General features: G+C 66.6%; 53 protein-coding genes and 1 pseudogene (2 of these 54 only partly in view). 33 read left to right on the top strand and 21 right to left on the bottom strand.

Annotated features, from left to right (window positions below):
- Both AB4Y42_RS23230 and AB4Y42_RS23225 read right to left on the bottom strand, forming a co-directional pair.
- Positions 1-490 carry the 5' portion of a hypothetical protein gene (locus AB4Y42_RS23230; protein WP_368695455.1) on the bottom strand. The gene continues 125 nt to the left of window position 1, outside the view, so the window shows 490 of its 615 coding nt (coding positions 1-490); it begins with the start codon at positions 488-490; its stop codon lies off the left edge, out of view.
- Positions 491-549: 59 nt separating this feature from the next.
- Positions 550-948, bottom strand: a complete 399-nt coding sequence (locus tag AB4Y42_RS23225) for a hypothetical protein (protein ID WP_368688477.1) — start codon at positions 946-948, stop codon at positions 550-552.
- Between the two features lie 803 nt (positions 949-1,751).
- Between AB4Y42_RS23225 and AB4Y42_RS23220 the strand changes: the two genes are divergently transcribed.
- Positions 1,752-2,156, top strand: a complete 405-nt coding sequence (locus tag AB4Y42_RS23220) for a helix-turn-helix domain-containing protein (RefSeq protein ID WP_028202557.1) — start codon at positions 1,752-1,754, stop codon at positions 2,154-2,156.
- A 43-nt stretch (positions 2,157-2,199) separates the two neighbouring features.
- Here the strand turns inward: AB4Y42_RS23220 and AB4Y42_RS23215 are convergent, their stop codons facing one another.
- Positions 2,200-3,825 (bottom strand): diguanylate cyclase, encoded by a 1,626-nt coding sequence (locus tag AB4Y42_RS23215; protein WP_368695454.1) that lies wholly within the window; start codon positions 3,823-3,825, stop codon positions 2,200-2,202.
- 161 nt (positions 3,826-3,986) lie between these two features.
- Between AB4Y42_RS23215 and AB4Y42_RS23210 the strand changes: the two genes are divergently transcribed.
- Positions 3,987-5,576, top strand: a complete 1,590-nt coding sequence (locus AB4Y42_RS23210; protein ID WP_368695453.1) for an inorganic phosphate transporter — start codon at positions 3,987-3,989, stop codon at positions 5,574-5,576.
- Between the two features lie 84 nt (positions 5,577-5,660).
- On the opposite strand, the gene ppk2 is transcribed toward AB4Y42_RS23210, so the two are convergent.
- The 3 genes and pseudogenes from ppk2 to AB4Y42_RS23195 all read right to left on the bottom strand — a co-directional run.
- Complete coding sequence (gene ppk2, locus AB4Y42_RS23205) at positions 5,661-6,611, bottom strand: polyphosphate kinase 2 (RefSeq protein ID WP_368688480.1); 951 nt, start codon at positions 6,609-6,611, stop codon at positions 5,661-5,663.
- Between the two features lie 89 nt (positions 6,612-6,700).
- Entirely contained in the window at positions 6,701-7,081 is a 381-nt protein-coding gene (locus AB4Y42_RS23200; protein WP_368695452.1) for a VOC family protein, read from the bottom strand.
- Positions 7,082-7,327: 246 nt separating this feature from the next.
- Positions 7,328-7,981, bottom strand: a pseudogene (locus AB4Y42_RS23195) (FadR/GntR family transcriptional regulator); the annotation flags it as partial.
- Between the two features lie 206 nt (positions 7,982-8,187).
- Here AB4Y42_RS23195 and AB4Y42_RS23190 point away from each other — a divergent pair.
- From AB4Y42_RS23190 to AB4Y42_RS23140, 11 genes are all read left to right on the top strand, one after another.
- A complete protein-coding gene (locus AB4Y42_RS23190) occupies positions 8,188-8,979 on the top strand; it encodes a (Fe-S)-binding protein (RefSeq protein ID WP_368688482.1) in 792 nt (263 codons plus the stop codon).
- Positions 8,980-8,990: 11 nt separating this feature from the next.
- Positions 8,991-9,710 carry a lactate utilization protein C gene (locus tag AB4Y42_RS23185; RefSeq protein ID WP_368688720.1) on the top strand — a complete coding sequence of 240 codons (720 nt, stop codon included), beginning with the start codon at positions 8,991-8,993 and terminating at the stop codon, positions 9,708-9,710.
- On the top strand, positions 9,707-11,173 hold the full coding sequence (locus AB4Y42_RS23180) for a LutB/LldF family L-lactate oxidation iron-sulfur protein (protein ID WP_368688483.1): 1,467 nt from the start codon (positions 9,707-9,709) through the stop codon (positions 11,171-11,173). Before AB4Y42_RS23185 ends, AB4Y42_RS23180 begins: the two co-directional genes overlap by 4 nt.
- A gap of 91 nt (positions 11,174-11,264) precedes the next feature.
- Complete coding sequence (locus tag AB4Y42_RS23175) at positions 11,265-12,968, top strand: lactate permease LctP family transporter (RefSeq protein WP_368688484.1); 1,704 nt, start codon at positions 11,265-11,267, stop codon at positions 12,966-12,968.
- A 384-nt stretch (positions 12,969-13,352) separates the two neighbouring features.
- Positions 13,353-16,166 carry a monovalent cation/H+ antiporter subunit A gene (locus tag AB4Y42_RS23170; RefSeq protein ID WP_368695451.1) on the top strand — a complete coding sequence of 938 codons (2,814 nt, stop codon included), beginning with the start codon at positions 13,353-13,355 and terminating at the stop codon, positions 16,164-16,166.
- Positions 16,166-16,519, top strand: a complete 354-nt coding sequence (locus tag AB4Y42_RS23165; RefSeq protein WP_368688486.1) for a Na+/H+ antiporter subunit C — start codon at positions 16,166-16,168, stop codon at positions 16,517-16,519. Before AB4Y42_RS23170 ends, AB4Y42_RS23165 begins: the two co-directional genes overlap by 1 nt.
- Positions 16,516-18,180 (top strand): monovalent cation/H+ antiporter subunit D, encoded by a 1,665-nt coding sequence (locus AB4Y42_RS23160; protein WP_368688487.1) that lies wholly within the window; start codon positions 16,516-16,518, stop codon positions 18,178-18,180. Before AB4Y42_RS23165 ends, AB4Y42_RS23160 begins: the two co-directional genes overlap by 4 nt.
- Position 18,181: 1 nt before the next feature.
- On the top strand, positions 18,182-18,676 hold the full coding sequence (locus tag AB4Y42_RS23155) for a Na+/H+ antiporter subunit E (protein ID WP_368688488.1): 495 nt from the start codon (positions 18,182-18,184) through the stop codon (positions 18,674-18,676).
- Positions 18,670-18,945, top strand: coding sequence for a K+/H+ antiporter subunit F (locus AB4Y42_RS23150; protein ID WP_368688489.1), 276 nt, complete (start codon positions 18,670-18,672; stop codon positions 18,943-18,945). Before AB4Y42_RS23155 ends, AB4Y42_RS23150 begins: the two co-directional genes overlap by 7 nt.
- A gap of 9 nt (positions 18,946-18,954) precedes the next feature.
- The gene (locus tag AB4Y42_RS23145) at positions 18,955-19,353 is read left to right on the top strand and encodes a Na+/H+ antiporter subunit G (RefSeq protein WP_368695450.1); all 399 of its coding nucleotides are present in this window, start codon (positions 18,955-18,957) and stop codon (positions 19,351-19,353) included.
- A 285-nt stretch (positions 19,354-19,638) separates the two neighbouring features.
- On the top strand, positions 19,639-20,430 hold the full coding sequence (locus AB4Y42_RS23140) for a DUF4397 domain-containing protein (protein ID WP_368688491.1): 792 nt from the start codon (positions 19,639-19,641) through the stop codon (positions 20,428-20,430).
- A gap of 51 nt (positions 20,431-20,481) precedes the next feature.
- On the opposite strand, the gene AB4Y42_RS23135 is transcribed toward AB4Y42_RS23140, so the two are convergent.
- Positions 20,482-21,390: a LysR family transcriptional regulator gene (locus tag AB4Y42_RS23135; protein ID WP_368695449.1), complete on the bottom strand. Its 909-nt coding sequence runs from the start codon at positions 21,388-21,390 to the stop codon at positions 20,482-20,484.
- Between the two features lie 146 nt (positions 21,391-21,536).
- Here AB4Y42_RS23135 and AB4Y42_RS23130 point away from each other — a divergent pair, with 146 nt between their 5' ends.
- The 5 genes from AB4Y42_RS23130 to AB4Y42_RS23110 all read left to right on the top strand — a co-directional run bounded on the left by AB4Y42_RS23130 (position 21,537) and on the right by AB4Y42_RS23110 (position 29,635).
- On the top strand, positions 21,537-23,660 hold the full coding sequence (locus tag AB4Y42_RS23130) for a 3-hydroxyacyl-CoA dehydrogenase NAD-binding domain-containing protein (protein ID WP_368695448.1): 2,124 nt from the start codon (positions 21,537-21,539) through the stop codon (positions 23,658-23,660).
- A gap of 25 nt (positions 23,661-23,685) precedes the next feature.
- Positions 23,686-24,882 (top strand): acyl-CoA dehydrogenase family protein, encoded by a 1,197-nt coding sequence (locus AB4Y42_RS23125; RefSeq protein ID WP_368695447.1) that lies wholly within the window; start codon positions 23,686-23,688, stop codon positions 24,880-24,882.
- A 10-nt stretch (positions 24,883-24,892) separates the two neighbouring features.
- Positions 24,893-26,029 carry an acyl-CoA dehydrogenase family protein gene (locus tag AB4Y42_RS23120; protein WP_368695446.1) on the top strand — a complete coding sequence of 379 codons (1,137 nt, stop codon included), beginning with the start codon at positions 24,893-24,895 and terminating at the stop codon, positions 26,027-26,029.
- 52 nt (positions 26,030-26,081) lie between these two features.
- Positions 26,082-27,296 carry a CaiB/BaiF CoA transferase family protein gene (locus AB4Y42_RS23115; protein ID WP_368695445.1) on the top strand — a complete coding sequence of 405 codons (1,215 nt, stop codon included), beginning with the start codon at positions 26,082-26,084 and terminating at the stop codon, positions 27,294-27,296.
- Positions 27,297-27,562: 266 nt separating this feature from the next.
- Entirely contained in the window at positions 27,563-29,635 is a 2,073-nt protein-coding gene (locus AB4Y42_RS23110; RefSeq protein WP_368695444.1) for a VTT domain-containing protein, read from the top strand.
- Positions 29,636-29,651: 16 nt separating this feature from the next.
- Here AB4Y42_RS23110 and AB4Y42_RS23105 read toward each other — a convergent pair whose 3' ends face one another.
- Positions 29,652-29,924, bottom strand: a complete 273-nt coding sequence (locus tag AB4Y42_RS23105) for a hypothetical protein (RefSeq protein WP_069261746.1) — start codon at positions 29,922-29,924, stop codon at positions 29,652-29,654.
- A gap of 300 nt (positions 29,925-30,224) precedes the next feature.
- Between AB4Y42_RS23105 and AB4Y42_RS23100 the strand changes: the two genes are divergently transcribed.
- Positions 30,225-31,310 (top strand): Dyp-type peroxidase, encoded by a 1,086-nt coding sequence (locus tag AB4Y42_RS23100; RefSeq protein ID WP_368695443.1) that lies wholly within the window; start codon positions 30,225-30,227, stop codon positions 31,308-31,310.
- Positions 31,303-32,103 carry a family 1 encapsulin nanocompartment shell protein gene (locus AB4Y42_RS23095; RefSeq protein WP_324161712.1) on the top strand — a complete coding sequence of 267 codons (801 nt, stop codon included), beginning with the start codon at positions 31,303-31,305 and terminating at the stop codon, positions 32,101-32,103. Before AB4Y42_RS23100 ends, AB4Y42_RS23095 begins: the two co-directional genes overlap by 8 nt.
- A 97-nt stretch (positions 32,104-32,200) precedes the next feature.
- Here AB4Y42_RS23095 and AB4Y42_RS23090 read toward each other — a convergent pair whose 3' ends face one another.
- Positions 32,201-34,462: a TonB-dependent receptor gene (locus AB4Y42_RS23090; RefSeq protein ID WP_368695442.1), complete on the bottom strand. Its 2,262-nt coding sequence runs from the start codon at positions 34,460-34,462 to the stop codon at positions 32,201-32,203.
- Positions 34,463-34,697: 235 nt separating this feature from the next.
- Between AB4Y42_RS23090 and AB4Y42_RS23085 the strand changes: the two genes are divergently transcribed.
- On the top strand, positions 34,698-35,018 hold the full coding sequence (locus tag AB4Y42_RS23085; RefSeq protein ID WP_254316758.1) for a pyrimidine/purine nucleoside phosphorylase: 321 nt from the start codon (positions 34,698-34,700) through the stop codon (positions 35,016-35,018).
- Positions 35,019-35,191: 173 nt separating this feature from the next.
- Positions 35,192-36,580 (top strand): chloride channel protein, encoded by a 1,389-nt coding sequence (locus AB4Y42_RS23080; protein WP_368695441.1) that lies wholly within the window; start codon positions 35,192-35,194, stop codon positions 36,578-36,580.
- Between the two features lie 4 nt (positions 36,581-36,584).
- Here the strand turns inward: AB4Y42_RS23080 and AB4Y42_RS23075 are convergent, their stop codons facing one another.
- The 4 genes from AB4Y42_RS23075 to AB4Y42_RS23060 all read right to left on the bottom strand — a co-directional run bounded on the left by AB4Y42_RS23075 (position 36,585) and on the right by AB4Y42_RS23060 (position 41,497).
- The gene (locus AB4Y42_RS23075; RefSeq protein ID WP_368695440.1) at positions 36,585-37,733 is read right to left on the bottom strand and encodes an enoyl-CoA hydratase/isomerase family protein; all 1,149 of its coding nucleotides are present in this window, start codon (positions 37,731-37,733) and stop codon (positions 36,585-36,587) included.
- A 3-nt stretch (positions 37,734-37,736) separates the two neighbouring features.
- Complete coding sequence (locus AB4Y42_RS23070; RefSeq protein ID WP_368688503.1) at positions 37,737-38,522, bottom strand: enoyl-CoA hydratase; 786 nt, start codon at positions 38,520-38,522, stop codon at positions 37,737-37,739.
- 19 nt (positions 38,523-38,541) lie between these two features.
- The gene (locus AB4Y42_RS23065; protein ID WP_368695439.1) at positions 38,542-40,254 is read right to left on the bottom strand and encodes an AMP-binding protein; all 1,713 of its coding nucleotides are present in this window, start codon (positions 40,252-40,254) and stop codon (positions 38,542-38,544) included.
- 109 nt (positions 40,255-40,363) lie between these two features.
- Positions 40,364-41,497, bottom strand: coding sequence for an acyl-CoA dehydrogenase family protein (locus AB4Y42_RS23060; protein WP_368695438.1), 1,134 nt, complete (start codon positions 41,495-41,497; stop codon positions 40,364-40,366).
- Between the two features lie 178 nt (positions 41,498-41,675).
- On the opposite strand from AB4Y42_RS23060, the gene AB4Y42_RS23055 reads away from it, so the two are divergent.
- The 4 genes from AB4Y42_RS23055 to AB4Y42_RS23040 all read left to right on the top strand — a co-directional run bounded on the left by AB4Y42_RS23055 (position 41,676) and on the right by AB4Y42_RS23040 (position 45,412).
- On the top strand, positions 41,676-42,734 hold the full coding sequence (locus tag AB4Y42_RS23055; protein ID WP_368695437.1) for an AraC family transcriptional regulator: 1,059 nt from the start codon (positions 41,676-41,678) through the stop codon (positions 42,732-42,734).
- Positions 42,735-42,817: 83 nt separating this feature from the next.
- A complete protein-coding gene (locus AB4Y42_RS23050; protein WP_368695436.1) occupies positions 42,818-43,093 on the top strand; it encodes a DUF4148 domain-containing protein in 276 nt (91 codons plus the stop codon).
- Between the two features lie 330 nt (positions 43,094-43,423).
- Positions 43,424-44,725 carry an NCS2 family permease gene (locus tag AB4Y42_RS23045; RefSeq protein ID WP_368695435.1) on the top strand — a complete coding sequence of 434 codons (1,302 nt, stop codon included), beginning with the start codon at positions 43,424-43,426 and terminating at the stop codon, positions 44,723-44,725.
- 153 nt (positions 44,726-44,878) lie between these two features.
- On the top strand, positions 44,879-45,412 hold the full coding sequence (locus tag AB4Y42_RS23040) for a cytochrome b (protein WP_368688509.1): 534 nt from the start codon (positions 44,879-44,881) through the stop codon (positions 45,410-45,412).
- Between the two features lie 105 nt (positions 45,413-45,517).
- On the opposite strand, the gene AB4Y42_RS23035 is transcribed toward AB4Y42_RS23040, so the two are convergent.
- Together AB4Y42_RS23035 and AB4Y42_RS23030 are read right to left on the bottom strand one after the other, a co-directional pair.
- Entirely contained in the window at positions 45,518-45,808 is a 291-nt protein-coding gene (locus AB4Y42_RS23035; RefSeq protein WP_042266602.1) for a DUF1488 domain-containing protein, read from the bottom strand.
- A gap of 345 nt (positions 45,809-46,153) precedes the next feature.
- A complete protein-coding gene (locus AB4Y42_RS23030) occupies positions 46,154-46,375 on the bottom strand; it encodes a DUF2964 family protein (RefSeq protein WP_324155259.1) in 222 nt (73 codons plus the stop codon).
- A 240-nt stretch (positions 46,376-46,615) separates the two neighbouring features.
- On the opposite strand from AB4Y42_RS23030, the gene AB4Y42_RS23025 reads away from it, so the two are divergent.
- The 3 genes from AB4Y42_RS23025 to AB4Y42_RS23015 all read left to right on the top strand — a co-directional run bounded on the left by AB4Y42_RS23025 (position 46,616) and on the right by AB4Y42_RS23015 (position 50,134).
- A complete protein-coding gene (locus AB4Y42_RS23025) occupies positions 46,616-48,586 on the top strand; it encodes a sigma-54-dependent Fis family transcriptional regulator (protein WP_368695434.1) in 1,971 nt (656 codons plus the stop codon).
- An 88-nt stretch (positions 48,587-48,674) separates the two neighbouring features.
- The gene (locus AB4Y42_RS23020) at positions 48,675-49,805 is read left to right on the top strand and encodes a VIT1/CCC1 transporter family protein (protein WP_368688511.1); all 1,131 of its coding nucleotides are present in this window, start codon (positions 48,675-48,677) and stop codon (positions 49,803-49,805) included.
- Positions 49,802-50,134 carry a 2Fe-2S iron-sulfur cluster-binding protein gene (locus tag AB4Y42_RS23015; RefSeq protein WP_368688512.1) on the top strand — a complete coding sequence of 111 codons (333 nt, stop codon included), beginning with the start codon at positions 49,802-49,804 and terminating at the stop codon, positions 50,132-50,134. The genes AB4Y42_RS23020 and AB4Y42_RS23015 overlap by 4 nt, the downstream gene beginning before the upstream one ends.
- Positions 50,135-50,223: 89 nt before the next feature.
- Here AB4Y42_RS23015 and AB4Y42_RS23010 read toward each other — a convergent pair whose 3' ends face one another.
- Complete coding sequence (locus AB4Y42_RS23010; protein ID WP_368688513.1) at positions 50,224-50,514, bottom strand: DUF4148 domain-containing protein; 291 nt, start codon at positions 50,512-50,514, stop codon at positions 50,224-50,226.
- Positions 50,515-50,904: 390 nt separating this feature from the next.
- Here AB4Y42_RS23010 and AB4Y42_RS23005 point away from each other — a divergent pair, with 390 nt between their 5' ends.
- Complete coding sequence (locus AB4Y42_RS23005; RefSeq protein WP_368695433.1) at positions 50,905-51,168, top strand: DUF4148 domain-containing protein; 264 nt, start codon at positions 50,905-50,907, stop codon at positions 51,166-51,168.
- Between the two features lie 113 nt (positions 51,169-51,281).
- Here the strand turns inward: AB4Y42_RS23005 and AB4Y42_RS23000 are convergent, their stop codons facing one another.
- From AB4Y42_RS23000 to AB4Y42_RS22985, 4 genes are all read right to left on the bottom strand, one after another.
- A complete protein-coding gene (locus AB4Y42_RS23000; protein ID WP_368688514.1) occupies positions 51,282-51,653 on the bottom strand; it encodes a hypothetical protein in 372 nt (123 codons plus the stop codon).
- 127 nt (positions 51,654-51,780) lie between these two features.
- On the bottom strand, positions 51,781-51,975 hold the full coding sequence (locus AB4Y42_RS22995) for a YqaE/Pmp3 family membrane protein (RefSeq protein WP_133185186.1): 195 nt from the start codon (positions 51,973-51,975) through the stop codon (positions 51,781-51,783).
- Positions 51,976-52,019: 44 nt separating this feature from the next.
- Positions 52,020-52,214, bottom strand: a complete 195-nt coding sequence (locus AB4Y42_RS22990) for a DUF1653 domain-containing protein (RefSeq protein WP_028202597.1) — start codon at positions 52,212-52,214, stop codon at positions 52,020-52,022.
- 114 nt (positions 52,215-52,328) lie between these two features.
- Complete coding sequence (locus tag AB4Y42_RS22985; RefSeq protein WP_368688515.1) at positions 52,329-52,997, bottom strand: TetR/AcrR family transcriptional regulator; 669 nt, start codon at positions 52,995-52,997, stop codon at positions 52,329-52,331.
- Positions 52,998-53,075: 78 nt separating this feature from the next.
- Here AB4Y42_RS22985 and AB4Y42_RS22980 point away from each other — a divergent pair, with 78 nt between their 5' ends.
- Both AB4Y42_RS22980 and AB4Y42_RS22975 read left to right on the top strand, forming a co-directional pair.
- A complete protein-coding gene (locus AB4Y42_RS22980; protein ID WP_368695432.1) occupies positions 53,076-53,699 on the top strand; it encodes a glutathione binding-like protein in 624 nt (207 codons plus the stop codon).
- Positions 53,700-53,790: 91 nt separating this feature from the next.
- Complete coding sequence (locus AB4Y42_RS22975) at positions 53,791-54,003, top strand: hypothetical protein (protein WP_069261722.1); 213 nt, start codon at positions 53,791-53,793, stop codon at positions 54,001-54,003.
- A 16-nt stretch (positions 54,004-54,019) separates the two neighbouring features.
- Here AB4Y42_RS22975 and AB4Y42_RS22970 read toward each other — a convergent pair whose 3' ends face one another.
- Complete coding sequence (locus AB4Y42_RS22970; protein ID WP_368688517.1) at positions 54,020-54,745, bottom strand: GntR family transcriptional regulator; 726 nt, start codon at positions 54,743-54,745, stop codon at positions 54,020-54,022.
- A gap of 183 nt (positions 54,746-54,928) precedes the next feature.
- Between AB4Y42_RS22970 and AB4Y42_RS22965 the strand changes: the two genes are divergently transcribed.
- Positions 54,929-55,111 carry the beginning of a cyanate transporter gene (locus AB4Y42_RS22965; protein ID WP_368695431.1) on the top strand. It continues 1,122 nt past the right edge of the window, so 183 of the gene's 1,305 nt are visible here — the first part of the coding sequence; it begins with the start codon at positions 54,929-54,931; the stop codon falls past the right edge of the window.

The following is a 55,111-nucleotide window of genomic DNA, read 5'->3' as shown; positions in this document are numbered from 1 at the left end:
TGCGGTTCGGTCCGCGCAACGCGACCTTGCGGCTCTTGCGGTCGATCTTCTCCACCGTCGCGATCACCTGCACGCTGCGCGCCGTTGCCGTCATGCCGCCGGAAGCGGGCGTGGTAGCGACCGTATCGACGCGCGAGCGGATGCCCCGCGTGGCCACCTTTTCGGCGCGCAGCAGCAACGCCTCCTTGTAGAGGATGTTCACATGATCGCCGGGCTTGAGCTTGCTCACGTCGCCGACCGCGGGATCGACCGCGACCGTCACCAGGTTGCGTCGGGCGCCGCGCAGCGTGACCGAATTGGTGGCCGCGTCGATGCTCACGACCGTCGCCGTGGTCTGCACCTCGCCGATCTGTAGCGTCGCGTTGGGCGCACTTTCAGGCGCGGCATCGGACGCCGTCTGCGCAAACAGCGGCACCTGCGGCGACACGCCGAGGGCAAGCACGAGTATGGCGCCGAGCAGCGGCGCCGAAGAACGGTAGCGTGTGGACATGAAGCCTCCTTGTGTGGATCGTGAATGGCAAGAGAGCGGCATGGCGCCGCCCGCACGCATCAAGCGCTGGTCATGCAGGCTTCTTCGGCCGCACAGCGCAGGTAATGGGCATAGACACGCTCGCGTTCCTCGTTGGCGAGCTGGCGCTTTTCGGCAAGCCGCAGCATGCGATGCCGGTCCGCGCCGAGCGTTTCGTAGTAGCGCTCGGTATGCAAGCGCTTGAAGCGTGTATAGAAGTCCGGGCCGGGCAGGCCCGAATCGGTCGAGAGCAGCGAGGCATAGTCGGCCTCGCGTGGCTCGCACAACGCGGCCGCGGCCGCCTCGAGCTTTTCGTAACGCACCCGCAACGGCACGTCGCCCGCGAACAGGGCATGAAACGCGCCGTACGGCACGAGCGAGCGCCGGCTCGCAGCGCGGCGCAGCAAACGACCTACCTTTTCATCGAGTTCTTGATTCATCCGCAGCGGCCAGAAAGCGGGCCGCCGCCCATGCCGCGCATCGTTTGACGAAGCGCACGGACGCATTTGGCGGCCCGCGGGATTCAGGGACCCGTTTCGCCACACGATACGCTGCGCGGCGAATCCGGCATTCTGCATTCGTTCATTCGAATCCAATCCGCATTGCAATCGATTCGAAATGTTTGCGAAAACATTCTGCACAAAAAAAGCAAATCACTCCCTGAAATTGCCCCATAGCCGTCATCACCCTGCCGGATCAGGCTAACTTTTACGGCACAGATCGAAAACGCTAACAAACATCTAAAGGTGCGACCGGCGTCATTTAATTCATATTGAATAAGACTGGCTCACTTCAATCCATGCTGAATACTGAATTAGTCATACAAAACAACGCAGAGTGTTGCTTTTCAATGTTGAGCAATTAAGTCAGGTTAACTGGCTGAAATAGGAGCAAACTTCGGATTGCCTGAGCGGTGCGAAATGGCGGCGCGCATTGTTGACCCACGCGAGTCGGTTGTTTTTTCTCATTAGTTCAGGATTATCCACAAGTCAAGCAGACTATTTTTCCGCTAGCTATACACATTCCCTACAAAAACAATTATTAATATCCGCTGCGGAACACCGAGGCGTTTCGCAACAAGCGCCCTTCACCGGGCGTCGATTTCGCCGTCCGTCATGGTTCCCGCGTCACCGCACCGGCGCCGGATCCATGGCAAGCGACAAGACCCGCTTGCAGGAAGGGTTACAGGAGCGGCACATCCGCATTGCCGCGTGTCCGGAATCTTTCGTCGACGAGTGAACACATGCTTACCCGAACCGAGAACCTGCCGAGCGTCGCGAGAAGAATGGCCGCCGGCCAGATGTTGATGGAAGGCGCGACCGTGAATAGCGTCGCCGACTCACTCCACCTTTCCGCCCAGACGGTGAGGCGCTACAAGTCCATCGTCGAAGACGGCGGCCTTGCAGCGCTCCAGCAGATGAGCGTGGGTGGCCGGCCTTCAGTGCTCGATCAGGCCGCACTAGGCTGGATCGCGAGCGCCCTGCACGGCTCCGCGCGAGAGCATGGCTTTGCGAGCGATGCGTGGACCAACAGCCGCGTGCGCGAGCTGATCGGCCGCCAGTTCGGCGTGCACTATTCGCGCGTCTATACCTGGCAGATCGTCTCGAACCTCGGCCTCGGCCACCGGCTGTCGAAGTCCGCGCGCTGAACGGCATGGCGGCCGTCGCGCGCCGCACGCAAGCCGGCGCGCCTCAGCCTCGCGTTGCGGGTGCATCGCGGCCTCGGCTTCCGGCTTCGGAATCCACCAGCGGCTGCGCCCCCTCGCCCGTCCATTGCTGCGACCGGACCTGATTGCGGCCCGCTTCCTTGGCCTCGTAGAGCAGGCGGTCGGCGGCGGCCAGCAGCTTCGCGCCGCTGCCGCCGTCCGGCGGATTGCAGCTCGCACACCCCGCGCTCACCGTCACGCACCCATGGTGCGTACCACTCAGCGTGAGATTGTCCGACTCGATGCGTTTGCGGATCTTCTCCGCCATGCGCGTCGCGGCGTCGAGCGCCGTGCCCGGCAGCACCACCGCGAACTCTTCGCCGCCAAAGCGCGCGGCGAGATCGGTTGCGCGCCGCGATCCTGCAGCGATGCGCCCGGCCACGAACACCAGCACCTCGTCGCCGGCGGCGTGTCCGTAGGTGTCGTTGAAGAGCTTGAAGTGGTCGATGTCGAAAAACAGCACGGAAAGCGGCGTGCGTTCGCGCACCGCGTGATGCCACTCCTCCGCGAGACGGCTGTCGAGCGCGCGGCGGTTCGCGAGACCCGTGAGCGGGTCGGTGACGGCGAGGCGCAAGAGCTTGCCCTCGGCCACCACCTTGTCGCGCAGCGCGAAGGCGAGCATCCAGGACACCGCAACCCATGCGCCGCCGAACACCGTGGTCATCACGAGCGCGATATAGCTGCGCCGCCGCCAGCCGGCGAGCACGTCCCCCACGGCGGGCGCGACGACGACGATGAACGGCGAGTTGCCCACATGCGCAAAGGTGTAGATGCGCTCGACCCCGTCGATTGCCGAGTGCAGCGTATAGGTGCCGGCGTCGCGACGCGAAAAAAATGCGAAATTCGGCAGGTCCGCGTAGCTCGAGCCGGCGCCGCGCGTCGAGGGCGGCTTGCTCGCGAGCAGCGTGCCGTCGCGCATCAGGATGAAGAGGTGGCCGCCCGGGCCCAGGTCGATGCGCTCGAGCAGTTGATCGAGATAGTCGAGGCGCACCCCGAGCAGCGCAACGCCCGCGAACGAGCCGTCGGGCGCGTTGATGCGGCGCGTGAGGCCGATCGTGAGCGCGCCGCCGCGCAGGCGGGAATGGAACGGCTTCGAAAAGAACAGGCCCACATGCGGGTCGCGCTGCTGCGCGACGAAGTAATCGCGGTCGGCGAACGAAATGCCGGCGGGTGAAGTGTCGAAGGCGTTGCTGCGCGAGGCTTTCACATGGCCCGTGGCGTCGATCACATAGGCCCCGCCGAGCCTCGACGCCGCCGTCGCCCGGTCGAACAGCACGCGCTGGCGCAGCGACTCGGGCATGCTCCAGGTCTGCGGCTGCTGCGCCGCCTGAACCACGGCCTGCAGCGACAGGTCGTAAATCTCCACGTTGCGGGCAATGTCGTTGCTGATGAGCTGCACGAGGTTGCGCGAGTTCTCCTGCGCGTGGCGCAGCTCCTCGGCGCGCCCCTCGTAGAGCGCCGCGTAGGTGAGGATCGCCATCACCGTCGCGACGAGCGTGCCGGAAAGCCCCGCGAAGAAGGGATAGTTGCCGATCAGGCGCGTCGCCGCCTTCGCCCGCGCGTGGGCCCAGCGGTGCACCAGAAGACGCAGCGAAAGAACCCGTTTTGGCATCTGCGCAATCCTCTTGCTGACGGCGCGATTCGATGGGGCGCCGGTCTGTCGGGCATGCATCGGGCATGGCTGGCACGAATCCGTCATCAAACGGACACCTGGGCGGTTCAGGATCGGAGGCGAAACCTTTGTCCACTCCCTCCCCCAGGAGCCCGCCTGCCATGCCAGAATTTTCCCTGTCACCGCAACCGGGCACGGCCCCCGCACGCGGGCGCAACGCCAGCCTGCTCGCCTTCCTCGTGGTCATCGCCGCAGGCGCCGTGTACGTGGGGATGCATCTCGCCGACGACCTCTCGCCGGTGCGCGAAAGCTCGGCGATGCCCTGGATCCTGCTCGGCATCGCGCTCCTGATCGCGCTCGGTTTCGAGTTCGTGAACGGCTTCCACGATACCGCGAATGCGGTCGCAACCGTCATCTATACGCACTCGCTTTCGCCCAATATCGCCGTGATATGGTCGGGCGCGTGGAATTTCCTCGGCGTGCTCACGTCCACCGGCGCGGTGGCCTTCGGCATCCTGCAACTGCTGCCGGTGGAGCTGATCCTGCAGGTAGGCAGCAGCGCGGGTTTCGCCATGGTGTTCGCTCTGCTCATTGCCGCGATCATCTGGAACCTGGGCACGTGGTACTTCGGCCTGCCTTCGTCGAGCTCGCATACGCTGATCGGCTCGATCATCGGCGTGGGTCTCATGAACCAGCTCATGCACGGCGCGAACGGCACGAGCGGCGTGGACTGGAGCCAGGCGCTCGGCGTGGGCAAGTCGCTGCTCTTTTCGCCGATCATCGGCTTTCTGCTGGCCGGCCTGCTGCTGCTCATCCTCAAGGCCGTCGTGCGCGTGCCCGCCCTCTACTCGGCGCCGAAGGGCAAGGAGCCGCCGCCGTTCTGGATCCGCTCGTTGCTGATCCTCACCTGCACGGGCGTGTCGTTCGCGCACGGCTCCAACGACGGCCAGAAGGGCATGGGCCTCATCATGCTGATCCTGATCGGCACGGTGCCCACGGCCTATGCGCTGAACCGCGCCGTGACGGCCGAGCAGACGCAGACCTTCATCGCCGTCGCGCACGACGCCACGCGCGCGCTCGAGCGCTACACGAACGGCGTGGCCGCGCCCGCCGATCCGCGCGCCGAAGTGGAACGCTTCATCGGCCGCCGCACGCTGTCGAGCACGACGGTGCCCGCGCTCGCCGCGCTCTCGAACCAGGTGACCGAACAGGTGCGCAGCTACGGCTCGCTCGCGGCAGTGCCGCAATCGGTCGTCGATAACGTGCGCAACAACATGTACGTGGTTTCCGAAGCGATCCGCCTGCTCGACAAGCAGAAGGCGGTGCCCTTCTCGGCCGACGACCTGAAGTCCATCAACAACTTCCGCAGCCAGATCGACCACGCGACGAAATTCATCCCGACGTGGGTGAAGGTGGCCGTGGCGATCGCGCTGGGGCTCGGCACGATGGTGGGCTGGAAGCGCATCGTGGTGACGGTGGGCGAGCGCATCGGCAAGCAGCACCTGAGCTACGGCCAGGGCGGCTGCGCGGAGGTCGTGGCGATGGTGACGATCGGTGCGGCGGACGTGTACGGTCTGCCGGTCTCGACCACGCACGTGCTCTCCTCGGGCGTGGCGGGAACGATGGCCGCGAACGGCTCGGGCCTGCAATGGAATACGGTGCGCAGCCTCGTGATGGCGTGGGTGCTCACGCTGCCCGCTTCGATCGTGCTGGCTGGCGCGCTCTATTGGGTGTTCAAGCACGTGTTCTGAGCACGAAAGGACCAGAAAAAAGCCGCGCTCCCTGGGAGGGGAGCGCGGCTTATTTGATTGATTGCTGCGAAAGCGGGCAACCCCTCAATAAATCTCCGGAATGAACATGTCCTGCGGCACCGGCTGGCGAATGTAATCCGGATGATGCACGCGCGCCGGCAGTGTGACTTGCGGGTGCTCGATCTCGTGATACGGCACCTGGCTCAGCAAATGGTTAATGCAGTTCAGGCGCGCGCGCTTCTTGTCCACGCCCTGCACGACCCACCACGGCGCCTCGGTAATGTGCGAGCGCTGCAGCATCACTTCCTTCACGTGCGTGTAGGCCTCCCAGCGGCGGCGGCTTTCGAGGTCCATCGGCGAGAGCTTCCACTGCTTGAGCGGATCGTCGATGCGGCTCTGGAACCGCACTTCCTGCTCGTCGTCGGTGATCGAGAACCAGTACTTGACGATCTGGATGCCGCTTCTCACGAGCATCTTTTCGAACTCGGGCACCGAGCGGAAGAACTCTTCGTATTCGTCGTCGGTGCAGAAGTTCATCACGCGCTCCACGCCCGCGCGGTTGTACCAGCTGCGATCGAACAGCACCATCTCGCCGCCCGCCGGCAGATGCTGCACGTAGCGCTGGAAATACCATTGCGTGCGCTCGCGGTTGTTCGGTGCGGGCAGCGCGGCCACGCGGCACATGCGCGGGTTCAGACGCTGCGTGATGCGCTTGATGACGCCGCCCTTGCCCGCCGCGTCGCGTCCCTCGAAGATCACGATGAGCCGGTGACCCGTGCTCACGATCCAGTCCTGCATCTTCACGAGCTCGCCCTGCAGGCGGATCAGCTCGCGGAAATAGACGCGGCGCAGCGCACGCGCCTCGTCGCTGATCTGCAGACCGCTTTCCTGCAGCCGGTCGTCGACCTCCATTTCGAGCTCTTCGTCGTAAGCGTCGATGAGCTCTTCGTTCAGACGCCGGCGGCGATGCAGTTCGGCTTCCTGCAACTGCGCATCCGTATGTTCGGCGTGCATCGTGCGGTCCAGTTCATTCATGGCGACTCTCTCCTTGGTCGATATGCTGTCAACTCGCGCCACTATCGGCGCAGCGAGTGTCACGAATATTTCAAATGCATTGTGGCGGCTCAGGTGAGCGGCCTGGCGAAGCTGAGCTCGTGGCCGTCCGGGTCGACGAGATGAAAATAGCGTTCGCCCCACGGCGCGTCGCGCGGCGCGAATTCGGGCCTGGCGCCGGTCGCCAGCGAGTGGGCGTAGAAGGCGTCCACGTCGGCGACGTAGACGATCACGCGGCCCCAGCCGTTCACCGCGCCGTGCGGCCCCTCCAGCAGGTTCAAATAGCAGACGCCGGCCGCGCCGCCCAGTGCGAACGACGCGAAGCCCGCCACCGCCGGCCCGGCTCGCTGCACGAAGCCGAGCGCCTCGTAAAAGGACACCGACCGCGCGATGTCGCTGACGGTCAGCGTCACGGCGCTCAACGCTACGATTTGCGCGGCGCGTTCGTTCATCTGTTCCTCCTGCTCATGCGGCCGGGTACGGCGTACGGCCCGGAATGAGGCCGGTCGGCCCGATCAGCCGACTTTAGCAGCGTTCGCGCGCCCGGCGCGAGCCGCAGGCTTTTCCTTTGCGCTGAGAGGCGCCTTGCGCGCGGCTTTGCGCGCCGGCTTACCCGCTTGCGCTGCCGCAGCCGCTGGCGAGGCGCGCGGCGCATCGTCACTGGTCGGACCACTTTCCGGCCAGCCGATCTCCTCTCCCACCCGCGTGCGCACGAAGTCGATGTGCGTCTGCATCGCCGTGCGCGCCTCCTCGGGGCGCCGCGCGACGATCGCGTCGCACAGCGTGCGGTGCTGCAGCAGCAACTGGTCCGGCGCGTCTTCGTTCTGCACGCGCAGACCGGTGCCGTTGATGGTGATGTGCTCGCGCAGCACCCCCAGCACGCTCGTGTGCAGGTGCAGGAACATCGCGTTGTGCGAGGCCTGCGCGATCACTTCGTGCAGCTTCGCATCGGTGTCGGCTTCGGCGGCCTTGTCGTCCACTTCGCGCGTGCGCTCCAGCTCCTGCATCAGCGCGCGAATGCGTGCGAGATCCTCGTCGCTCGCGCGCAGCGCCGCAAAATACGCGGTCGCGCCTTCCAGCACGCGGCGAAACTCGAGGATGTCTTCGCGCAAGGCCGGATGATCGGCCACCAGTTGCCCCCACGGCGAAGCAAAGCCCGTGCGCAGCTGGTCGGTGACGAACACGCCCGCGCCCGGCCGGCTCTGCACGAGGCCGCGCGCGGCCAGCCGCTGGATCGCCTCGCGCACCGTGTTGCGCGCCACGTCGAATTCCAGTGCGAGCACGCGCTCGGAAGGCAGCTTCGCTCCCGCGCGCCAGGTGCCGTCGAGCAGCGACGTCTCCATCTGACGCATCACGGTCTCCACGCGCCCGCGCGCGCCTGCCCTGTCCCTCATTGTCATACCCGAGTCTCGTTCTAGCCTGCGGCAAGTGGTCCAACCAGTTTGAACCGTTCGCCCGAAGCGGGAATTATGCGCCCAAACCAGCGCTCGTCTCCAAGCTGCCCGGCCCCGGTCCCTGGGGAAGGAGCACGAAAGCGCGCCAAGACAACGAGCGAGACATGAAGCCACGGCAATACCCCACCGAGCACCCCACCGACGTCTATCTGTTCGCCACCTGCCTCGTCGACCTGTTCGTGCCGCAAGCCGGCCTCGACGCGGTGAAGCTGCTCGAACGCGAAGGCCTCACGGTCCATTTCCCGCGCAGCCAGAGCTGCTGCGGCCAGCCTGCGTACAGCAGCGGCAACCCGCGCCAGGCGCGCGAGGTCGCGCTCGCGCAACTCGGACTCTTCGAAAAGCCCTGGCCCGTGATCGTGCCTTCGGGTTCGTGCGCGGGCATGATGCGCCACCACTGGCCCACGCTGTTCGATGGCGACGCCGCCAACGGCGCGCGCGCCGAAGGACTCTCGGCGCGCGTGTACGAACTCACGGAATTCCTCGTGCGCGTGCTGGGCGTCGATTTCAACGCGTATGGCGCGCAGGGTGCCGTCCGCCAGCCCGACGAGCGCGTCGTGCTGCACACCTCCTGCGGCGCGCGGCGCGAGATGGGCACGCGCGTGCACGGCGTCGAAGTCGTCGATGCGCTGCCGGGCGTCACGCGCATCGAGCACGAACGCGAATCGGAATGCTGCGGCTTCGGCGGCACGTTCTCGCTCAAGCACCCGGACATTTCCGGCGCGATGGTCGCCGACAAGATCGCCTCCGCCTGCGCCACGGGCTGCGAGCGCCTCGTTTCCGCCGACTGCGGGTGCCTGCTCAACATCGGCCACGCGGCGGCGCACAAAGGCGCGCCGCTCGCCGTCGAGCACCTCGCTTCGTTCCTCTGGCGCCGCACCGGCGGGGAGGCCGCATGAACCTCGATACGATGAGCGCGCGGGCGCGCATGCTGCAACGCCTGCGCGGCCATGCGCCCGACGCGCCCGCCACGACGCTCGAAGCGCTCGACGCACGCATCGACGCGCATTTCAACGGACGCCGGGCGCTCGCCCCGCTAGTGCTGAACGAACGCATCGCGCAGTTCCGGCGCATGCTCGAAGCCGCGCACGCCGAGGTGATCTGCGCAAGCGCCGCAACGTGGGCCGCCGATCTCGCTGAACGCCTCGCGGCGGCGGGCGTGCGCAACGTGCTGCTCGACACCGCCTGCGCCGAAGGCCAGGCGCTCGAAGCGGCACTGCCTTCCGTCGTGCAGGCGCGCAGTTACGCGCAGCCGATCGAGCAGTGGAAGGCCGAACTGTTCGACACCATCGACGCGGGCTTCACGGTCGCGCGCTCGGGTCTTGCGGCGACAGGCACCCTCGTGGTCGTGCCCGACGCGAACGCGCCGCGCACGGTCTCGCTCGTGCCGCCGCTGCACGTCGCGCTGATCCACGCGCGCACGCTGCACGCCGACCTGCACGCCGCCGTAGCGGCGGAGCGCTGGCGTGACGGCATGCCCACCAATCTCGTGATGATCTCGGGGCCTTCGAAGACCTCGGATATCCAGCAGACCACCGCCTATGGCGCGCATGGCCCCCGCGCCCTGTGGGTCGTCGTCGTGACCGATGACGATAGCGAAACGCGAGCGCAGCACGGAGCCGCCGAATGAGCACGACCACGCAGACATCTCAGGAAAACACGCTCCATTTCGTCCCGACTGCGGAATTCCGCCAGCGCGCACGCACGGCGCTCGACGACCCGCAGTTGCGCAAGAGCTTTCGCGGCGCGATGGACTTCCTGCAAGGCAAGCGCGCCGCGCAGTTCCCCGAGGCGGACGAACTCGAAGCCCTGCGCGACCTCGGCGAAGCGGTGCGCCAGCATGCGCTCGCGCGCCTGCCTGAACTGCTCGAGCAGCTGGAAACGACGCTGCGCGCCAACGGCATCCAGGTGCATTGGGCCGAGACCGCCGACGAGGCGAACCACATCGTCCACGCCATCGCGCACCGTCACGCGGCCACGCGCGTGATCAAGGGCAAGTCGATGGCGAGCGAGGAAATCGAGCTCAACCATTACCTCGCGGAGCGCGGCGTCGACTGCATCGAATCGGACATGGGCGAGTACATCGTGCAGCTCGCGGGCGAGAAGCCCTCGCACATCGTGATGCCCGCCATTCACAAGACGAAGGGCGATATCGGCCACCTGTTCGAGGAGCACATTCCCGATACGCCGTTTACGGAAGACGTCGATACGCTCATTCAAACGGGCCGCCGCGCGCTGCGCCGCGCCTTCGTGGATGCGCAGATCGGCCTTTCCGGCGTGAACTTCGCCGCCGCCGACACGGGCACGCTCTGGCTCGTGGAAAACGAAGGCAACGGCCGCCTTTCCACCACGGTGCCCGACGTGCATATCGCGATCATGGGCATGGAAAAGGTGGTGGCAAAGCTCGAGCACATCGTGCCGCTTTCGAGCCTGCTCACGCGCTCGGCCACGGGCCAGCCCATCACGACGTATTTCAACCTGATCAGCAGCCCGCGCCGCGCAGGCGAGAAAGACGGCCCGCGCGAGGTGCATCTCGTCCTGCTCGACAACGGCCGCAGCCAGGCCTACGCCGACGAGCAATTGCGCGCCACGCTGCAATGCATCCGCTGCGGCGCGTGCATGAACCACTGCCCGGTGTACACGCGCATCGGCGGGCACGCGTATGGCACGACCTATCCGGGGCCGATCGGCAAGATCATTTCGCCGCATCTGCTCGGACTCGACGCGACCGCCGAGTTGCCCACCGCCTCGAGCCTGTGCGGCGCATGCGGCGAAGTCTGCCCGGTGCGCATTCCAATTCCGCAGCTGCTCGTGCGCCTGCGCACCGAGGCGAACCGCGACCCCGAGGAAAGCGTCGCGCATCCGTTGCGCGGCCAGGGCGCGAATCACAGCCGGAGCGAGCAGTTCATCTGGCGCTTCTGGAGCGGCGCGTTCGCGCATCCGCGCGCCTACCGTGCGCTGCGCTGGGCCGTGACGCGTCTGCGCGGCCTCGCGCCCTCGCAGCAAATGGGCTGGACGCAGCATCGCACGCCGCTCAAGCCCGCGCCGCGCAGCCTGCACGACCTGCTGCGCGAACGCGATCAGCCGCAATAGCGTTCATCTCGTCAGACGTGCGAAATAACGCTCATAGCAAGCCTGACGAGATCACATAATTTTTCTACCCGCATCATCGGAGGAGACCGTAGTGCAACCCTGGTACCAGATCTACACACCGCTCGGCAGTCTGTGGCTGTCCGCCCTCGTGGCCGCCATTCCCATTCTGTTCTTCTTCGTCGCGCTCGCCGGCCTGCGCATGAAGGGCCATGTCGCTGCGGCGATCACCCTGCTGCTCGCGCTCGCCGTGGCGATCTTCGAATACGGCATGCCCGTGCGCCAGGCGCTCGTTTCCGCGGGCTTCGGCTTTGCCTACGGCATCTGGCCGATCGCGTGGATCATCGTCACCGCGGTGTTCCTCTACAAGATTGTCGTGAAAACGGGACAGTTCGAGATCATCCGCGCCTCGGTGCTCTCGATCACCGACGACCAGCGCCTGCAGCTGCTGCTGATCGGCTTCTCGTTCGGCGCGTTCCTCGAAGGCGCGGCCGGCTTCGGCGCGCCGGTGGCGATCACCTCGGCGCTGCTCGTCGGCCTCGGCTTCGAGCCGCTCTACGCCGCGGGCCTGTGCCTCATCGCCAATACCGCTCCGGTCGCGTTCGGCGCGATGGGGATTCCCATCATCGTCGCGGGCCAGGTGACGGGCATCGATCCGTTCCTGATCGGCGCGATGGCGGGCCGCCAGCTGCCGCTGCTCTCGCTCTTCGTGCCGTTCTGGCTCGTCTTCATCATGGACGGCAAGCGCGGCGTGAAGGAAACGTGGCCCGCCGCGCTCGTGGCCGGCGGCAGCTTCGCTGTTACGCAGTACTTCACGTCGAACCACATCGGGCCCGAGTTGCCGGACATCACTTCGGCGCTCGTGAGCCTCGTCGCGCTCGCCGCGTTCCTCAACGTGTGGCAGCCGCGCCGGGCAACGCAAGGCACGAGCGTGAAGGTGAGCGGCGGCGCCGCTGCGCTGGGCGGCTTCGGCGGTGGCAGCTCGCGTGCGGCGGCTTCGAGCCGCAAGGCGTCGCCGTACAGCATCGCGCAGACCGTGCGCGCATGGTCGCCGTTCATTCTGCTCACGGCCATCGTGACCGTGTGGAGCGTCAAGCCGTTCAAGGCGCTCTTCGCCGCGAAGGGTCCGCTCGCGGGCACCATTCTGAGCCTGCACGTACCGGGCCTCGACCAGCTCGTGGTGCGCACGGCGCCGATCGTCGCCTCGCCGAAGCCGTACGAAGCCGTGTTCAAGCTCGACTGGCTCTCGGCCGTGGGCACCGCGATCATGATCACCGCGGTCCTCTCCGCGATCCTGCTGCGCATGAAGCCGCGCGCCGCCGTGGCCGCGTTCTGCGAGACGCTCGGCGAACTGCGCCGCCCCGTGCTGTCCATCGGTCTCGTGCTCGCCTTCGCGTTCGTCGCGAACTACTCGGGCATGTCGTCCACTCTCGCCCTCGCACTTGCGGGGACCGGCGCCGCCTTCCCGTTCTTCTCGCCGTTCCTCGGCTGGCTCGGCGTGTTCCTCACGGGCTCCGATACGTCGTCGAACGCGCTGTTCTGCTCGCTGCAGCACACCACGGCGCACCAGATCAACGTGTCGGATACGCTGCTCGTCGCGGCCAACACCTCGGGCGGCGTGAGCGGCAAGATGATTTCGCCGCAGTCGATCGCGGTGGCCTGCGCGGCAACCGGCCTCGTCGGCAAGGAGTCGTCGCTGTTCCGCTTCACCTTGCGTCATAGCCTGTTCTTCGCGGCTGTCGTGGGCGTGGTGACGCTGATTCAGGCTTATGTGCTGACCGGCATGATTCCGCAGTGATGGCGTAGTCGCGGTCGCAACGCGCCGTCATGCAGTGACGAAGGCCGTCTCCCGCCGCGCGCGGGCAACGGCCTTCTTGCATGTGGGCGCGAAAAGCGCGGGCTTTAAGCGGCCGCTATGTGGTCACCGCGAGCCACGCCGGCAACACGGAGCGGCGCACGGTGGACATCGGCAAAACGACCCGCGCTCACGAAACCTTCGTCTGGCCGATGTGAAGATCGTCGACGCGCCCCCCTGGCCGGAGGACCTGACGCAGGTTTCTTTCGTATGACACCCCGTGGCCGCCTCGATGCCACATGAATGAACTCCGTCCCCGTTTGCGGCTATGATCGTGAACTGCGGCGCGGCGGCTCGGCGCCCTGCCGGATCCACGGGGAGTGTCGAATGGCAATGGGGTGGCTCGTCGTACTACCGTTCGTCGCCGCGGCGCTCGTTGCGTTCGCGGGGCCGCTCGCCGGACGCTGGGCGTCCGCCTCCGGCACGTGGATCGCATTCGCGGCCGCGCTCTTCGGCCTGGGACTGCTGGGCAGCGAACGCGTGGGCATGGCCACCCATGGCGTGCTGCACTGGCAAGCCGACTGGATCCCGCAGCTCGGGCTCTCGTTCGCACTGCGTCTGGACGGTCTTTCGTTCATGTTCGCGCTGCTCGTGCTCGCGATCGGTCTGCTCGTCTTTATCTACGCGCGCTACTACCTCGCGGGCAGCGAGTCGCTGCCGCGCCTCTACGCGCTGCTATTGCTCTTCATGGGCGCGATGCTCGGCGTGGTGCTGTCGGACAACCTGCTCCTGCTCGTGATCTTCTGGGAACTCACGAGCATCGTGTCGTTCCTGCTGATCGGCTTCTGGCCGTCGCGCCCCGAAGCGCGGCGCGGCGCGCGCATGGCGCTCACCATCACGGGTGCGGGCGGCCTCGCGCTGCTGGCCGCCGTGCTGCTGCTCGGCCACGTCTGCGGCAGCTACGACCTCGACGTCGTGCTCGCGCACGCGGGCCTGGTGCAGCGCAATCCGCTGTATCCGGCGATCCTCCTGCTCGTGCTGTTCGCGGCCTGCACGAAGTCGGCGCAGTTCCCGTTCCACTTCTGGCTGCCGCATGCGATGTCGGCGCCCACGCCCGTTTCCGCGTATCTGCATTCGGCGACCATGGTGAAGGCGGGCATCTTCCTTATTGCGCGCTTTTACCCCGTGCTCGAAGGCACCGACTGGTTTTTCTACGTGACGAGCCTGATCGGCCTCGTCACACTCACGGGCGGCGCGGCCATGGCGCTCGTGCAGCGCGATCTCAAGGGGCTGCTCGCCTATTCCACCATCAGCCATCTCGGGCTCATCGTGCTGCTGTTCGGCCTCGACACGCAGCTCTCCACCGTCGCCGCGCTCTTTCACATCTTCAATCACGCGGTATTCAAGGCCTCGCTCTTCATGGCGGCGGGCATCATCGACCATGAAACGGGCACACGCGACCTCGGCCGCCTGCGCGGCCTGCGCCGCTTCATGCCGCATACCGCCGCGCTGGCCGCCGTGGCATCGCTCGCGATGGCAGGCGTGCCGCTGCTCAACGGCTTCCTCTCGAAGGAGATGTTCTTCGGCGAAACGCTCGCACAAGGACTGCTCGGCGACTTCAGCTGGATCATTCCCGGGCTCGCCGTCATCGCGGCGGGGCTCTCGGTCGCGTACTCGCTGCGCTTCGTGTGGGGCGTGTTCTTCGACGGCGTGACGCCGCACGACCTTCCGCACTACCCGCCGCACGAGCCTCCGCGCTTCATGAAGCTGCCCGTCGAGATTCTCGTCGTCATCTGTCTGCTCGTGGGCCTCGTGCCGGAGCAGACCATCGGCAGGATGCTCGAGTCCGCGGCGTGGTTCGCGCTCGGCGGCAGCGTGCCCACGTACAGCCTGAGCTTGTGGCACGGCATCAATCTGCCGCTCCTGATGAGCTGCGTATCGTTCGTGGGCGGCGCGCTGCTGTTCTTCTATCGCCGCGACGCGTTCCGCCATCATCGTTCGGTGCTTTCCGAAATGAACGCGAGCGAAGGCTTCGACCGCCTCGTGCAGCAGCTCGAAAAAGCCGCGGGCGTCGCGGTCAATCTCTTCGAAACGCGCTCGCTGCCGGCGTATCTCGCGTGGATGATCGCGGCGATGCTGATCGTGCCCGGCGCGGCGCTCCTCGCGCTCGCTTCGCTGGACGGGGCCTACCGCTCGGCGCCGCTCGATGCGATGACGCTGGTCGGCCTCGTGCTGATGGCGCTGATGGCCGTGGGCGTCGTGCTCGTGCGCGCCAATACGCTCTATGCGCTCGTGATGCTGAGCACCTGCGGGCTGCTCGTCACGCTGGCGTTCGTGCGCTTTTCCGCGCCCGACCTCGCGCTCACGCAGATCTCCGTGGAAGTGGTCACGGTGCTGCTGCTCGTGCTCGCCATCTACTTTCTGCCCGTCGTGCAGCGCGCGCAGGAGCCACCCGCCGCGCGTGCCCGCAATGCGGTGCTCGCGCTCGCGGGCGGCACACTGATCGGCGCCGTGGCGTATGCGGTAATGACGCGCGCCCCCATCGACGGCGTCGGCCAGTTCTTTCTCGCGAACGCGCTGCCGGGCAGCGGCGGCCACAACGTCGTGAACGTGATCCTCGTGGATTTCCGCGGCTTCGATACGATGGTCGAGATCAGCGTGCTGGTGGTGGCGGGGCTCGCCGTGAAAGCGCTGCTGCGTGGCCTGCGCCTCAAATCGCCCGACACGGGCCCGGGCGGTCTGCCGTGGTCGTCGCAGTCGCATCCGCTGCTGCTCGCCATTCTCGCGCGCCTCATGCTGCCGCTCACGCTGCTCGTTGCCGTGTTCATCTTTCTGCGCGGCCATAGTCTGCCGGGAGGCGGCTTTATCGCCTCGCTCGTGATCTCCATTGCACTGCTGTTGCAATACGTGGCGAGCGGCGTGCTGTGGACCGAGTCGCGCATCCGCATCAACTACCGCGGGCTCGCGGGCCTCGGCATTCTCGTCGCGGCCACCACGGGCGTAGGCGCGATCGTGCTGGGCCAGCCCTTCCTCACCAGCGCGTTCGGCCATCTGCACCTGCCGGTGATCGGCGAAATCGAACTGAGCACGGCCATGCTGTTCGACCTCGGCGTGCTGGGCGCCGTGGTCGGCACGACGCTCACGATCGTCTCGCACCTCGGCGTGCGCGACAAGGACATGCAATCCGTGGAGAAAAGCTGATGGAAGCCGCCTTCGCCATTACGCTCGGCGTGCTCTGCGCGAGCGGCCTCTACCTGCTGCTGTGCGCGCGCGTGCTGCCGGTGATCCTCGGCATCACGCTGTTCTCGTATGCGATCAACCTGTTCCTGCTCGGCATCGGCCGGCTCTCCACCGGCAAGCCGCCCGTGATCACGCCGGGCGCGCAGTATGCCGACCCGGTGCCGCAAGCGCTCGTGCTCACTGCGATCGTGATCGGCTTCGCCATGACGGCCTTCACGGTCGTGCTCGCGCTGCGCGCGCTCGCGATCGACGGCACCGATCACGTGGACGGCGACAACCCGCAGCGCAGCGGCCTGGAGATGCGCGGCGAATGAATCACGCTCTCATCCTCCCCATCCTGATTCCGCTCTTCGCGGCCGGCGCAATCGTTGCGCTGCCGCTGCGCGCGAAGCGCCTGCAGCGTGCCATCAACGTGATCGCCACGCTCGCGCTGCTGCCCGTCGCGGTGGCGCTCGCCGAATTCGCGGCGCAAGGGCAGATTGCCAGCTATGCGCTCGGCGCGTGGCCCGCGCCGTTCGGCATCGTCTTGCAGATCGACCGGCTCGGCGCACTGATGCTCGTGCTGACCGCGCTGCTCGCGTGCTGCTGCCTGCTCGGCACCACGAGCGCCGATGTCCGGCGCGGGCGCTACTATCGCGCGCTCGTGCAGTTCGAGCTGATGGGCCTGAACGGCGCGTTTCTCGCCGGCGATCTCTTCAATCTGTTCGTCTTCTTCGAACTGCTACTGATCGCCTCCTACGCGCTGCTGCTGCATGGCGGCGGCCGCCGCCGCGTGCGCAACGGCCTGCACTACATGCTGTTGAACCTCGTCGGCTCGTCGTTCTTCCTGATCGCGCTGGGCGTGCTGTACGGCCTCACGGGCACGCTCAACATGGCCGACGCGGGCGAGCGGCTCGCGCACCTGGACCCCGCGTCGCTGCCGCTCGCGCAGTTCGCGGGCGCGACGCTCATGCTCGTATTCGGCCTCAAGGCCGCGGTGTTCCCCATGTCGTTCTGGTTGCCACAGGCGTATCGAAGCGCAATCGGGCCCGTGGCCGCGCTGTTCGCGATCATGACCAAGGTGGGGATCTACGCGATGCTTCGCTGCGACGCGCTCGTGTTCGGCGCGGCGGGCGGCGTGCTCGACGCGTTCCTGCATCAATGGGCGTGGTGGCTCGCCATTGCGACAATCGTCTATGGCGCGCTCGGCGCGCTCGCGGTATCGAGCCTCAAGACCACGACCGGCTTTCTCGTGCTGGTCTCGGTCGGCCTGCTGATTGCGGCCGTCACGCTGCAGACCGTGCTCGCGTGGAGTGCGCTGCTGTACTACCTCATCAGCACGACGCTATGCACGGGCGCGCTGTTCATGCTCGCCGATACACTGGAGTCCGAAGCAAGCGAACCGGCGGTCGCGCCCGCGGCCCCCGAAACACGCGAGCCCGCCTCGCTCGAATCGCTCGACGACGCCAGCGCGCCCGCCATCACGCCCGAAGCGGACAGCGAGCCGGTCGCAACGCTTCCCAAGGCAGCGGACCCGGAAAAAACGCCCAAGCCCTGGCCCTCGAACCTCGCCGGCGTGCTCTATCTCGCGGCGGCGGTTGGCGCCGTCGGCCTGCCGCCGCTCTCGGGTTTTCTCGGCAAGGCCATGGTGCTCGCCGCCACGCCGCTTGCGCAGGCCGTCGTGCTCTGGCCCGCCGTGCTGGTCGCGGGCCTGCTGTCGATCGTCGCGCTCAGCCGCACAGGCACACGCCTGCTGTGGGCGATGCCCGCGGCACGCGCCTACGACGGCGCACCCGCCATTGCGCCGCGCGGCAGCCGCGCCAGGCTCGCCGCGTGTGCGCTGCTGCTCGCGGGCGTGGTGGCGGCAACGGTGTTTGCCGGCCCGCTCAAGCAGTATCTCGACGCCACCGCGGCGCAGTTGCTCGACCGCGCAGCCTACGTTCACGCGATCCTGCCCGCGCAGGCCGCGCAAACGTCACCGGGCGGAGGAAGCTGACATGCTCAAGAGGCTCTTTCCGCACCCCTGGCTCACCGTCGTGCTGCTCGTATGCTGGGTCTTGCTGATGAACGACGTGTCGCCGGGCAACCTGCTCCTTGGCTTCGTGCTCGGCACCGCGATCGCCTACCGCGTGGGCGAAGGGCTGTGGCTCGCGCCGGTGCGCTTCGGCAAACCGTGGCTGCTCGTGCGGCTGCTCGGGCACGTGCTCTACGACATTCTCGTGGCGAACCTCGAAGTCGCGTTGCTCGTGCTCGGCCCGACGCAGCGCCTGCGCCCCGCCTTCATCGACGTGCCGCTCGACAGCACCCACGAAATCGCCCTTTCTGCGCTCATCAGCATCGTCTCGCTGAGCCCCGGCACACTGTGCGCCGAGCTCTCCGACGACCGCCGACGCCTCGTCGTGCACGTGCTCGATCTCGAAGACGAAGCCGCGCTCGTCGCCTTGATCAAGTCCCGTTACGAAGCCCCGCTCATGGAGATCTTCGCATGCTAGCCATCGCCATTCCGGTGTCGTTCGCGATCCTCGGGCTCGCGTTCCTGCTCACGCTCGTGCGCCTCGTGCGCGGGCCTTCGCTGCCCGACCGGCTCGTTGCGCTCGACACGCTCAACGTCAACGCGATCGCGCTGATCGTCGTCTACGGCATCATGCTGCGCTCGACGGTTTTCTTCGAAATCGCGCTGCTCATCGCGGTCATGGGGTTCGTGGCGACCGTCGCGTTCACCAAGTACCTGCAGCGCGGCGACATCATCGAACTGAACTAGGGCTTCGCCATGCAAACCGTCATCGAAGCAATGGTCTGCGTGCTGCTCCTGCTCGGCAGCGCGTTCACGCTGATCGGCGCGATCGGCCTCGCACGCTTGCCCGACTTCTACATGCGCCTGCACGGACCGACCAAATCGACCACGCTCGGCGTAGGCGGCGTCGTGCTCGCTTCCGTCGTGTACTTCAGTGCGCACAACAATTTCGCGAGCCTGCACGAAGTGCTGATTCCGGCATTCCTGTTTCTCACCGCGCCCATCAGCGCGCATATGCTCACGAAGGCCGGGATCCAGCAGCGCGTCGCCGTTTCGTCCGTCACACGCGGACGGCCGAACGCCGCTAACGCGAGCGCCAGCGGCGAGCGTGCGCAAGACGCGAACCTGGACAACGAGGGCGCACAGGACTCTTGACTATCGGCGCGGCGCTTCGCGCCGGTAAAAGCTGCCATCGAACGCCGTAACGCTCGCGCGCGCCGGGCCTCACACGCGCTCCGGGCCCCATCGCCCCCCTATCCTCATCCCGTTGCGCACACACGCATCGCGCCGATCGCCACGCACGGCACACCAATTGCTGATCGTGCTCGCCCCCATGCAGCATCGCGCCGCCGTCCCGGCTCGCGATGGGGGCAATAACAACGCGCGGCCGCAAACGAGGCCGCACACCGTGCAGCCTGAACGAAACGAATGAGGTCAACAATGAAGACGATACGCACCCTGCTCGCGTTTGCGAGCACGGCAGCCCTGCTCACGGCATGCGGCGGCGGCAGCAGCAGCAACGACGTCGGCAAGGAAATTGGCGTGCAGAACCCCGAGATACATTTCGTGCATGCCCTGCCCGGCGGCCCGAACGTCGATTTTCTGGTGAATGGCAGCGCCCTGCAGACGAACGTCGCGTACAAGCAGGTCACGAACTTCGCCAACATCAACACCGGCAACACCAACGTCTCGTATGCGAGCACGGGCACGACCACGCCGATTGCAAGCGGCGCCTTCGCCGACGTGGCGAAGGGTCATGAGTACACCGTGCTCGCGTTGCCCGCGCTCACGGGCGGCGACATCGGCCTGATCGATGATCCGTTCGACAAGGGCCTGCTTTCCAGCAGCGCACGCCTGCGCGCGTTCAACGCCACCGTCAATGCGCAGAACCTCGACATTTACATCGTCGCACCCGGCACGGATATCAACGGCGTGCAGCCGACCTTGCCGGCCGTGGGCTACAAGAACGCCGTGCCCGCGAGCGGCCAGGACTCGATCTACATGAACGGCGGCAACTACGTGGCGATCGTCACGGCAGCGGGCAGCAAGACGGCGATCTACGAGTCGGCCTCTTTCAACCTCGCGAACAATGCGGACTGGCTCATTACGACCGTGCCGATCTCGGGTACGCTCTCGCAACTCCTGCCGGGGCAGATTCACCTGCTCGTCGCGCAGGGCGGCAACACCTCGCAGCCCGCCGTGGAGTACAGCAACACGCTCACGGGCCAATAGGCCGTTGCGCAGGCAACCGGCGCGGCCAGTGGCGGCGGCTACCTGCGCCGCTCACGCGGCCGCGCCGCGCCCGGTCTTGCGGGCCTCGCCCAGCACGTAGTCGATGAAGGTGGCCGCCGCCCGCGTGTGGTGGCGGTTCGGCATGTAGAGCATGTACATATGCGTGCCGAAAATGCTCAGGCGCCACGCGTCGAGCGACGTGACGGCCGCGCCCTGGCGAATGTCGTCGTGCATTACGTAGTCGGGCACGATGCCCACGCCGAGTCCCGCGAGAATCGACTGGCGCAAAAACAGGAAGTTTTCCGAAATAATCGACGGCTCGAGCAGCACCTCGTGCCGGTCCTCGTTTAGATAACCCGCAAGGCGCAATTGCCGCCCCACCACCGTTGCGGTGATGACGGGCGCGCGTGCCAGATCCTCCAGCGTTTGCGGCATGCCGTGCTTTTCAGCCCACTCCGTGCACGCACACGCGATGTACTTCACCGGCCCCATATCGCGCGCCACGAGATTCTGCGGCGGCTCGTGCATCACGCGCACGGCAATATCGACTTCGTCGCGCAGCAGGTCTTCCACGCGGTTTTCGAACATCACGTCGAGCACGATGCCGGGATACATCCGCTTGAACTGGATGAGCCAGTCCGACATCACGAGCTGCCCGTAGCCGCTCGGCACGGAAAGCCGCACGCGCCCCTGCAGGCTCTGGCCAAGGGTGGAGACCGATTCGCGCGCGGCGAGCAGCGCGTTCTGGATCGCGCGGCCGTGCTCGTAGAGCTTCAGTCCGATTTCGGTCGGCTCGACCCGGCGCGTCGTGCGGCGCACGAGCTGCAGGCCGATCGACTTCTCCAGATGGTTGAGGTGGTAGCTGACGTTCGCGCGGCTCATCTTGAGCCGGCGCGCCGCCTCGCTGAGGTTGCCCGCATCGAGAATCTCGACGAGCAGGGTCAGCGCGTTGACGTCCATGGCACATCCACTGTCAAAAATACTTTGACAGTCTGTCAACAGGAGATGGGATTGTCAATTGCCGCTGGCGCGCCGAGAATCGACGCGAACATGAAACATTGCCGTCTGGCCCGCCAGTCCGGCCCTCTTTTGGAGACAGCATCGCCATGGCATCCGATTCCGTGAACGCCTCCCCCGTCACTCATGAACTGCGCGGCAAGGTGCTGCTCGTCACCGTGGACAATCCGCCCGTCAACGCGCTGGGCGTGGACGTGCGCCGCGGCCTCGCCGCCGCCATCGAGCATGCCGAGGCGAACGACGCCGTGCAGGCCGTGCTGATCGTCGGCGCGGGGCGCAATTTCATTGCCGGCGCGGACATCCGCGAGTTCGGCAAGCCGCCGCAGCCGCCCGCGCTGCCCGACGTCTGCAACCGCATCGAGGCCTGCCACAAGCCGGTGATCGCCGCCATTCACGGCGCGGCGCTCGGCGGCGGCCTCGAAGTGGCGCTCGCGGCGCACTACCGGCTCGCCGTGGCGGGCGCGAAGCTCGGCCTGCCCGAAGTGCAGCTGGGCCTGCTGCCAGGTGCCGGCGGCACGCAACGCACGCCGCGCCTGATCGGCGCCGAAGCGGCGCTCTCGCTGATGCTGAGCGGCCGTCACGCGAGCGCGCAGGAAGCGCATAAGCTCGGCCTCGTCGACCGCGTGGGCGCGAGCGACGACATTCTCGCCGAAGGCCTCGCCTATGCGCAGGAACTGCTCGCGGGCCATGCGCCGGTGCGACGCACGCGCGACGCCCAGGCGCTCGCCGATCGCGCCCAGGCGCAAGCCGCGATCGACGCCGCGCGCGCCGAGACCGCGAAGAAGTCGCGTGGCCTGTTCTCGCCGCTGAAGATCGTCGATTGCGTGCAGGCCGCGCTCGATCTCTCGTTCGACGAAGGCTTGCGCTTCGAGCGCAAGCAGTTCCTCGAATGCCTCGAAAGCCCGCAGCGTGCGGGTCTCGTGCACGCATTCTTCGCCGAGCGCGAAGTGCAGAAGGCCCCTGAAACGAAGAGCGCGATGCCGCGCGCGATCGACACCGTCGGCGTGATCGGCGGCGGCACGATGGGCGCGGGCATTGCCGTGGCCGTGCTCGACGCGGGCCTGCCGGTGACGATGATCGAACGCGACGACGCCTCGCTCGCGCGCGGCCGCGCCCACGTGGAAAAGGTCTACGACGGCCTCATCGCCAAGGGCCGCATGAAGCCCGAAGCGAAGGCGCAGATCCTCGCGCGCTTGAGCGGCAGCACCTCGTACGACGCGCTCGCGAACACCGATCTCGTCATCGAAGCCGTGTTCGAGGACATGGCCGTGAAGCAGGCCGTGTTCGCCGAACTCGACCGCGTGTGCAAGCCCGGCGCCGTGCTCGCGACCAACACCTCGTATCTCGACATCGACGCCATTGCGGCCAGCATCCAACGCCCGCAGGACGTGGTGGGCCTGCACTTCTTCTCGCCCGCCAACATCATGAAGCTGCTCGAAATCGTGGTGCCGAAGCGGGTGAGCGCCGATGTCGTGGCCACGGCATTCGAGCTGGCGAAGAAGCTGCGCAAGGTGCCGGTGCGCGCGGGCGTGTGCGACGGCTTCATCGGCAACCGCATTCTCGCGGTGTTCCGCACCGCCGCGGATCATCTGATGGAGGACGGCGCTTCGCCGTACCAGATCGACAAGGCCGTGCGCGACTTCGGCTTTCCGATGGGCCCGTACCAGGTGGTCGATCTCGCGGGCGGCGACATCGGCTGGGCCACGCGCAAGCGCCGCGCCGCCACGCGCGACCCGAAGGCGCGCTACGTGCAGATCGCCGACCGCATCTGCGAGCGCGGCTGGTTCGGCCAGAAGACGGGCCGCGGCTTCTATCTCTACCCGGAAGGCGCACGCACGGGCACGCCCGACCCCGAAGTGGAAGCGATCATCCGCAGCGAGCGCGAACGCGCGGGCGTCACGCCGCGCAGCTTCAGCGACGAAGCCATCATGCGCCGCTACATGGCCGCGATGATCAACGAAGGCGCGAACGTCGTGCATGAAAAGATCGCACTGCGCCCGCTCGATGTGGATGTCACGCTGCTCTATGGCTACGGCTTCCCGCGCTATCGCGGCGGTCCGATGAAGTACGCCGATACCGTGGGCCTCGCCAACGTGCTCGCCGATATCCGCGAGTATGCGAAGGAAGATCCGCTGTTCTGGCGTCCTTCGCCGCTGCTCGTCGAACTGGTCGAGCGCGGCGAGAATTTCGCGAGCCTCAATCAATCGGCCTGAATGTGCCCTGAAGGAGCTTTTCACAATGGACCTGAAATTCACCGCCGAAGAAGAGGCGTTTCGCAGCGAAGTGCTCGCGTTCCTGAACGAGCGCCTGCCGCAGCGCCTTGCCAGCAAGGTGAGCAACGGCCGGCACCTGACGCGCGACGACATGGCGCAATGGCATGCGATCCTCCACGAAAAAGGCTGGCTCGCGAATCACTGGCCGCAGGCATACGGCGGCCCCGGCTGGAGCGCCGTGCAGAAGTTCATCTTCGAGAACGAATGCGCGATTGCAGGCGCGCCGCGCATCGTGCCGTTCGGCGTCAACATGCTCGGGCCCGTGCTCATCAAGTACGGCAGCGAGGCGCAAAAGCGCTACTGGCTGCCGCGCATTCTCGACGGCTCGGACTGGTGGTGCCAGGGCTATTCGGAACCGGGCGCGGGCTCGGACCTCGCCTCGTTGCGCACGACTGCCGTTCGTGACGGCGACCACTACGTGGTGAATGGCCAGAAAACGTGGACCACGCTCGGCCACTACGCGAACATGATTTTCTGCCTCGTGCGCACCGCCACCGACGTGCGCAAGCAGGAAGGCATCAGCTTCCTGCTGATCGACATGAACACGCCGGGCATCGAGGTTCGCCCCATCGTCACGCTCGACGGCGAACATGAGGTTAACGAAGTGTTCTTCACCGACGTGCGCGTGCCGGTGGCGAACCTCGTTGGCGAAGAAAACCGCGGCTGGACCTACGCGAAATATCTGCTCACGTACGAGCGCACGAATATCGCGGGCGTGGGCTTTTCGGTGGCGGCGCTCGCGCGCCTGAAGCGCGCCGCGCGGAACATCACGCGCAACGGCAAGCCGCTTGCAGAGGATCCGCAGTTTGCGGCGCGCATCGCGAAGGTCGAGATCGATCTGGAGAACATGAAGACGACCAACCTGCGCGTGATCGCTGCGGTGGCGGGCGGCGGCGTGCCCGGTGCGGAAAGCTCGATGCTCAAGATTCGCGGCACCGAGATCCGCCAGGAGATCTCCTCGCTGCTGCGCCGCGCGATGGGTCCGTATGCCGCGCCGTTCGTCGAGGACGCGCTCGAAGAAGGGTATGCGGGCGAGGCAATCGGGCCCGACGATGCCGCCAGCGCCGCGGCGCAATACTTCAACAACCGCAAGCTGTCGATTTTCGGCGGCTCCAACGAAATTCAGAAGAACATCATCTCCAAGATGATTCTCGGGCTTTGAGAGGCACGCCATGGACTTCCAGCATACAGAAGACCGCCGCATGCTTGCGGATACGCTCAATCGTTTCATCACGGAGCAATACGGTTTCAATACGCGCGATACAATCGCGCGCTCCGAGCAAGGCTTTAGCGCAGACATGTGGCAGCGCTTCGCCGAACTCGGCGTGATCGGCGCGCTGTTCGACGAGGCCGATGGCGGCTTTGGCGGCGCGGGCTTCGATGTCGCCGTGGTGTTCGAAGCGCTCGGGCGCGGACTCGTGGTCGAGCCGTTCCTCGACACGCTGATCGTGGGCCGCGCGCTCGCGCACGCGGGCAGCGAGGCGCAGCGCGCGCGCATCGCCTCGTTCATCGACGGCTCGCAAATCGCCGCGCTCGCGCACGACGAGCCGGGTTCGCACTACGAGGACGCACGCGTGGCGACGCGCGCAGAGAAAAGCGGCGATGGCTGGGTGCTGCAAGGCGCGAAGGGCGTCGTTCAGCATGCCGAACACGCCGACGTGCTGCTCGTTTCGGCGCGTACTTCCGGCGAAGAATTCGCCGAAGCAGGCATCTCCCTCTTCGTCGTGCCGCGCGATGCAGCGGGCGTGAGCCTGCGCGGCTACCGCAAGATCGATGGCGGCCGCGCAGCGGAAGTGGCGCTCGACAACGTGAAGGTGCATGCCGATGCGCTCATCGGCGCGCAAGGCAGCGGCTTCGCGACGCTCGAACATGCACGCGGATACGGCATCGTCGCGCTCGCATCGGAGGCCGTGGGCGCGATGGAGATCGCACGCGACTTCACGCTCGAATACCTGCGCACGCGCAAGCAGTTCGGTTTGCCCATCGGCAGCTTCCAGGCGCTGCAGCATCGCATGGCGGACGTGCTGCTCGAAATCGAGCAGGCGCGCTCGGCGGTCATCAACGCGGCAGCGGCGATCGACGCGCCGCGCGCGCAGCGCGAACGTGCGCTTTCGGCCGCCAAGTACACGATCGGGCGCATTGGCGCGCGCGTGGCCGAAGAAGCGATCCAGCTGCACGGCGGCATCGGCATGACGTGGGAATTGCCGCTCGCGCACTATGCAAAGCGGCTCGTGATGATCGATCATCAGCTTGGCGACGAGGATCATCATCTCGCGCGCTATATCGCCTTGGGGCGCGAGGCGGCGTGAGCCATGAAGGGGCGGCTGCGTTGCCCCGACAACGAACCAGGAGTACCAGTTGATGCAGACGGACAACAACAGCTTGCCCCTGGCGGGCGTGCGCGTGCTCGATCTTTCGCGCGTGCTGGCCGGGCCGTGGAGCGCGATGGTGCTCGGCGACCTCGGCGCGGAAGTCATCAAGATCGAGCATCCCGACCGCGGCGACGACACACGCGACTGGGGCGTGCGCGTCGGCAAGACGGAGACTGCGTACTTCAACAGCGTGAACCGCAACAAGCGTTCGATCACGCTCGATCTGCAAACGCCCGAAGGCCAGCAGATCGTGCGCGACCTCGCGAAAACCAGCGACATCGTCGTGCAGAACTTCAAGTTCGGCGGTGCGGAAAAGCTCGGGCTCGGCTATGAGCAGTTGAGCGCGGAGAATGCGCGTCTCATCTATTGCTCGATTTCGGGCTACGACCGTACAGGACCCGAAGCGAAACGCCCTGGCTACGACCTCGTCGTGCAGGGCGAAACGGGCCTCATGGCGATGAATGGCGAAGCCGACCAGCCGCCGCTCAAGTTCGGTGTGGCGGCCGTGGATCTTTTCACGGGCATGTATTCCGCACAGGCGATGCTCGCCGCGCTCTACGAGCGCGAGCGCACGGGTCGCGGGCGCCACATCGAGATGGCGCTGTTCGACTGCGGCCTCATGATTACCGCCTACTACGGCCTCGAAGCGCTGCTGATCGGCGAGGACCCGCCGCGTTACGGCAATGCGCACCCGTCGATCGTGCCGTATGGCGTGTTCGATGCGGCCGATGGTCCGCTCGTCATCACCGTGGGCAACAACGCGCAGTTCGAGCGCTTTTGCCGCGAGGTGATCGAGCGCGCCGACCTCGCCGACGACGCGCGCTACAAGACCAACATCCTGCGCGGGCAGAACCGCGAGACGCTCGTACCCGAACTCACGCGCGAACTGGGCAGCCGTCCGCGCAAACTGCTGCTCGAACGGCTCGCGGGCGCGGGCATTCCGTGCGGCGAAGTGGCCGGCCTGCGCGAGGCGCTGCTGTCGCCGCGCGCAACGCGTGGCGGCCTCGTCACGCAGCAGCCGCATCCGCATACCGAAAGCGGCACGACGCCGGTGCTCGCGCCGCCGTGGCGCTTCGACGGCGAACGCCTGCCCGTGCGGCACGCGCCTCCGCAACTGGGCGAAGGCACGCAGGAGGTCCTGCAGTCGATGCTCGGTTATTCGGCGGAACAACTGGCCGGGTTGAAGGAGAAAGGGGTTATCTGAATCGGGTCCCGGTCGTAGCCGGACTTGCGGGCGCAAAATCCGCCGCCCCCCCTTCCGCGTCGCCGCCGCGCGACGCGGCCCCGCCTTCGCCCCCCTCGCTGCGTCCCGCCCGGCCTCGCGTCGCACGTAGTTGCGCGCGCCCGGTTATATTGCGCCTGATGGTCCCGCACGCCGCTTGCGGCTAGTTGCGAACGGCCGGTGCGGACCGGCACCCGCCCGATCTCGCGCCCGTCCCGCGAGCCCCAGCAAACGAACCCGCCCCGCTCATGGAGCACGCCTACGATCATTTGCTGCACCTGCTCGCCGCGCACGCGACGTGGACGCTCGCCTTTGTCGTGGTCGCCGCTTTCCTCGAATCGCTCGCGTTCATCGGCACGTTCATTCCCGGCAGCACGGCGATGTTCATTGCCGGCGCGTTCGCCGCCACGGGCACGATCAACCTCGGCTGGCTCTTCGTCTGCGCGATTGCGGGCGCCGTGGCCGGCGACGGAGTCAGCTTCTGGATCGGCCATCGCTACCGCGGCTCGCTGGCCCAGATGTGGCCGTTCAGCCGCCATCCCGCCATTCTCGAGCGCGCACACGCCTACTTCGTGAGCCACGGCACGCGCAGCGTGATCCTCGCGCGCTTCATCGCGCCGCTGCGCGCCGTGGTGCCGATCGTCGCGGGCATGGCCGGCATGAAGCCCATGCGCTTCTTCATGATGAACGTGATTTCCGCGCTCGTCTGGGCGCCCGCGCATATCGTGCCGGGCGTCGTGTTCGGCGCCTCGCTCCAGCTCGCGGGCGCGGTGTCGTTCCGGCTGGTGGTCGTCATCGGCATCGTCGCGCTCGCGGTCTGGCTCATCTGGCGTTTCGTGCGCATGCTGCTCCTGCACATCGACAACTGGGCCGGCGCGTCGCGCCGCAGCGCGGCGCAGTGGGCGGCGCAGCATCCCGGGCGCGCCTCGAAGCGCATCGCCCGCCTGCTCGACCCGGCGCAGCCTGCGCTCGGCCCCGTCATCGTGATCACGGGCCTCGTGCCGGTCTGCGCGGCCGTGTTTTCCTATGTGCTCGGCAACGTGCTGCGCGGCGCGCCGCTCGTACAGATCGACCAGTCCGTGCGCCAGTTCCTGCAGTCGATCCGCACCACCTGGGCCGACGAGGCCCTCGCGCGCGTCGAAACGCTCGGCAGCACCTGGACGCTCGCGGCGCTGATCGCGACGGTAGGCATCTGGATGGTGCTGGAGAGGCGTTGGCGCACCATCGCCTACTGGATGATTGCGGCGGCCGTTTCGCAGTTGCTCATCCTGATCCTGCGCTTCGTGATCCACCATACGTCGCCGGGCGGCGGCCAGGCCGTCGAGGCCTATGTGTTCCCGAGCGACCGCGTGGCGTCGATGGTGATCGTCTACGGCTTCGTGATGTTCCTGCTCGTGCGCCGCGCGAGCATGCTGGAGGCCGCGCTGGTCGCCGCGCTCGGCAACGGGATCATCGTGGCCGTGGCGTTCGCGGGGCTCTACTTCGACCGCTTTCTGTTCTCGGACGCCATCGGCGGCGCGGCCTTTGCCGCCATCTGGGTGGCAATCGTCGTGCTCACGTCGCTCTGGCGCTACCCCAAGCGGCCGCCGCAGCGCACCTACGTGCCGCCCATCGTGCTGATCGTGCTGGTCGGCGCCGTTCTGCTGCAGACGGCCGGGCGCATGCCCGCGCCGCCCACGACCGCGGCGGCGCCGCCTGTCGTCCTCTCGCAAATGCAGTGGAGCGATTCGCTGTGGAGGACGTTTGCGTGCTATCGCTTCGACATGAAAGGCGCGCGCCGCGAGCCGATGACGATCCAGTGGGCCGCGAGCGCCGACGATCTGCGCGCCGCACTGCGCGACGCGGGCTGGGCCGAAGGCCCGCAGATTTCGGTGAGGAGCGTGCTATCGCTCGTCGCACCGAACGTGGACGTGATGTCGCTGCCGCTGCTGCCAAAGCTGAACAACGGCCTGCCCTCGCCGCTCGTGTTCGCCCGCGCGCGCCTCGCCGCCAAACCGGGCGAGGCGGCAGAGCCGGGCAGCCGCCGCGACGTGCTGCGCTTCTGGCCTTCGGGCTACGCGCTGGCGCCGCGGCGCAATGGAAACGGCACTGGCGATGGCCACGCGAGCGACGGGGAACCCACGCCGATCTGGGTCGGCTCGCTCGTCCACGAGCGGCTGCGGCGCGGGTCGTGGCCGTTCAACGTGGTCACGACCTATCCCGACGACGTCGCCGAACTCAGCGCCCCCGGCCAGCCGGCAGGCTGGCGCACGCTCGCGCTGCCGGGCGAGGTGAGTTGCGAAGGGCGGCCCGTGAAGCTGATCGTGCAGGGCGGCCGCTGAAAGGGAAAACGAAGGCTCAGGCCGTGCTCTCGGCCCAGCTTCCCGTGGCGTGGAAGCGGTCGATGCGCTTGCGGGCGTCCGCGTAGGCGGCGTCGAGCGCGGCGTCGGGGCCGGTGTAGTTGCGCATCATGTCGTGAAAGCGCACGCTGCGCCCTTCGACATGGGCGTCCGCGCCGTGGCGGCAGATGTAGCCGCTGTAGTGGAACAGCGGCTCGGGCGCACGCGGCCCGAACGCCGGAATCGGCAGCACCCAGATCTCGAAGCCTTCATGCTCGGTGTGGTCCCACATGGTGTGTCTCCTGTCGATCCGGAGTTAGTGCTTTAGCACTTACTCCGGTCCCATGCAAAGCTGTCGATCCGGAGTTAGTGCTTTAGCACTTACTCCGGTCCCATGCAAAGCTGTCGATCCGGAGTTAGTGCTTCAGCGCTTACTCCAGCCTGCCCGTCAGGGCACGTCGATATCATGATGAGTATCCTCGCACGGCACCCCTCTCGCCTGCAAACGGCCGTTTTCCCCGAGTTTGGCTAAACTATGCGGGCGCAGCAGAACCCAAACCCGACTCTGGACTCACGAGCGATACCCCACATCATGACGCCGGCCTCTCTCACGCAGGAACCGCAGTCCGTCTCCAGCGCCGTCACACGCAATGCCTTCTTCATCGTCGCGACCGTCAACGACGACGCCGCGAGCCGCGCCACCGTGCGCGCCTGGTGCGCCGACGTCGCCAACCTCGTGCGCGCGGTCGGCAAGCGCGTGCCCGCCGGCAATCTGTCGTGCGTGGTCGGCTTTTCATCCGACGCATGGGACAAGCTGTTCGGCGAGCCGCGCCCGGCCGGCCTGCACCCGTTCCGCGAATTCGGCACGGGCGAGCGCAAGGCCATCGCCACGCCCGGCGACATCCTGCTGCACATTCGCGCCGACGAAACCGACCTGTGTTTCGAACTCGCCACCCAGTTCATGACGCGCCTGGAAGGCGCGGTCACGACCGTGGACGAAGTGCACGGCTTTCGCAACTTCGACATGCGCGCGATGATCGGCTTCGTCGACGGCACCGAGAATCCGACGGGCAACGAAGCCGTCCATTTCACGGTGATCGGCGAAAACGAAGACCCCGAGTTCTGCGGTGGCAGCTACGTGCTCGTGCAGAAGTACATGCACGACATGAAAGGCTGGAACGCGCTATCCGTGGAGGCCCAGGAGCACATCATCGGCCGCACCAAGCTCCAGGACATCGAACTGGACGAAGCCGTGAAGCCGAGCTGGTCGCACAGCTCGCTCACCACGCTCGAAGACGACGCGGGCAACGAGATCAAGATCCTGCGCGACAACATGCCGTTCGGCCGGCCCGGCTCGGCCGAATTCGGCACCTACTTCATCGGCTACGCGCGCTCGCCCGAGCCGATCGAACAGATGCTCGAAAACATGTTCGTCGGCCTGCCGCCCGGCAACTACGACCGGCTGCTCGACTTCAGCCGCGCCGTCACGGGGGGCCTCTTCTTCGTGCCGTCGCAGACGCTGCTCGAAGCGCTCGCCGAAGTCGACCCGGGCGCCGCACCCACCATCGAGGTGGGCGCCGCCGATTCATCGGAAACAGAAACCGAGCCTGCCGCCGTGCCAAACGCAGACGGCTCGCTCGCCATCGGATCCCTCAAAGGAGCACCCCGGTATGAATAACCTCCATCGCGAGCTGGCGCCCATTTCCACGGCCGCGTGGTCGCAAATCGAAGAAGAAGTTGCGCGCACCTTCAAACGCTCGCTCGCGGGCCGCCGCGTCGTGGACGTCGAGGGCCCCGGCGGCCCGGCGCTCGCCGCAGTCGGCACGGGCCACCAGAACGGCATCGAAGCGCCGCTCGAAGGCATCCGTGCGCGGCAGCGCGAAGTGAAGGCGATCGTGGAACTGCGCGTGCCGTTCGAACTTTCGCGCGACGCCATCGACGACGTCGAGCGCGGCGCCGAAGACTCCGACTGGCAGCCGGCCAAGGACGCGGCGACGCGCCTCGCGTTCGCGGAAGACCGCGCGATTTTCGACGGCTACACGGCCGCGCAGATCACGGGCATCCGCGAAGGCTCGTCGAACCCGATCCTGCCGATGCCGGCCGATATCGCCGATTACCCCACGGTCATCGCCAAGGCGCTCGAACAGCTGCGCCTGCAGGGCGTGGACGGCCCGTACGCAGTGCTGCTCGGCTCCGATGCCTACACGGCGGTGAGCGAAGCGAGCGACATGGGTTATCCGATTCTCGAGCACATTCGCCGCCTCGTGAACGGCGAGATCATCTGGGCGCCGGCCATCGAGGGCGGCGCGATCCTGAGCACGCGTGGCGGCGATTTCGCGTTCCACCTCGGGCAGGACCTGTCGATCGGGTATTCGTCGCATGACGACAAGAGCGTGAAGCTGTATCTGCAGGAGAGCTTCACGTTCATGATGCTGACCTCCGAGGCTTCGGTGGCGGTGAAGCCGGAGTGAGCCTGCGCTGATTCCTGCAGGCGATGAAAAAGGGGCGCTTCTTGCGGGTGCCCCTTTTTTCATGCCTCGTCGAAAGCGGCGTTAGCGGCGTGCGCGATCACTGATAGAAGTTCACCGTCACGACCGCCGAGCGGCCCGGCGCCCAGGTTGCGTAGATCGGGTACGCGCTCTGGTAGTACTCCTTGTCGAAGAGGTTGTTCACGTTGAGCTGCAGATCGATCTTCTTCGACACACGCCACGTCGCCGCAGCATCGAAGCGCGCATAGCCCGGCGTCCACTTGCGCGATGTCGCCGAAACCGATGCATACGTCAGGCTCGAAACCGTTGCGCCCGCACCCACCGTGAGCTTCGGCAGCACGTCGTAGCTCGTCCACAGCGTGAAGTTGTGCTTGGGCACCATCACCATCGGCAAGCCGGAAAGCGCGGGGCTGGCCGGGCCGGCATCGGTCGTGATCGCATCGAGGTACGAATAGCCGCCGAACACGGACCACTTGTTCGTCACGTTGCCCGCGAAGCCGAACTCGAAGCCGCGCACGCGCTGCGATCCCGCGTTGATCGTGCCGCCCAGGCCGTCGCTCACGCGCGCGTTGGTCTTGTCGGTCTGGAACAACGCCGTGGTGAGCGAGAGGCGCTGCTCGAGCACGTCCCACTTCGCACCCACTTCGATATTGCGCGAGCGCTCGGGCGCGAGGTCCTTGTTCGTAGCCGTGATCTGGTCCGTGCCGCCGCCGAGACCCGAATTCGAGCCCGGCGGATTCGCCGAGGTGCCGTACGACGCATAAAGGCTCAAGGTCGGCACCGGCTTGAACACGAGGCCGAACTGGTAGCTGAAGAGATTCGACGTGTTCGACAGATCGGCCACGCCCGCCTGCTGCGCGCTCACGTCATAGCGGTCGAAGCGCAGGCCTGCGTTGAAGATCCAGCGCTCGGAAAGCTGCACGCTGTCGAACATGTACGCCGAAGCGATATTCGTCTGCGTATGCGTGGCAGGCCCCGGGAAGCCCTTGTCGCCATTGAGGACGATGCTGCCCGTCCACGGATTGTTCGGGTTCCAGTTGTTGATCGACGCGCAGTTGTACGCAACCGAGCACGGGCCGCCCGAGCGGATGTTGTTGCCCGCCGAATCGCTCACGAGATAGCCCTCGTACAGGTCCTGCTCGTGGCTGAATTCCACGCCCGCCGTGAACGTGTGGCGCATACCGTACAGGTCGAACTTGCCGTTCGCCTCGGTCTGGTTCGCGACGCTGTTGGTCGCGTACTTGCCGCTCTTGGCCTGCAGGCTGAGAATGTTCGAGGTCGCGCTCGTCAGCTGCGGATTGGTCGCCACGTAGTCGAGCGTCGAGCGGCCGAACATCGTCGTGTTCTTGATCTTCCACGCGTCGTTGATGCGGTGCTCCACCTTCACTTCGCCCGTATCGGTCTGGCCGTAGCGGTAGTCGCGCGTGTTCAGGCCGTAGAACTGGCCGCGGTTGGACGACACCGGCGTGCCGCCCGTCGAGCGGAACGGCACGCTGAAGTCGGGCATGTCGTAGGTGTTCAGGTGGTAGTAGCTCACCGTGACCGTGGTCGGCGTGTTCAGGCCAAACGCGATCGAGGGCGCCACGCCCCAGCGTTTGTTGTACACGTCGGTGCGGCCCGCCTGGTCGGCGTCGTGGCCCATGGCGTTGAGGCGGAACGCGGTGGTGTCGTTGAGCGACTGGTTCCAGTCGATGGTGGCGCGCCTGTAGCTATCGGTGCCAAGGCCCACGCTGCCGTTGATGAAGTTGTCGGCCTGCGGCGTTTTCGTCGTGATGTCGATGCTGCCGCCGACCGACCCGCGCCCGGCATACACCGAGTCCGGGCCCTTGATGACGCTGATGTTCTGCACATCGAAGGTTTCGCGGTTCTGCACGCCCGAGTCGCGCATGCCGTCCACGAAGATCGAGTTGCGCGACTCGAAACCGCGAATCACGGGCCGGTCCGCAGACGGATTCGCCGCCGCGTCGCCGCCGAGGAACGTGATGCCGGGCACCGTGCGCAGCGCGTCCTGGAAGGTCGTGACGTTCTTCTCCTTGAGCACCTGCTCCGGAATCACCGTGATGGAGCGTGGCGTGTCGATGAGCGGCGCCGTGAACTTGTACGACTCGAGCGTTTTGGTCTGCATGTCGGAAGGCGCCGAAACGACCTTCACGGCGGGCAGCGTGCTTTCGGCAGCCGCGGTGGACGATGCAGGCGTCGCCGCCGCTGCACTCGCGGCGGCGGGGCTATCGGCGGCGGGCGCGGTCTGCGCGTGTGCGAGAGACGAGGCGAAGAAACTGGAGCAATAGAGCGCAGCGACGGAGGCGATGGCGCGCATCCGCGTCGGGAAATGGACGGACATGAGTGAGCGTGTTGGTCGGCGAATTGTCGTAATTGCAAATGCAGATGATTCTCATTTGTGATAGCGATTGTAATAACTCGTCATTTGTTTGTAAACATTCAATTCGCAATTCGTATGGCAGCAGGGCGATGCCATGCGCCCGCCGCGCCCGACAGCCGGTATGATGGCGGCCTCGCCCCGGACGACGCGTCGTCCCGGCGCCCGGTTCCATTCACGAAGACAGAGGAAGACCGCCATGACGGCAGCAGCACAATTCGACCAGGTTTCCGTAATCAAGCGCGCCAACGTCTACTTCGACGGCAAGTGCGTGTCGCACACCGTGCTGTTCGCCGATGGCTCGCGCAAGACGCTAGGCGTGATCCTGCCGGGCACGCTGAACTTCGGCACTGACGCCGCCGAGCTGATGGAAGTGCAGGCCGGCCAGTGCCGCATCCGCCTGGAAGGCACCGACGAGTGGAAGACCTACAGCGCCGGCGAGTCGTTCTCGGTGCCGGGCAAGAGCCGTTTCGACATCGAAGTGGTCGAGACGCTCGACTACGTCTGCAGCTACCTGTAAGCGCTGCGTCGATTCGAACGCCCGCCGCGGGACGCGCGGCGGGCGTTTTCGCTTCTGCCGGGCGTTGGGCGGAAGCGCCGGCGCGCTGAACGTGCTCGACGCGCCGCCCCCCTGCCCTCGCTACAATGGGCGCCAGCCCGTCGCCTGGCGACTCCCACGCCTGTCTTCCCGCCGTGTCATCCCTCACGCCCCAACCCTCGCCGCGCTCTCGCGCCAACGCCGATCGTCCGCCTCCGCGCAGCCCGCTCGTCACGTTGGCGCTCGTGACCGTGCTCACCGGCATCGGCGCGGGTCTCTCCGGCATGCTGCTCGCGCTGCTGCTGCACGCGATCCAGCACGTCGCCTATGGCTACGGCGCGGGGCACATCATCGGCGAGGAGAGCTTTCTGCAGGGCGTGACCGATACCGCGCCCTGGCGGCGCGTAGCGGTGCTCGTGGCGTGCGGGCTGATCGCCGGCGGCGGATGGTGGGCGCTCTATCGCTACGCGCGCCCGCTCGTGAGCATCAGCGCGGCGATCAAGCCAGGCGGCAAGCGCATGCCCATTTTCGCGACCACCGTGCACGCGCTGCTGCAGATCGTGACCGTCGCGATGGGTTCGCCGCTCGGGCGCGAAGTCGCACCGCGCGAGATCGGCGCCGCGTTCGCGAGCTGGCTCGCGAAGCGCACCGGCCTCACCGCCGCGGAGCGCCGCGTGATGATCGCGTGCGGTGCGGGTGCGGGGCTCGCGGCTGTCTACAACGTGCCATTGGGCGGTGCGATGTTCGTGCTCGAAGTGCTGCTCGGCACGTTCGGCTGGTCGGTGGCGGTGCCGGCGATCAGCACCTCGGCCATTGCGGCCGTGATCGCATGGACTGGTCTCGGCGACGCGCAGCAATACCACGTGCCCGGCTATGGCATCAATGCGCAGCTCGTGGTGTGGTCGGTGCTCTGCGGGCCGCTGTTCGGCGCGGCCGCGCATGCTTTTTCACGCGTGACGAGCCGCGCGCGCGACGCCTCGCCCAAAGACTGGCGGCTGCCGCTCTACACGCTGGTGAATTTCGCGGCCATTGGCCTGCTGGCCATCTGGTTTCCGCAGCTGCTCGGCAACGGCAAGGGCGCGGCCGGCCTGAGCTTCGACGACAATCTCGGCATCGGCCTGGCGGCCACGCTGCTCGTGCTGCGCGTGTTCGTCACGACGACCACGTTGCGCGCGGGCGCGAAGGGCGGCCTGCTTACGCCGGGGCTCGCGAACGGCGCGCTGCTCGCCATCGTGATCGCCGGGCTCGTGAATCACGTGTGGCCCGGCCTTTCGCCGGGTGCATTTGCGATCGTCGGCGCGGGTGCGTTTCTCGCCTCTTCGATGCAGATGCCGATCACCGCAACCGTGCTGATTCTCGAGTTCACTCACGCGAATCACGATCTTGCGATTCCGCTGCTGCTCGCCGTGGCAGGTTCGGTCGCGACGCTGCGCATGCTGACGCGGGCGCAGGGTCCTTCCCACGGCGCGCCGGCACTCGGCGCCGAACGTGAACTACGGCTCGCCGCACTGCGCGAGCCGTCGGCACGCGAGTCCTCCGACTGAACCGTTAGGCGCCGAGGTCCGCCAGCGGATGCGCCTCGCCGCGCCACGGCGACGCGAGGAAATGCTGCACGCGTTCGGTCCGCACCTCGACGAGCGTGGCGGGCGCCCAGCGCGGCTTGCGGTCCTTGTCGACGAGATGCGCGCGCACGCCCTCGCAGAAGTCGCCTTCCTCGATCGCACGGCCAACGATGCCAAGCTCCATGCGGAAGCACTCGGCGAGCGTCATCTGGCGGCCGCGCAGCAGCGCTTCGCGCGTGACTTCAAGCATCGTCGGCGAATAGTGCGTGAGCGCTTCGAGTGTAGCTTCGAGCCACGCTCGTTCGGCTTGCGCGTGCTCGCGTTCGAGGTCGGCGCGCAGCGATGCGACGATCTGCTCGACACGCAGATGGCGGTCGAAGTGCCGCACGATGAGCGGCGTCAACGAAGCAAGCGCGCCGTCGTCAGCCTCGTGACACGGCGCGACGAATACTTCGCGTAACGAAGCATGCACATCGCCCGACCATTGCGCTGCCAGCAGACGCACCTCGTAGCCATCGAGCCATTCGCCCGGCACGCAGGCGTCGGCAAGGCCGCATTGCAGCGCATCCGCGCCGCTGAGCATCGCGCCGGTCAGACCCACGTAAAGCGCCGTCTCCACCGGCAGCTTCGCGAGGAAGTGCGTCGCACCCACATCGGGCAAGAGCCCGATGCGCGTTTCCGGCATCGCGATCTTCGTACGCGAAGTCGCCACGCGCAGCACGGCCGCCTGGCCGAGACCCATGCCGCCGCCCATCGTCACGCCGTCGAGCAGCGCGACGAGCGGCTTGGAAAAGGTATGCAACGCGTAATCGAGACGATATTCGTCGACGAAGAATTGCTGCCAGCCATTCGCGCCTTCGCGCGCTTTCTCGCGGGCGAGCCGATAGATCGCGCGCACGTCGCCGCCCGCGCAAAAGCCCTTCGGGCCTGCACCTTCCAGCACGAGCGCGACGATGCCGTCGTCCGTGCGCACGCGTTCCAGCAGCACGGCCAGCTCGCGCACCATGGCGTGCGAGAGCGCATTGAGCGCAGCCGGCCGGTTGAGCGTGACGATCGCCACGCGATTGACCACGCGAAACAGCACGTCCTTTTCGGCTTCCGTTGCAGCCTGGGCGGAAGCGGGTGTTGCATTCATTGCCTAGTTCTCCGTTTCAATATGCCAGCGTGGCTTGCGCTTCTCCAGAAACGCGTTGACGCCCTCGCGCTGGTTGGGCGAATCGAACAGATCGACGAAGCGCTCGCGCTCGACGGCGAGCGCGGCGCCGCGCGGCACGCCGTTGCGCGCCTGATGGATCAGCGACTTGCTGAAGGTGACCGCTTGCGGGCTCAAGCCCGCCACACGCGCGGCCATGGCGAGCGCGGCCTCGCGCGCGCCGCCCGTCGCCACGACTTCCTCCACGAGACCGATGCGCAGCGCCGTTTGCGCGTCCACGCGTTCGCCCGTGAGGATGATGCGCTTGGCCCAGCCTTCGCCCACGAGCCAGGGCAAGGTCTGCGTGCCGCAGCCAGAGGGCAGCAGCCCCACGGCAGGTTCGGGCAGCGCGAGTTGCGCATGCGCCTCTGCAATGCGGATGTCGCATGCGAGCGCGCACTCGAGGCCGCCGCCCATGGCATAGCCGTTGATCGCCGCGATGACCACGGGCCGCGCCTTCTGCAGCGCCTCGAATGCCGCGCCGAACGCGCTCGCCGCCGTGCGTGCGACCTCGCGGTCGCCGCTGGCGAAGGCATTGAGGTCGGCGCCCGCGCTGAAGAACTTCGGCCCGCTGCCGGTGATGACGACCGCGCGCACCTGCGGCTCTCGGTCGAACGCCTCGACGACCTGCTGGAGCTGACGCAAACCGTCGATCGTAAAAGCATTCGCAGGCGGCCGCGACAGCGTGAGCAGGGCCACCGCGCCCTCATGCGCGTACTCGAATTCGATCATTTCGGACTCCGTGTGGATATCAGCGCAGCTCGGGGAAATCCTCTTCCCAGTACTCGTCGGGCTGGCGCGGGGGCTCGGCGCTGCGCTCCATTTCGCGTCGGCGCAGCTCCACGCGGCGGATCTTGCCCGAGATGGTCTTGGGCAGGTCGCTGAACTGCAGGCGGCGAATGCGCTTGTACGGCGCGAGCTTTTCACGCGAGAAGCGGAACACCTCGCGTGCGAGTTCGGGGCCCGCCTCGAAGCCCTGGCGCACGATGACGAAGGCTTTCGGCACCGAGAGGCGCAGCTCGTCCGGACTCGGCACAACCGCCGCCTCGGCGATCGCCTCGTGCTCGATCAGCACGCTTTCCAGCTCGAACGGGCTCAGGCGGTAATCGGACGACTTGAACACGTCGTCGGCACGGCCCACGTAGACGTAGTAACCGTCGTCGCGACGCAGGGCGACGTCGGACGTGTGGTAGTAGCCGTTGCGCATGGCGTATTCGCTCGCCTTCGCGTTGTTCGCGTAGCCCGTCATCAGGCCGAGCGGACGGTGCATGAGCGGCAGCGCGATTTCGCCTTCGCTCGCGGGCTGATCGTCGGCATCGACGAGTTCCACGCGGTAGCCAGGCAGCGGCCGTCCCATCGAGCCCGCCACCACGGGCTGGCCCGGAGAATTGCCGATCTGGCAGGTCGTTTCGGTCTGGCCGTAGCCGTCGCGGATCGTAATGCCCCACGCGTGACGCACGCGCTCGATGACCTCGGGATTGAGCGGCTCGCCCGCGCCCACGATCTCGCGCAGCTTCACCGCATAGCTTGCGAGCGGCTCCTGCACGAGCATGCGCCACACCGTGGGCGGCGCGCACAGGGTGGTCACACCGCATTGCACGAGTGCGGCGAGCGTGTCTTTCGGCACGAAGCGCGCATAGTTGTAGACGAACACGCAGGCCTGCGCGTTCCACGGCGCGAAGAAGCAGCTCCACGCGTGTTTGGCCCAGCCCGGCGAACTGATGTTCCAGTGGACGTCGCCGGGCATGAGGCCGATCCAGTACATCGTCGAAAGGTGGCCTACGGGGTAGCTCTCGTGCGTGTGTTCGACGAGCTTGGGCTTCGAGGTCGTGCCCGAAGTGAAATAGAGCAGCAGCGGGTCGGTGGCGCGTGTCGGGCCGTCGGGTTCGAACGCGGGGCTCGCTTCGTACGCGCGCGAAAGGTCGATCCAGCCTTCGCACGCACCGGGCGCCGCGCCTACCGCGATGCGCTTCACGCTCGGGTCGAGTGCATCGAATTTGCCGAGTTCGGCGGCATCCACGACGACGTAGCGCGCGCCGCCCGTTTCCACGCGCTCGCGCACGTCGTCGGGCGAAAGCTGCGTCGTGGCGGGCAGCACGATGGCGCCCAGCTTCATCGCCGCCAGCATCACGTCCCAGAGTTCGACGCGATTGGGCAGCATCAACAGCAAGCGGTCGCCACGCGCCACACCCTGCTCGCGCAGAAAATTCGCCATGCGCGACGAGCGCTCCGACATCTGCGCGAACGAATAGCGCGTGCCGCCGTCCGCGAGGTCGTCGACGATCCAGAGCGCCGGGGTGTCGTTGCCGCGCGCCATCACGTCGAAGTAGTCGAGCGCCCAGTTGAACGTGTCGAGCTTCGGCCACGCGAATGCTTCGTACGCGCGCGCGTAGTCGGTACGGTGACGCAGCAGCAGCTCGCGTGCGTCGATGAAGGCCTGCGCGGAAGGGTTGAACCCGGTCATCGTCGTCTCCTGTCGAGCCGGAGTTAGTGCAAAGCACTGACTCCGGTCCCATGCATAGCTATGGCGCATACGCGCTCGCTTATTATTGCTTCGTTTTCCTCACTTCATTTCAAAGCTGCCGTGCAATCACCATCCTCTGCACTTCGCTCGTGCCTTCGTAAATCTGCGTGATACGGGCATCGCGGTAATGGCGCTCCACCGGATAGTCGTTCAGGAAGCCGTAGCCGCCATGAATCTGAATCGCATGGGAGCACACTTCCTCGGCCATTTCGGAAGCGTAGAGCTTGGCCTGCGAAGCCTCGGAAAGACACGGCTTGCCTAGCGTGCGCAGCCGCGCCGCGTGATGCACGAGATGACGCGCGGCGTTGATGCGCGTATGCATGTCCGCGAGCAGGTTGGCCACGCTCTGATGCTTGATGATGGGCTCGCCGAACTGCACGCGTTCGTGCGCATAGGCACGTGCCGCATCGAAGGCCGCGCGCGCGATGCCCAAAGCCTGCGCGGCGATGCCGATGCGCCCGCCTTCGAGATTCGCCAAAGCGATCTTCAGGCCCTCGCCGCGCGCGCCGAGCAGATTGCCTTCGGGAATCGCGCAGTCCACCAGCGAGATCGGGCAGGTGTCCGAAGCGCGGATGCCCATCTTTTTCTCGAGCGGCCCGACGTTGAAGCCCGGCGTTTCGGTCGGCACGATGAACGCGGAAATGCCGCGCTTGCCGGCGTCGGGATCGGTCACGGCAAACACGATGGCAATGTTCGCGCGCGAGCCGTTGGTCACGAACTGCTTGTTGCCGTTGAGCACCCACTTGCCGTCGCACAGCTCGGCGCGCGTGCGCAGGTTGCTCGCCTCGGAGCCTGCCTGCGGTTCGGTCAGGCAAAACGCGCCGATCAACTCGCCGCTCGCGAGCTTGACGAGCCAGCGGTCCTTTTGCGCATCGGTGCCGAACTGCAGAATCGGCCCGCAGCCCACTGAGTTGTGCACGCTCACGAGCGTCGCGCACGAGGCGCAGCCGGCCGCGATCTCCTCCATGGCGAGCGCGTAGGCCACGTAATCGGTGTACGAGCCGCCCTGCTCCTGCGGCACGATCATGCCGAGAAAACCCAGTTCGCCCAGTTGCTTGACGACCTCGTCGGGCAGCCTGCCGTCGCGGTCCCATTGCGCCGCGTTCGGCGCCAGTTGCCCGCTCGCAAAGTCGCGCGCGGCGTCGCGGATCATGCGCTGGTCGTCGGTATAGAACTCGTCCATGTTTGTCCCCTTCCTGTGTCTCTTGCCCTTGCCTTCCACTGTGGCGCGATGCGGCCCCGGCTGCAAGGCTTGCGAAAAGTGTAGGCACGCGAGCGGCCGTATTCGATGCCCGCCACGCTCAAAGTCACTGATCGGATTTACCATATTGGCCGTGACAGCCCCCACGGGAAAAGGATCCATGCAACCGGCGAGAACCCAGACACTGAGCGAAAAAGGCACGATCTCGATGAGCCTCGTGAACGAGACGCTGGCGCTGGCGCGCGCGGGCGGCCTCGAAACCGCGCCGCTCACCGATGCCGCCGGCATCGCGCCGGCCGTGCTGCGCGAGCCCGGGGCGCGCGTGAGTGCGGCGCAATACGGCCAGTTGTGGTCGGGCATCGCGCGCGCGCTCGACGACGAATTCTTCGGCCAGGATTCGCACGCGATGAAAAGCGGCAGCTTCATCGCCATGACGCACTCGGCGCTCGGCGCCAGCACGGGCCGCCAGGCGCTGCAGCGCGCGGTGCACTTCATGCGCCTCGTGCTCGACGACCTGTCGGGCGAGATCGACATCGACGCCACGCGCGTGCGCGTCACGCTCTCGCATCGCGCGGACAAACCCACGCCCACCATGTTCGCGTACGCCACCTGGTTCATCTTGGTCTACGGGCTCGTGTGCTGGCTCGTGGGGCGGCGCATTCCGCTGCTCGCGGCGCGCTTTCGCTGCCCGCAGCCCGCCGCCGCGCACGAATACCAGCTCATGCTCTGCGACGACATGGCGTTCGATCGGCCGGCCACCTGGTTCGAATTCGCGCCGGGCTTTCTCGAACTGCCCGTGATCCAGACCGCCAGCTCGGCGCGGGCGTTTCTGCGCAACGCGCCCGGCAACTTCGTCGTGAAGTATCGCAATCCGGGCTCGTTCGCCGCGCGCGTGCGACGCGCGCTGCGCGCCCTGCCCGTCAATGCGTGGCCCGATGCCGACGCCATCGCACAACGGCTGAACGTGGCGCCCGCCACGCTGCGCCGACGGCTGAGCCAGGAGGGCCACAGCTGCCAGTCGATCAAGGACGAACTGCGCCGCGACCTGGCGATTGCGGCGCTGCAGGAGCCGGGCCGCTCGGTCGCCGACGTCGCCGCCGCGGTCGGGTTCGCGGAGCCGAGCGCGTTTCATCGGGCGTTCCGCAAATGGACCGGACAGCGCCCGACCGACTACCGCACGGCAAACGCCCGCAACGACTCTTCGAAGCCTCGCGGGTAGCCCGGGAAGCCCTCGATCCCCTTTGAGTTAATGAGATAGCGCCTATACTTTTAAGGGATATCCCTAATATGAAAGGCCTTGCCATGAACTCACTTTCGCGTGTAAAGCTCGGCGCCCTCGCAGCAGCGTGCTGCTTCGCGTCGGCTGCGGCGGTGGCCCAACCGTACGATCCCTCACAACCGCTGACTCGCGCCCAGGTCCGGGCGGATCTGATCGAATGGCGGCAGGCGGGCTACGATCCGCTCGACTGGATCGACTACCCCGAAAACGCGCAGCGCGCGGGCGCGATCGTCGCGCAGCGGCGTGCGGCGCGCGGCGGCGCCGGCTATGGCGCTCCCGCCGGTCAAATGCAGCAGTAATCGCTTGATTGCAGGACGGCCGCAGTAACCCGGCACCGGGCGAAGCAACGCCCGGCGCCCGCGAGCGGTCGTGCCCGTCTCTCCCCCGCCACAGGCGCAACTCGCCGCGCCCTCTCCCGCTTGCTACCGCAACGCGCGCTGTTGTACCCGTTCCACGCTCACGACGGCTTTTCTGCGCTCGACGGACAATTGTTTACAATCGCGCCCGTAGCCGCGCGCTGCGGCGCGCGCGTGCATGGGTACGTCAAGGACCTGTCGCGCCGGCTATACGCAAGACACCACACCAACAAGCAGCGAACAACCCGCTCGACTCTCAAGGGCCCGATCTTCATGGACGCCATCAAACGCTATTTCGGTTTCGAAGAAGCAGGCACCAACCTGCGCACCGAACTGCTCGCCGGTATCACGACTTTCCTCACGATGGCTTACATCATCTTCGTGAATCCGGCCATTCTCGGCGACGCCGGCATGCCGAAGGAAAGCGTATTCGTCGCCACCTGCCTCGTCGCGGCGCTCGCCTCGCTCGTCATGGGCCTCTACGCGAACTACCCCATCGCGCTCGCGCCCGGCATGGGCCTGAACGCCTATTTCGCCTATACGGTCGTGAAGGGCATGGGCTTCACGTGGCAGGCCGCGCTCGGCGCGGTGTTCATCTCCGGGTGCCTGTTCTTCATCGTCACGCTGCTGCGCGTACGCGAAGCCATCGTCAATGGCATTCCGCATTCGATCCGCGTGTCGATCACGGCGGGTATCGGTCTCTTCCTTGCCATCATCTCGCTCAAGACCTCGGGCGTGGTGGTCGGCAGCCCGGCCACGCTCGTCGAGCTCGGCAACCTGCACGATCCGCACACGATCCTCGCGATCATCGGTTTCTTCGCGATCGTCACGCTCGACGTGCTGAAGGTGCGCGGTGCGATCCTGATCGGCATCGTGGGCGTCACGATTCTCTCGTTCTTCTTCGGCGGCAACCAGTTCCACGGCATCTTCTCGCCGCCGCCGTCGATCATGCCGACTTTCGCGCAGCTCGACATCAAGGCGGCGCTCTCCACGGGCGTGCTCAACGTGGTGCTCGTGTTCTTCCTCGTCGAGCTGTTCGATGCGACCGGCACGCTGATGGGCGTGGCCAACCGCGCCGGCCTGCTCGTGCACGGCAAGATGCACCGCCTGAACCGCGCGCTGCTCGCGGACAGCACGGCGATTCTCGCGGGCTCGGTTCTCGGCACCTCGTCGACCACGGCGTATATCGAAAGCGCATCGGGCGTGCAGGCAGGCGGCCGCACCGGCATGACCGCGCTCACCGTGGCCGTGCTGTTCCTCGCGTGCCTGTTCGTCGCGCCGCTCGCGGGCGTCGTGCCGGGCTACGCCACAGCGCCGGCGCTGCTCTACGTCTCGTGCCTGATGTTGCGCGAACTCGCCGATCTGCCCTGGGACGACGCCACCGAAGTCGTGCCCGCCGCCCTCACGGCGCTCGCCATGCCGTTCACCTACTCGATCGCCAACGGCGTGGCGTTCGGCTTCATCTCGTATGCGGGCCTGAAGCTCCTCACCGGCCGCGTGCGCGACGTGAAACTGATCGTGTGGATCATCGCCGCCGTGTTCCTGTTCCGGTTCTTCTATCTCGGCAACGCATAAAAGCAAAAGGGTGGCTTCGCGCCACCCTTTTTGTTTTGATTCGCCGCCGCCCCCCTCCGCATCAAACTTCCCAGCCGCACAACCGCCCCGCCCGGCGCGTTCTCCTTATCATAGGGAACTATCGTCAGATTCCCCGCACACAGGAGCCGCCACGTGGCAACTTACCCCGCCGCAACCGAACGCTACACGAAGCCCGCCATCTTCTTTCACTGGGTCATCTTCCTGCTCGTCGCGCTCGCCTGGCTGGCGATCGAGGTGCGCGGCCCCAAGGGCACGGACAGCCGCGTGTTCTGGAGCAACGTGCACTTCTGGGCGGGCTCGCTCGTGCTCGCGCTCGCCGTGCTGCGCCTCGCGTGGCGTCTTTGGCGCGGCGCGCCCGCGGAGATCGACTCGAATGCGCTGCTGTCGTTTCTATCGCGCCTCGTGCATCTCGCGCTCTACCTTTTCATCTTCGTGCAGCCGCTCCTCGGCATTCTGATGATCAACGCCGGCGGCCATCCGGTCACGCTCGCGGGGTTCAACCTGCAGATCACGCTCATCGGCCCGGACCCGGCTGCGCGCACGTTCCTCAAGGACGCACACGTGCTGATCGGCAATCTGTTCTATTGGGTGATCGGGCTGCACGCGCTCGCGGCGATCGCGCATCACGTCGTATTCCGCGACAACACGCTGCGCCGCATGATCTAGCGGCAAGGCGGCGCACGCGTAAACGAACGCCGCGCCCCAACGGGCGCGGCAAGCAAACTCAGCTGAACGGAAAGCGCCCGCGTCCTGCGGGCGCTTTTTTGTTGACTACGCGTTAGCGTGGGCCTGCACGAAACGCACGTAGCCGCTGCGCAGCACGAGGCACTGCGCACGTGTTTCGGAGAGCAAGCGGCGCGCGCAGGCCTCGATGCGGTCGCGATGATGGTCGAACGCGCTGAGCATGTCTTCGGCGCGCGGCGAAGCCGCCCCGAAGTGATCTTCCAGCGCCGCCGCCGTGATCAGACACTCCACCCGCTCGCCATCGATCATCGCCGGAAACGCCAAGGTCAGGTCTGGGCCCGAGTACTCGGGCACCTCATTCGGAAACATGATCTGCATGGGGGTCGCCTTTGGTGGAGGGTGAAAAGGCCGCGTTCATCCGTCGTCGGGCTGCCCCAGCCTGGTGCCTGGGAACACCCCGATCCGGTTCGCGCGGATCAACACCAACCCTGGCGAACCACACGTTCGCGCAGGTTGATTTGATTCACTGTAGACGACTTCCTGCCGCCCGCAAGGTCGACATTGTCATACGCCTGAAATAGCCAGCGGCCTACTCGTCCGAGCCCTTTTTCGCGGGTGCAGCAAGCGCGTGCGCCGTTGCGCGCACAAACACTCTCCTCCCCGGCCCTGCGCCAACGCGCCACGCCGGTTGCCGCATCGCACCATGCGCGCCGCCCGGGCGCGTCAGGATTCGCGATGCCGGTGCTGATCGAGATCTTCGAGGTCTTTCGGGTGCAGGGTGAGCATCACCACGAACGCGACGATCCCAAGGGCCACGGTCACCATTCCGGAGAGCACGACGTTGTTCTCGTCGAAGATCAATCCGTCAATCGCATACCCGAGGCCAAAGAGCGCAACGAACGTGGCGAGCACCGCCACCACGATCCTCAATTCGCCGTGCACCATGACGAACTCCGCTACTCAGCGGGGGCGCGACGCAAACGCGCCCTCACCTTCATCATGGCACCCGCGCCCGTAAACTCAAGGCGCAGTTGAGGCGGAGCGACGCGGCTGCAACCGGCTGCAACCCGGCTTCAACCCGAATTGGCAACCGCCGCGGATCCTGTACCATGAACTGCCCCAGAGGCGCCGCTCGCATAGCCTTGCTGCGCCGCAGCGTAGCGCCCAAAACGACTGGAGACACGAGTGACCCGACGCCCCGTCACGCCGCACGACGCGGCCCGCGCGGACGCCATCGCGCAGGCTCACGCGCGCTCGCGCGCACTCGGACTGCGCGCCACCGAGGCGCCCGACTTCGACGCGCTCGCCGCCGTCGACTTGCGCGAGCTGATCGACACGAACCGCACGCTCTATCACCAGGCGCGTCCCGTCATGGACGCCTTGCACGCGCAGATCGTCGATACGCAGAGCATGGTGCTGCTCACCGATCGCAACGGCGTGATCCTCCATAGCTGCGCCGACAGCGACTTCGTCGAGAAAGCGCAGCGCGTCGCGCTGCGCCCGGGCGTTTCGTGGGCCGAGCAGCATCGCGGCACGAATGCCATCGGCACGGCGCTGGTGGAAGGCCAGCCGACCACGGTGCATGCGGGCGAGCACTTTTTGCGCGCCAATCACATCCTCACCTGCTCTTGCGCGCCGATCGCGGATCCGTACGGCCGCACGCTCGGCGCACTCGACGTGAGCGGCGAGTCGCGCGGTTTTCACAAGCACACGCTCGCGCTCGTGCGCATGTCTGCACAGATGATCGAGAACCATCTGTTCAACACCGAATTCGCCGATGCCATCCGGCTCCAGTTTCACGCGCGCGCGGAATTCATTGGTACGCTCTACGAAGGATTGGCCGCATTCTCGGCAGATGGCACGCTGCTCTGCGCAAACCGCAGCGCCCTGTTCCAGTTCGGCGCGCCGCTCGCCGATCTGCAGCAGCGCGAGTTCGCGGCGCTCTTCGGCCAGCCGTTCGCGGCGTTCATGCAGCAGCTCATGCGCGCGAGCGGCGAGCCGCTCACGCTCGCCCTGCCAAGCGGCGTGCGCGTGATCGCGCGCACCACGCCCGGCGCGCCCACGTCGGGCGTCGGAACGTTCGCGCGCAGCGCCGTACCTGAAGCCTCCCGCTCGCCCTACACGCCCGCGCCCGCCCAGGCGAGAGCGCCCCACGCCGCCGACACCGCGCCGCAGCCCACGCTCGCCGAACTCGATACCGGCGACGAACGGCTCGCCGCCGCCCTGCAGCGCGTGGCGCGCGTGCGCGGCCGCGACATTCCCGTGCTCGTGCTCGGCCGCACCGGCACCGGCAAGGAATGGCTCGCACGGGCGCTGCATCGCGATTCGCCGCGCCGCGACGGGCCGTTCGTCGCGCTCAATTGCGCAGCGCTGCCCGACACGCTGATCGAAGCCGAGCTGTTCGGCTACGAGGACGGCGCGTTCACGGGCGCGAAGCGCCGCGGCAGCGCCGGCAAGATCGCGCAGGCGCATGGCGGCACGCTCTTTCTCGACGAGATCGGCGACATGCCGCTCGCGCAACAGGTGCGGCTCATGCGCGTGCTGCAGGAGCGCGCCGTCGTGCCGCTCGGCGGTACGCGCGCGGTGCCGGTGGATTTGCGCATCGTCTGCGCGACGCACCGCGACCTGCGCACGATGATCGCCGAAGGCACGTTCCGCGAGGATCTCTACTACCGCATCAACGGCCTCGTCGTGACGCTGCCGGCGCTGGCCGAGCGCACCGACCTCGACGCGCTCGTCGCCCGCATGCTCGAGATCGTGCGGCGTGAAGTGCCTGGCGCGCCCGCGCGTCTGACGCCGGCCGTTCGGGCGTGCTTTGCGCGCTGCCGCTGGCCGGGCAATCTGCGTCAGCTCGCGAGCGCGCTGCGCACGGCGGCGATCATGGCCGAAGGCGAAGACGCCATCGACATGGCGCATCTGCCCGAAGACCTCATGCACGATTGCGACCCCGCGAGCGACTGCGCGCAGCCGTGCGCCGATGCCACGGCTGAAGACCAGGCGGGCGACACGGAACGCGAGCCCGCGCGCCTGTCCGTCTGGCAGTCGCGGCTCATCGAAGAGACCCTCGCGCGCCACAGCGGCAATGTTTCGGCGGCGGCTCGCGAACTCGGGCTCGCGCGCAACACGGTCTACCGGCATCTGCGTCAGCGCCGCTGAGCGCACCGGCCAAGGCGGGCGTCGAAGCGGCTTCTGGCCGCGGCGGCGCCAGGGTAAGCTTGGCGGATCGCTTCCCGCACAGCGCCCCATGGCCTCCGCTCAGGAAATCAACCGCTTCCGGCGCAATCTCGCCGACGAACTCGACAGCGCCGCCGTCTACGACACGCTATCCGCGGTCGAGAAAGACGACGAGCGCCGCCGCATCTTCGCCGAACTGGCGGCCTCCGAGCGCGAGCACGCGAGCGTCTGGCGCGAGAAGCTCGCGGCCAACGGCGTCACGCCCCGGCCGCATCGGCGCAGCGCAAAAACCCGCCTGCTGCAAACGCTCACGCGCACGTTCGGCCCTTCGCTCGTGCTGCCCACCGTCGCCGCCGCCGAATACGCCGACCGCGACCGCTACGCGCGCGAACCCGGCGCCGAGAAGCTTTCCGCCCAGGAACAGCAGCACGCCGCCATCGTGCAGGCGATCGCCGCGAAGAAGCGCGAGCCCGAACACGGCCACGGCGAAGCGATCGGCGCGGCCGAATCGTGGCACAAGGGCGCGACGTCGGGCAACGACCTGCGCGCCGCGGTGCTGGGGGCGAACGACGGGCTCGTCTCGAATTTCTGCCTGATCATGGGCGTAGCGGGCGCGGGCAGCGTCAATCGCACGATCTTGCTCACGGGGCTTGCGGGTCTCGTGGCGGGCGCCTGCTCCATGGCGCTCGGCGAATGGCTCTCGGTGACCAACGCGCGCGAGCTTGCGCGCACGCAGCTGGCGAAGGAAGCCGACGAACTCGAACACACGCCGGACGCCGAGCGTCACGAGCTCGCGCTCATCTATCAGGCTAAGGGCATCGATCCCGAAGAAGCGCGCCGCGTGGCCGCCCAGATCATGCGCAACAAGGACGAGGCGCTCAATACGCTGGCGCGCGAGGAGCTCGGCATCGACCCGAAGGAGCTGGGCGGCAATCCGTGGTCGGCCGCCGCTGTCTCGTTTTGCCTCTTCTCGCTCGGCGCGGCGTTTCCGACCGCCCCGTTCCTGTGGGCGCACGGCGTCACGGCCATCGCGCAGTCGGTGGCGCTGAGCGCATGCGGGCTCGCCCTGGTCGGCGTGTTCACCTCGCTCTTCAACGGGCGCAGCGCAACGTTCTCGGCGTTCCGGCAGATCGTGATCGGGCTTGCCGCGGCGGCGTTCACGGCGGGCGCGGGGCGTCTGCTCGGGGTGTCGCTTTCATGAGCGACAAGAACCACGAAAGCGTGCAGGACGGCGACGGCTCGCCGCGCGTACCCGTCGTGCGCGTGGAGCCGCTCGGGCGCAGCTTCGAAGCGCCGCCCGAGCTGACCTTGCTCGAAGCGGCGGCGTTCGAGGGCATCCGTCTGCCGCGCATGTGCCGCAACGGCACCTGCCGCGCCTGCCTGTGCCGCGTGGTGAGCGGCGAAGTGAGCTTCACGATCGAGTGGCCCGGATTGAGCCGCGAGGAAAAAGCCGAGGGCTATGTGCTCACCTGCGTGGCAGTCGCGCGCACGGATCTCGTGCTCGACGTGCCCGAGGCGGAAGCCATGTAGCGGCACCAAAACGCTGCGCTGCGCCCAAATGCGAAACGGCCCGCGAATCGAAATCGCGGGCCGTTTTTATCTGCTGACTGCCGACAGGCCTACTGCCCGCCGAAGTACACCGATTGCGGACCGGTGCGTGCCGCTTCCGACACATAGCGAGCGCCCGCAACCGACGTCGAGTTGCTCACGCCGCCGAACGAACCATCGGTCTGGGCGACCGGCGCGGCCGTCTGGGGAGCGACTGCAGCCTGGTTGCGGCTCGTTTGCTGGAATTCGACGAGTTGCTGGCGCACCTGCTCGCGGGTCAGACCTTGATCGGCCTGGGCGAAAGCGGCCAGAGGAGCAGCCAGAGCAACGGTAAGGGCAACAGCCTTGAGAAGCGACTTCATGATGACAACCTCCGGAATTATTTAGCGTCGATGCGCAACGACGGTGCATACCCTGTCGTGCTCGGCCGGCTCGCTGCGATTCGCCGCATCGGCTGGCTGTGAGTGGATTCTAGGCAAGCGCCCCGGCCGGATACAGACCGATTCAGGCGAATTGGAATTACGGATTTCGCAATAATCCGGCGAGATTTCAGGGCCAGACGATCTGCGGCCTTCCCGCCTTATTGCAAGCGCGCGGCGCAATACTTCAGAAGATTTCGACGCCGATTGTTGTCGTCAGAAAAACACTGAATTCGTTTTCTAGGTATTTACCCTGACCCTCCGACCACATACATTGTCGGCATGGACCACGCCGATGCGATGGCTCCCCACAAAAAATATCGGAGGTTAGTCATGAATTCGTTTCTGAAGGCAGCAATGCTCGCCGCCATCGTTGCCGTGCCCGCCGCCGCGTTCGCGCAGGCACAACCCCAGCAACAACCCGTGACCCGCGCCGAAGTCCGCGCCGATCTCGCGCAACTGCGCGCCGCCGGCTACGATCCGAGCGACTGGATGCACTACCCGGAAAACATTCAGGCTGCCGAAGCCAAGGTCGCAGCGCAGCGCGCGACGGCTTACGGCCCGTCGACGAACGGAACGTCGCAGTCGAGCCAGTAAGTTTCGCGACAACCCCGGCTGTGACGCTGGGTTCTCGTGCAAAGCATCAGGCCCGCCCTCGTGAGAGAGGCGGGCCTGATTCGTTTTGCAACGGATTTTCGGCTCGGCGCGGATCAACGGCCGCCCGGTCCGCCGCCACCGTGACCGCCACCGCCGTGGCCTCCGCCACCATGGCCGCCTCCATGACCGCCGCCCGGCGGCCCCCAAGGTCCGCCGTGGCCCCCACCGTGACCACCCGGACCGCCACCGTGCGAGCCACCGCCGCCGCCGTGCCAGTCGCCGCCGTGATAATCGCGACCGCCGCCACCGCCCCAGACGCCGATGTTCACACTGCCATAGGTCGGCGCATAGCCCGGCGCGTAGCCGCTGTAGTAACCGGTGGAGTACGGCTGGCCATAGCCGCCGTAACCATAGTCGTAGCCCGGGGCCACCGCACACCCGGCAAGGAGCGCGAAAGCGCCCACCGTGAGAACGAACTTGAACATAGCTGACTCTCCTTTCTATTTGTAAGAAAGAAGAATCAGCGTTAAGTTCTTATTGAATTGTGAGCACGGGTTACCGTTGTAACGCGCAACGCGCCTCTGCACGGCGCGTAGACGCCCGCTCCAGGATTTAGCCGCGGCGGCCGAGCGCGTCCTCTATTTTCCGGTCGGTCTTGAACTGGCTGAGCGAATACACGGCCCAGATCGCGGCCGGAATCCAGCCGATCAGCGTGATCTGCAGGATCAGGCAGACGATGCCCGCAATCGGACGCCCAATGGTGAAGAACAGGAGCCAGGGCAGGATCAGCGCAATCAGTAAACGCATTCGGCGAAACCTCTAAAGCGTGGAAGAGACGAGTGTGAAAAGAATCAGTTGACGGGCGCGAAGCGCGGCACGAGTCCGCCTTCATACTCGACGAGTTCGAAGAACACATTGGAGGGCCGCGTCCAGATCGTACCGTTCGCCGCGCGATACACGATCATCGTGACGGAAGGATCCGATTCGAGCGTCGCCTCGCAAACCAGTTCGTAAATGCCACCCTTGTAGTGCCTGTAGCGCACCATCGTGTTCCCCTCTTCGAGTGCGCAAGCCGTCCCTGCGCGACTGCGCCAGTGTAACAAGGGAAAGCGACGTGAGGGCCCGCGTAGCGGGCGCCGGCAGCAACATTCAGCGTGATATCACTTCGCGCGCCGCCGCGCCGGACGCGCATCGGCCGCAGCCGGCGCTTCGCCGCAGATCAGCGCGACGCCCGCCACCGCCATCGCGCGCAGCGAGGCCCGCGAATCGCCGGCCCGCGCGCGCAGCGCCATGCTGTGCAAGAGCGCGGAGGCGAGGCGCGCGAGCATCGGCGCGCTGGCATCGGGCGGCAGTTCGCCTTGCGCGAGCGCCGCGCGCAGGCGCCGCTCGAACGCCTTGTCGAAGGTGCGCAATCCCGCGGCAAGACGCTCGCGTACCGCCTCGTCGTTGACCGCTTCCACCGCCGCCGTGCCGATCAGCAAGCAGCCTCGCGCCGCGTCGTGCGCCGGCAAATACCAGCCGAGCGCGCCGTCGAATACGCGCATCAGCGCCTCGCGCAGCGGCACTGCGCTGTCCAGCGCGGACTCCATCGCCATACGCCCGGCTTCCACGTAACGCTCCATGGTTTGCAGATAGAGCGCGTGCTTGTCGCCGAACGCGCCATAGAGGCTCGGCCGGTTCATGCCGGTCGCCTCGCTCAGGTCGTCGAGCGATGTGCCTGCATACCCATTGCGCCAGAACGTATCGCGCGCGCGGGCGAGCGCCTCGTGCGGATCGTAGGCGCGCGGACGCCCACGCGGGCGGCTATCCTTTTTTGTACTGGATTGCATAGAAATATTGGATCGGCGATTTTTGTTCACTATAGTACAAAATTCGAAAAGCCCGATAGCCCGCAAAGGAGGATGACGATGGATCTGTATTTCGCCCCGCTGGCGTGCTCGCTCGCCACGCGCATCGCGCTCTACGAGGCAGGCGCGCAGGCCCGCTACATCCAGGTCGACACGCTCACGAAGCAGCTCGCCGAAGGCGGCGACTTCTTCGAGGTCAACGCACTCGGCCAGGTGCCGGTGCTGCGCGAGGACGATGGCTGGACACTCACCGAAAACTCGGCGGTGCTGCCGTGGGTGGCCGACCGTTTTCCCGAGGCGCGGCTCGCGCCGCCAGCGGGCACGCGCGAGCGCGCGCGTCTGCAACAATGGCTAGGCTTCATCGGCACCGAACTGCACAAGGCCGTGTTCGTGCCGCTGCTCGGCAAGGACGTGGACGAGGCCGTCAAGGCCTATGCGCGCGGCAAGATCCCGCGCCGCTTCGACTTGCTCGCGCATCATCTCGAATCGCGCACCTTCCTGCTCGACGAATTCAGCGTGGCGGACGCCTATCTCGTGACCGTGCTGAACTGGGCGCCGTACGTGGGCATCGATGTGTCGCAATGGGAGGCCGTCGCGACCTACGCGCAACGCGTGCGCGAGCGGCCCGCCGTTGCGAGAGCCTTCGCCGAGGAGTACGAGATCTTCAGGCGCACGCGACACTGAAGCGCGCTTCGCGTGGTATTTTTTCTCGCCCGGCAAGCGCTTTTTTGTCGTGCGATAACGTTGCGGTCGCCACATTCGCCGGAGCCGCACCATGGCCACGCTCGAAGCCTTGCGCATCGTCCTCGACGACCCGCATACGCCCGAAATCATCCGCAATCACGTCATCGACTCGTTGCAGTACGCGCTGCGCAATCATGGCCAGGTGTTCGCCGCGAAAGAGATCGAATGGCTCGCCACGTGGGACGATGCGCGCATCCCGCTCGCCGCTTCGAAGGAGTTGCGCCGGCGCGTAGATCAGGGCTGATGCGCGCCTTGCGCGTTCAGCCGTTCGCGAGATCCGCGAACACCGTCTTGAGATCGCGCCCGGCGCGCGCACGCGCCTGCTGCACCACCCGTTCCTCCAGCTCGCCCAGGTGCGCACGCATCGTGGCGAGCGCCGCCGCGAGGTCCCCCGCCTCGAGCGCCTCGATGATCTGCGCGTGCTCGTCGGGCGCGCACATCGACGCCTTCGACGGATCGAACAAGGCCTTGTAAAGCTCCGTTTTCGCGACCAGTTGCGCCAGCGCTTCGACGAGCGCGGCACCGCCCGCCTGCTCGGTCAGCAGCAAGTGGAACTGCCCCGCGAGGCGCACCGCTTCGTCCACGCGCGCCTCGCGCAACGCCTTCTTCTCGCTGCGCACGTGGGCCGCGAGCTTGCGCCGCATCGCGGCGTCGAGCGTGCCGCACAGGCTCACCATCACGCCCGCCTCGGCCACCTGGCGCGCGCGGTACACGGCGCGGATGTCGTCCTCCGAGGGCGACGGCACGAACGCGCCGCGATTGGGTTCGAGCACGAGCTTGCCCTCGTAGCCGAGGCGCGCCAGCACCTTGCGCAACGCGCCGCGCGTGCAGCCGAACGCCGCCGCGAGTTCGCGCTCAACCAGTTGCTGGCCCGGCGCGAGCTTGCCTTCGAGCAGCGCGGAAGAAATCGACGCATAGACATGCGCTTCGACATCGGACGGTTCGTCGGTATCGCGGGGCGGAGCGAGGCGGGAGGATTGGGCCATGGGCAGGCGCGCTAGCTGGGTCGGGTCGCTGGGTCAGGTCGCATTGTAGCGAGCGGCATGGCGAGGCGATATAGACCTGCGCCCATACTCGATCGCCCATGCCGGAGATAGCGAGCGTCGCCATATTGTTGACAATTATTTCGTATAATGGTCAACCAAATAGCTGTAAAAAGGTTGACCGCATTGAACCCTCAAAACCGCTCCAATCATTCCCAGACGCCGTCCGGCGGGTCGGCCAGCGCGCTTGCGTGGTACGCCGCGATCGTCGCGATCGGCCTGAATCTGCGGCCGCTGCTCACCTCGATCAGCCCGCTCATGACGACCATTCGCAACGACACCGGCCTGAGCTTCTACGGCGCTTCGCTG

The sequence above is a fragment of the Paraburkholderia sp. EG286B genome (assembly GCF_040965655.1).
Classification (GTDB): Bacteria; Pseudomonadota; Gammaproteobacteria; order Burkholderiales; family Burkholderiaceae; genus Paraburkholderia.
The sequence above is the reverse complement of the archived record's forward strand: the minus strand, read 5'-3'. Positions and strand labels throughout refer to the sequence as shown.

Bases quoted from the DNA above. Each gene is read 5' to 3' on its own strand.
- AB4Y42_RS23000 (WP_368688514.1), bottom strand. From the start codon at position 51,653: ATGTTCAAGTTCGTTCTCACGGTGGGCGCTTTCGCGCTCCTTGCCGGG.
- AB4Y42_RS22995 (WP_133185186.1), bottom strand. From the start codon at position 51,975: ATGCGTTTACTGATTGCGCTGATCCTGCCCTGGCTCCTGTTCTTCACC.
- AB4Y42_RS23065 (WP_368695439.1), bottom strand. From the start codon at position 40,254: ATGACCGGGTTCAACCCTTCCGCGCAGGCCTTCATCGACGCACGCGAG.
- AB4Y42_RS23095 (WP_324161712.1), top strand. From the start codon at position 31,303: ATGAATAACCTCCATCGCGAGCTGGCGCCCATTTCCACGGCCGCGTGG.
- AB4Y42_RS23100 (WP_368695443.1), top strand. From the start codon at position 30,225: ATGACGCCGGCCTCTCTCACGCAGGAACCGCAGTCCGTCTCCAGCGCC.
- AB4Y42_RS23085 (WP_254316758.1), top strand. From the start codon at position 34,698: ATGACGGCAGCAGCACAATTCGACCAGGTTTCCGTAATCAAGCGCGCC.
- AB4Y42_RS23220 (WP_028202557.1), top strand. From the start codon at position 1,752: ATGCTTACCCGAACCGAGAACCTGCCGAGCGTCGCGAGAAGAATGGCC.
- AB4Y42_RS23180 (WP_368688483.1), top strand. From the start codon at position 9,707: ATGAGCACGACCACGCAGACATCTCAGGAAAACACGCTCCATTTCGTC.
- AB4Y42_RS22975 (WP_069261722.1), top strand. From the start codon at position 53,791: ATGGCCACGCTCGAAGCCTTGCGCATCGTCCTCGACGACCCGCATACG.
- AB4Y42_RS23200 (WP_368695452.1), bottom strand. From the start codon at position 7,081: ATGAACGAACGCGCCGCGCAAATCGTAGCGTTGAGCGCCGTGACGCTG.
- AB4Y42_RS22980 (WP_368695432.1), top strand. From the start codon at position 53,076: ATGGATCTGTATTTCGCCCCGCTGGCGTGCTCGCTCGCCACGCGCATC.
- AB4Y42_RS23010 (WP_368688513.1), bottom strand. From the start codon at position 50,514: ATGAAGTCGCTTCTCAAGGCTGTTGCCCTTACCGTTGCTCTGGCTGCT.
- AB4Y42_RS23050 (WP_368695436.1), top strand. From the start codon at position 42,818: ATGAACTCACTTTCGCGTGTAAAGCTCGGCGCCCTCGCAGCAGCGTGC.
- AB4Y42_RS23005 (WP_368695433.1), top strand. From the start codon at position 50,905: ATGAATTCGTTTCTGAAGGCAGCAATGCTCGCCGCCATCGTTGCCGTG.
- AB4Y42_RS23185 (WP_368688720.1), top strand. From the start codon at position 8,991: ATGAGCGCGCGGGCGCGCATGCTGCAACGCCTGCGCGGCCATGCGCCC.
- AB4Y42_RS23070 (WP_368688503.1), bottom strand. From the start codon at position 38,522: ATGATCGAATTCGAGTACGCGCATGAGGGCGCGGTGGCCCTGCTCACG.
- AB4Y42_RS23140 (WP_368688491.1), top strand. From the start codon at position 19,639: ATGAAGACGATACGCACCCTGCTCGCGTTTGCGAGCACGGCAGCCCTG.
- AB4Y42_RS23130 (WP_368695448.1), top strand. From the start codon at position 21,537: ATGGCATCCGATTCCGTGAACGCCTCCCCCGTCACTCATGAACTGCGC.
- AB4Y42_RS23045 (WP_368695435.1), top strand. From the start codon at position 43,424: ATGGACGCCATCAAACGCTATTTCGGTTTCGAAGAAGCAGGCACCAAC.
- AB4Y42_RS23165 (WP_368688486.1), top strand. From the start codon at position 16,166: ATGGAAGCCGCCTTCGCCATTACGCTCGGCGTGCTCTGCGCGAGCGGC.
- AB4Y42_RS23190 (WP_368688482.1), top strand. From the start codon at position 8,188: ATGAAGCCACGGCAATACCCCACCGAGCACCCCACCGACGTCTATCTG.
- AB4Y42_RS23090 (WP_368695442.1), bottom strand. From the start codon at position 34,462: ATGTCCGTCCATTTCCCGACGCGGATGCGCGCCATCGCCTCCGTCGCT.
- AB4Y42_RS23115 (WP_368695445.1), top strand. From the start codon at position 26,082: ATGCAGACGGACAACAACAGCTTGCCCCTGGCGGGCGTGCGCGTGCTC.
- AB4Y42_RS23135 (WP_368695449.1), bottom strand. From the start codon at position 21,390: ATGGACGTCAACGCGCTGACCCTGCTCGTCGAGATTCTCGATGCGGGC.
- AB4Y42_RS23015 (WP_368688512.1), top strand. From the start codon at position 49,802: ATGAGCGACAAGAACCACGAAAGCGTGCAGGACGGCGACGGCTCGCCG.
- AB4Y42_RS23160 (WP_368688487.1), top strand. From the start codon at position 16,516: ATGAATCACGCTCTCATCCTCCCCATCCTGATTCCGCTCTTCGCGGCC.
- AB4Y42_RS23225 (WP_368688477.1), bottom strand. From the start codon at position 948: ATGAATCAAGAACTCGATGAAAAGGTAGGTCGTTTGCTGCGCCGCGCT.
- AB4Y42_RS23150 (WP_368688489.1), top strand. From the start codon at position 18,670: ATGCTAGCCATCGCCATTCCGGTGTCGTTCGCGATCCTCGGGCTCGCG.
- AB4Y42_RS23110 (WP_368695444.1), top strand. From the start codon at position 27,563: ATGGAGCACGCCTACGATCATTTGCTGCACCTGCTCGCCGCGCACGCG.
- AB4Y42_RS23120 (WP_368695446.1), top strand. From the start codon at position 24,893: ATGGACTTCCAGCATACAGAAGACCGCCGCATGCTTGCGGATACGCTC.
- AB4Y42_RS23055 (WP_368695437.1), top strand. From the start codon at position 41,676: ATGCAACCGGCGAGAACCCAGACACTGAGCGAAAAAGGCACGATCTCG.
- AB4Y42_RS23210 (WP_368695453.1), top strand. From the start codon at position 3,987: ATGCCAGAATTTTCCCTGTCACCGCAACCGGGCACGGCCCCCGCACGC.
- AB4Y42_RS23030 (WP_324155259.1), bottom strand. From the start codon at position 46,375: ATGGTGCACGGCGAATTGAGGATCGTGGTGGCGGTGCTCGCCACGTTC.
- AB4Y42_RS23020 (WP_368688511.1), top strand. From the start codon at position 48,675: ATGGCCTCCGCTCAGGAAATCAACCGCTTCCGGCGCAATCTCGCCGAC.
- AB4Y42_RS23145 (WP_368695450.1), top strand. From the start codon at position 18,955: ATGCAAACCGTCATCGAAGCAATGGTCTGCGTGCTGCTCCTGCTCGGC.
- AB4Y42_RS23075 (WP_368695440.1), bottom strand. From the start codon at position 37,733: ATGAATGCAACACCCGCTTCCGCCCAGGCTGCAACGGAAGCCGAAAAG.
- AB4Y42_RS23035 (WP_042266602.1), bottom strand. From the start codon at position 45,808: ATGCAGATCATGTTTCCGAATGAGGTGCCCGAGTACTCGGGCCCAGAC.
- ppk2 (WP_368688480.1), bottom strand. From the start codon at position 6,611: ATGAATGAACTGGACCGCACGATGCACGCCGAACATACGGATGCGCAG.
- AB4Y42_RS23105 (WP_069261746.1), bottom strand. From the start codon at position 29,924: ATGTGGGACCACACCGAGCATGAAGGCTTCGAGATCTGGGTGCTGCCG.
- AB4Y42_RS23170 (WP_368695451.1), top strand. From the start codon at position 13,353: ATGGCAATGGGGTGGCTCGTCGTACTACCGTTCGTCGCCGCGGCGCTC.
- AB4Y42_RS22970 (WP_368688517.1), bottom strand. From the start codon at position 54,745: ATGGCCCAATCCTCCCGCCTCGCTCCGCCCCGCGATACCGACGAACCG.
- AB4Y42_RS23125 (WP_368695447.1), top strand. From the start codon at position 23,686: ATGGACCTGAAATTCACCGCCGAAGAAGAGGCGTTTCGCAGCGAAGTG.
- AB4Y42_RS22990 (WP_028202597.1), bottom strand. From the start codon at position 52,214: ATGGTGCGCTACAGGCACTACAAGGGTGGCATTTACGAACTGGTTTGC.
- AB4Y42_RS23155 (WP_368688488.1), top strand. From the start codon at position 18,182: ATGCTCAAGAGGCTCTTTCCGCACCCCTGGCTCACCGTCGTGCTGCTC.
- AB4Y42_RS23215 (WP_368695454.1), bottom strand. From the start codon at position 3,825: ATGCCAAAACGGGTTCTTTCGCTGCGTCTTCTGGTGCACCGCTGGGCC.
- AB4Y42_RS22985 (WP_368688515.1), bottom strand. From the start codon at position 52,997: ATGCAATCCAGTACAAAAAAGGATAGCCGCCCGCGTGGGCGTCCGCGC.
- AB4Y42_RS23060 (WP_368695438.1), bottom strand. From the start codon at position 41,497: ATGGACGAGTTCTATACCGACGACCAGCGCATGATCCGCGACGCCGCG.